The sequence below is a fragment of the Cytobacillus sp. EB106-05-05-XG126 genome (assembly GCF_058791715.1).
In genome coordinates, this window is sequence record NZ_JBYTDU010000001.1 from 79,404 (window position 1) to 137,074 (window position 57,671).

At 42.1% G+C, this 57,671-nt stretch carries 58 protein-coding genes and 1 pseudogene (1 of these 59 only partly in view); 36 read left to right on the forward strand and 23 right to left on the reverse strand.

The features are described 5' to 3' along the window. The first annotated feature begins 112 nt into the window (after positions 1-112). On the forward strand, positions 113-934 hold the full coding sequence (locus AC3WTL_RS00420; protein WP_197204981.1) for a YfkD famly protein: 822 nt from the start codon (positions 113-115) through the stop codon (positions 932-934). A 251-nt stretch (positions 935-1,185) separates the two neighbouring features. On the opposite strand, the gene yfkAB is transcribed toward AC3WTL_RS00420, so the two are convergent. Next, on the reverse strand, positions 1,186-2,301 hold the full coding sequence (gene yfkAB, locus AC3WTL_RS00425) for a radical SAM/CxCxxxxC motif protein YfkAB (protein ID WP_396021336.1): 1,116 nt from the start codon (positions 2,299-2,301) through the stop codon (positions 1,186-1,188). Positions 2,302-2,472: 171 nt separating this feature from the next. Between yfkAB and AC3WTL_RS00430 the strand changes: the two genes are divergently transcribed. Both AC3WTL_RS00430 and ggt read left to right on the forward strand, forming a co-directional pair. Continuing rightward, positions 2,473-3,102 carry a hypothetical protein gene (locus AC3WTL_RS00430; RefSeq protein WP_222498632.1) on the forward strand — a complete coding sequence of 210 codons (630 nt, stop codon included), beginning with the start codon at positions 2,473-2,475 and terminating at the stop codon, positions 3,100-3,102. 138 nt (positions 3,103-3,240) lie between these two features. Further along, on the forward strand, positions 3,241-4,947 hold the full coding sequence (ggt, locus tag AC3WTL_RS00435) for a gamma-glutamyltransferase (RefSeq protein WP_492368760.1): 1,707 nt from the start codon (positions 3,241-3,243) through the stop codon (positions 4,945-4,947). Between the two features lie 205 nt (positions 4,948-5,152). Here the strand turns inward: ggt and AC3WTL_RS00440 are convergent, their stop codons facing one another. From AC3WTL_RS00440 to AC3WTL_RS00450, 3 genes are all read right to left on the reverse strand, one after another. Then, positions 5,153-6,142 carry an NAD(P)-dependent alcohol dehydrogenase gene (locus tag AC3WTL_RS00440; protein ID WP_197247426.1) on the reverse strand — a complete coding sequence of 330 codons (990 nt, stop codon included), beginning with the start codon at positions 6,140-6,142 and terminating at the stop codon, positions 5,153-5,155. 240 nt (positions 6,143-6,382) lie between these two features. Then, positions 6,383-6,718, reverse strand: coding sequence for a hypothetical protein (locus tag AC3WTL_RS00445; protein WP_197247428.1), 336 nt, complete (start codon positions 6,716-6,718; stop codon positions 6,383-6,385). A 340-nt stretch (positions 6,719-7,058) separates the two neighbouring features. Continuing rightward, positions 7,059-7,577, reverse strand: coding sequence for a DUF421 domain-containing protein (locus tag AC3WTL_RS00450; RefSeq protein WP_222498636.1), 519 nt, complete (start codon positions 7,575-7,577; stop codon positions 7,059-7,061). Between the two features lie 177 nt (positions 7,578-7,754). Between AC3WTL_RS00450 and AC3WTL_RS00455 the strand changes: the two genes are divergently transcribed. The 5 genes from AC3WTL_RS00455 to rlmD all read left to right on the forward strand — a co-directional run bounded on the left by AC3WTL_RS00455 (position 7,755) and on the right by rlmD (position 13,081). Further along, positions 7,755-7,937 carry an SE1561 family protein gene (locus AC3WTL_RS00455; protein ID WP_035326476.1) on the forward strand — a complete coding sequence of 61 codons (183 nt, stop codon included), beginning with the start codon at positions 7,755-7,757 and terminating at the stop codon, positions 7,935-7,937. 178 nt (positions 7,938-8,115) lie between these two features. After that, on the forward strand, positions 8,116-9,669 hold the full coding sequence (locus AC3WTL_RS00460; RefSeq protein ID WP_492368761.1) for a fumarate hydratase: 1,554 nt from the start codon (positions 8,116-8,118) through the stop codon (positions 9,667-9,669). Between the two features lie 118 nt (positions 9,670-9,787). After that, entirely contained in the window at positions 9,788-10,579 is a 792-nt protein-coding gene (gene pdaA / locus AC3WTL_RS00465; RefSeq protein WP_492368762.1) for a delta-lactam-biosynthetic de-N-acetylase, read from the forward strand. A gap of 212 nt (positions 10,580-10,791) precedes the next feature. Then, positions 10,792-11,673, forward strand: coding sequence for a DNA-3-methyladenine glycosylase family protein (locus AC3WTL_RS00470; RefSeq protein WP_492368763.1), 882 nt, complete (start codon positions 10,792-10,794; stop codon positions 11,671-11,673). Positions 11,674-11,692: 19 nt separating this feature from the next. Next, positions 11,693-13,081: a 23S rRNA (uracil(1939)-C(5))-methyltransferase RlmD gene (rlmD, locus tag AC3WTL_RS00475; protein WP_492368764.1), complete on the forward strand. Its 1,389-nt coding sequence runs from the start codon at positions 11,693-11,695 to the stop codon at positions 13,079-13,081. A 130-nt stretch (positions 13,082-13,211) separates the two neighbouring features. Here the strand turns inward: rlmD and AC3WTL_RS00480 are convergent, their stop codons facing one another. Next, positions 13,212-14,954: an ABC transporter ATP-binding protein gene (locus tag AC3WTL_RS00480; RefSeq protein ID WP_492368765.1), complete on the reverse strand. Its 1,743-nt coding sequence runs from the start codon at positions 14,952-14,954 to the stop codon at positions 13,212-13,214. 207 nt (positions 14,955-15,161) lie between these two features. On the opposite strand from AC3WTL_RS00480, the pseudogene AC3WTL_RS00485 reads away from it, so the two are divergent. The 8 genes and pseudogenes from AC3WTL_RS00485 to AC3WTL_RS00520 form a co-directional block, all read left to right on the forward strand. Then, a pseudogene (locus AC3WTL_RS00485) lies at positions 15,162-15,293 on the forward strand (conserved phage C-terminal domain-containing protein); the annotation flags it as partial. Between the two features lie 191 nt (positions 15,294-15,484). Beyond that, positions 15,485-16,462 carry a tRNA dihydrouridine synthase gene (locus AC3WTL_RS00490; protein ID WP_492368766.1) on the forward strand — a complete coding sequence of 326 codons (978 nt, stop codon included), beginning with the start codon at positions 15,485-15,487 and terminating at the stop codon, positions 16,460-16,462. A gap of 293 nt (positions 16,463-16,755) precedes the next feature. Continuing rightward, complete coding sequence (locus tag AC3WTL_RS00495) at positions 16,756-17,175, forward strand: YhfM domain-containing protein (RefSeq protein WP_226619378.1); 420 nt, start codon at positions 16,756-16,758, stop codon at positions 17,173-17,175. A gap of 104 nt (positions 17,176-17,279) precedes the next feature. After that, on the forward strand, positions 17,280-17,435 hold the full coding sequence (locus AC3WTL_RS00500; RefSeq protein WP_064503396.1) for a DUF1540 domain-containing protein: 156 nt from the start codon (positions 17,280-17,282) through the stop codon (positions 17,433-17,435). A gap of 146 nt (positions 17,436-17,581) precedes the next feature. Further along, positions 17,582-19,048: a protein adenylyltransferase SelO gene (locus AC3WTL_RS00505; protein ID WP_492369367.1), complete on the forward strand. Its 1,467-nt coding sequence runs from the start codon at positions 17,582-17,584 to the stop codon at positions 19,046-19,048. Between the two features lie 114 nt (positions 19,049-19,162). Further along, positions 19,163-19,513: a VOC family protein gene (locus tag AC3WTL_RS00510; protein WP_222498649.1), complete on the forward strand. Its 351-nt coding sequence runs from the start codon at positions 19,163-19,165 to the stop codon at positions 19,511-19,513. Positions 19,514-19,606: 93 nt separating this feature from the next. Continuing rightward, entirely contained in the window at positions 19,607-20,449 is an 843-nt protein-coding gene (locus AC3WTL_RS00515; protein WP_248349312.1) for a radical SAM protein, read from the forward strand. Positions 20,450-20,477: 28 nt separating this feature from the next. Further along, on the forward strand, positions 20,478-21,230 hold the full coding sequence (locus AC3WTL_RS00520; protein WP_492368767.1) for an AAA family ATPase: 753 nt from the start codon (positions 20,478-20,480) through the stop codon (positions 21,228-21,230). Positions 21,231-21,269: 39 nt separating this feature from the next. On the opposite strand, the gene AC3WTL_RS00525 is transcribed toward AC3WTL_RS00520, so the two are convergent. The 4 genes from AC3WTL_RS00525 to AC3WTL_RS00540 form a co-directional block, all read right to left on the reverse strand. Next, positions 21,270-21,686 carry a VOC family protein gene (locus AC3WTL_RS00525; RefSeq protein ID WP_492368768.1) on the reverse strand — a complete coding sequence of 139 codons (417 nt, stop codon included), beginning with the start codon at positions 21,684-21,686 and terminating at the stop codon, positions 21,270-21,272. 89 nt (positions 21,687-21,775) lie between these two features. Continuing rightward, positions 21,776-22,078 (reverse strand): DUF5634 family protein, encoded by a 303-nt coding sequence (locus AC3WTL_RS00530; RefSeq protein WP_492368769.1) that lies wholly within the window; start codon positions 22,076-22,078, stop codon positions 21,776-21,778. A gap of 87 nt (positions 22,079-22,165) precedes the next feature. Further along, positions 22,166-22,627: a MarR family winged helix-turn-helix transcriptional regulator gene (locus tag AC3WTL_RS00535; RefSeq protein ID WP_492368770.1), complete on the reverse strand. Its 462-nt coding sequence runs from the start codon at positions 22,625-22,627 to the stop codon at positions 22,166-22,168. Then, positions 22,627-23,103 carry a glutathione peroxidase gene (locus AC3WTL_RS00540; RefSeq protein WP_222498653.1) on the reverse strand — a complete coding sequence of 159 codons (477 nt, stop codon included), beginning with the start codon at positions 23,101-23,103 and terminating at the stop codon, positions 22,627-22,629. Before AC3WTL_RS00540 ends, AC3WTL_RS00535 begins: the two co-directional genes overlap by 1 nt. A gap of 148 nt (positions 23,104-23,251) precedes the next feature. On the opposite strand from AC3WTL_RS00540, the gene AC3WTL_RS00545 reads away from it, so the two are divergent. The 3 genes from AC3WTL_RS00545 to hemG all read left to right on the forward strand — a co-directional run bounded on the left by AC3WTL_RS00545 (position 23,252) and on the right by hemG (position 26,912). Next, a complete protein-coding gene (locus AC3WTL_RS00545) occupies positions 23,252-24,265 on the forward strand; it encodes a DUF1835 domain-containing protein (protein ID WP_492368771.1) in 1,014 nt (337 codons plus the stop codon). An 82-nt stretch (positions 24,266-24,347) separates the two neighbouring features. Next, positions 24,348-25,412, forward strand: a complete 1,065-nt coding sequence (locus AC3WTL_RS00550; protein ID WP_492368772.1) for a C45 family autoproteolytic acyltransferase/hydrolase — start codon at positions 24,348-24,350, stop codon at positions 25,410-25,412. Positions 25,413-25,526: 114 nt separating this feature from the next. Continuing rightward, positions 25,527-26,912, forward strand: coding sequence for a protoporphyrinogen oxidase (gene hemG, locus AC3WTL_RS00555; RefSeq protein WP_222498656.1), 1,386 nt, complete (start codon positions 25,527-25,529; stop codon positions 26,910-26,912). A 39-nt stretch (positions 26,913-26,951) separates the two neighbouring features. On the opposite strand, the gene AC3WTL_RS00560 is transcribed toward hemG, so the two are convergent. Then, positions 26,952-27,176, reverse strand: a complete 225-nt coding sequence (locus tag AC3WTL_RS00560) for a hypothetical protein (RefSeq protein ID WP_048010392.1) — start codon at positions 27,174-27,176, stop codon at positions 26,952-26,954. A 115-nt stretch (positions 27,177-27,291) separates the two neighbouring features. Here AC3WTL_RS00560 and AC3WTL_RS00565 point away from each other — a divergent pair, with 115 nt between their 5' ends. The 9 genes from AC3WTL_RS00565 to AC3WTL_RS00605 all read left to right on the forward strand — a co-directional run bounded on the left by AC3WTL_RS00565 (position 27,292) and on the right by AC3WTL_RS00605 (position 37,832). Next, positions 27,292-27,657: a DUF488 domain-containing protein gene (locus tag AC3WTL_RS00565; RefSeq protein WP_492368773.1), complete on the forward strand. Its 366-nt coding sequence runs from the start codon at positions 27,292-27,294 to the stop codon at positions 27,655-27,657. A 129-nt stretch (positions 27,658-27,786) separates the two neighbouring features. Further along, complete coding sequence (locus AC3WTL_RS00570) at positions 27,787-29,295, forward strand: amidohydrolase family protein (protein WP_492368774.1); 1,509 nt, start codon at positions 27,787-27,789, stop codon at positions 29,293-29,295. Further along, positions 29,292-30,770, forward strand: coding sequence for an amidohydrolase family protein (locus AC3WTL_RS00575; RefSeq protein WP_492368775.1), 1,479 nt, complete (start codon positions 29,292-29,294; stop codon positions 30,768-30,770). Before AC3WTL_RS00570 ends, AC3WTL_RS00575 begins: the two co-directional genes overlap by 4 nt. A gap of 143 nt (positions 30,771-30,913) precedes the next feature. Further along, the gene (locus tag AC3WTL_RS00580; protein ID WP_222498762.1) at positions 30,914-32,461 is read left to right on the forward strand and encodes a glutathione ABC transporter substrate-binding protein; all 1,548 of its coding nucleotides are present in this window, start codon (positions 30,914-30,916) and stop codon (positions 32,459-32,461) included. A gap of 71 nt (positions 32,462-32,532) precedes the next feature. After that, on the forward strand, positions 32,533-33,768 hold the full coding sequence (locus tag AC3WTL_RS00585) for an amidohydrolase (protein ID WP_222498660.1): 1,236 nt from the start codon (positions 32,533-32,535) through the stop codon (positions 33,766-33,768). Between the two features lie 181 nt (positions 33,769-33,949). Then, positions 33,950-35,341 carry an allantoinase AllB gene (allB, locus tag AC3WTL_RS00590; protein WP_222498661.1) on the forward strand — a complete coding sequence of 464 codons (1,392 nt, stop codon included), beginning with the start codon at positions 33,950-33,952 and terminating at the stop codon, positions 35,339-35,341. A 43-nt stretch (positions 35,342-35,384) separates the two neighbouring features. After that, positions 35,385-36,647, forward strand: a complete 1,263-nt coding sequence (allC, locus tag AC3WTL_RS00595) for an allantoate deiminase (RefSeq protein ID WP_048010385.1) — start codon at positions 35,385-35,387, stop codon at positions 36,645-36,647. Between the two features lie 25 nt (positions 36,648-36,672). Then, positions 36,673-37,437, forward strand: coding sequence for a (S)-ureidoglycine aminohydrolase (allE, locus tag AC3WTL_RS00600; protein ID WP_048010443.1), 765 nt, complete (start codon positions 36,673-36,675; stop codon positions 37,435-37,437). A gap of 26 nt (positions 37,438-37,463) precedes the next feature. After that, the gene (locus AC3WTL_RS00605) at positions 37,464-37,832 is read left to right on the forward strand and encodes a cupin domain-containing protein (RefSeq protein ID WP_226619365.1); all 369 of its coding nucleotides are present in this window, start codon (positions 37,464-37,466) and stop codon (positions 37,830-37,832) included. Positions 37,833-37,933: 101 nt separating this feature from the next. On the opposite strand, the gene AC3WTL_RS00610 is transcribed toward AC3WTL_RS00605, so the two are convergent. The 7 genes from AC3WTL_RS00610 to AC3WTL_RS00640 form a co-directional block, all read right to left on the reverse strand. Continuing rightward, positions 37,934-39,247 (reverse strand): SLC5/6 family protein, encoded by a 1,314-nt coding sequence (locus AC3WTL_RS00610; protein WP_048010384.1) that lies wholly within the window; start codon positions 39,245-39,247, stop codon positions 37,934-37,936. Next, positions 39,244-39,936 carry a response regulator transcription factor gene (locus AC3WTL_RS00615; protein WP_048010383.1) on the reverse strand — a complete coding sequence of 231 codons (693 nt, stop codon included), beginning with the start codon at positions 39,934-39,936 and terminating at the stop codon, positions 39,244-39,246. Before AC3WTL_RS00615 ends, AC3WTL_RS00610 begins: the two co-directional genes overlap by 4 nt. Next, a complete protein-coding gene (locus tag AC3WTL_RS00620; RefSeq protein ID WP_048010382.1) occupies positions 39,933-40,703 on the reverse strand; it encodes a sensor histidine kinase in 771 nt (256 codons plus the stop codon). The genes AC3WTL_RS00615 and AC3WTL_RS00620 overlap by 4 nt, the downstream gene beginning before the upstream one ends. A 93-nt stretch (positions 40,704-40,796) precedes the next feature. Next, positions 40,797-41,792, reverse strand: a complete 996-nt coding sequence (locus AC3WTL_RS00625; RefSeq protein ID WP_048010381.1) for an ABC transporter ATP-binding protein — start codon at positions 41,790-41,792, stop codon at positions 40,797-40,799. 1 nt (position 41,793) lies between these two features. After that, the gene (locus tag AC3WTL_RS00630) at positions 41,794-42,810 is read right to left on the reverse strand and encodes an ABC transporter ATP-binding protein (RefSeq protein WP_048010380.1); all 1,017 of its coding nucleotides are present in this window, start codon (positions 42,808-42,810) and stop codon (positions 41,794-41,796) included. 19 nt (positions 42,811-42,829) lie between these two features. Then, positions 42,830-43,750, reverse strand: a complete 921-nt coding sequence (nikB, locus tag AC3WTL_RS00635) for a nickel ABC transporter permease (RefSeq protein WP_048010379.1) — start codon at positions 43,748-43,750, stop codon at positions 42,830-42,832. Between the two features lie 22 nt (positions 43,751-43,772). Further along, a complete protein-coding gene (locus tag AC3WTL_RS00640) occupies positions 43,773-44,675 on the reverse strand; it encodes an ABC transporter permease (protein ID WP_048010378.1) in 903 nt (300 codons plus the stop codon). Positions 44,676-44,956: 281 nt separating this feature from the next. Here AC3WTL_RS00640 and AC3WTL_RS00645 point away from each other — a divergent pair, with 281 nt between their 5' ends. From AC3WTL_RS00645 to AC3WTL_RS00670, 6 genes are all read left to right on the forward strand, one after another. After that, positions 44,957-46,534, forward strand: coding sequence for a glutathione ABC transporter substrate-binding protein (locus AC3WTL_RS00645; protein ID WP_222498663.1), 1,578 nt, complete (start codon positions 44,957-44,959; stop codon positions 46,532-46,534). 83 nt (positions 46,535-46,617) lie between these two features. Then, the gene (locus AC3WTL_RS00650) at positions 46,618-47,856 is read left to right on the forward strand and encodes an amidohydrolase family protein (RefSeq protein ID WP_048010376.1); all 1,239 of its coding nucleotides are present in this window, start codon (positions 46,618-46,620) and stop codon (positions 47,854-47,856) included. A 26-nt stretch (positions 47,857-47,882) separates the two neighbouring features. Next, on the forward strand, positions 47,883-49,106 hold the full coding sequence (locus tag AC3WTL_RS00655) for an amidohydrolase (RefSeq protein ID WP_222498665.1): 1,224 nt from the start codon (positions 47,883-47,885) through the stop codon (positions 49,104-49,106). Positions 49,107-49,146: 40 nt separating this feature from the next. Beyond that, positions 49,147-49,755, forward strand: a complete 609-nt coding sequence (locus tag AC3WTL_RS00660) for an ankyrin repeat domain-containing protein (RefSeq protein WP_222498667.1) — start codon at positions 49,147-49,149, stop codon at positions 49,753-49,755. A gap of 214 nt (positions 49,756-49,969) precedes the next feature. After that, complete coding sequence (locus AC3WTL_RS00665) at positions 49,970-50,299, forward strand: GNAT family N-acetyltransferase (protein ID WP_222498669.1); 330 nt, start codon at positions 49,970-49,972, stop codon at positions 50,297-50,299. 14 nt (positions 50,300-50,313) lie between these two features. Next, positions 50,314-51,096: an alpha/beta fold hydrolase gene (locus AC3WTL_RS00670; protein WP_222498671.1), complete on the forward strand. Its 783-nt coding sequence runs from the start codon at positions 50,314-50,316 to the stop codon at positions 51,094-51,096. A gap of 195 nt (positions 51,097-51,291) precedes the next feature. Here the strand turns inward: AC3WTL_RS00670 and AC3WTL_RS00675 are convergent, their stop codons facing one another. From AC3WTL_RS00675 to AC3WTL_RS00695, 5 genes are all read right to left on the reverse strand, one after another. Beyond that, on the reverse strand, positions 51,292-51,795 hold the full coding sequence (locus tag AC3WTL_RS00675) for a hypothetical protein (protein WP_197249150.1): 504 nt from the start codon (positions 51,793-51,795) through the stop codon (positions 51,292-51,294). Next, positions 51,792-52,169, reverse strand: a complete 378-nt coding sequence (locus AC3WTL_RS00680; protein WP_048010370.1) for a hypothetical protein — start codon at positions 52,167-52,169, stop codon at positions 51,792-51,794. Before AC3WTL_RS00680 ends, AC3WTL_RS00675 begins: the two co-directional genes overlap by 4 nt. A 355-nt stretch (positions 52,170-52,524) precedes the next feature. Continuing rightward, a complete protein-coding gene (locus AC3WTL_RS00685) occupies positions 52,525-54,132 on the reverse strand; it encodes an FMN-binding glutamate synthase family protein (RefSeq protein WP_048010369.1) in 1,608 nt (535 codons plus the stop codon). A 15-nt stretch (positions 54,133-54,147) separates the two neighbouring features. Then, positions 54,148-54,777 (reverse strand): NAD(P)H-binding protein, encoded by a 630-nt coding sequence (locus AC3WTL_RS00690; RefSeq protein ID WP_492368776.1) that lies wholly within the window; start codon positions 54,775-54,777, stop codon positions 54,148-54,150. A gap of 177 nt (positions 54,778-54,954) precedes the next feature. Further along, positions 54,955-55,803, reverse strand: a complete 849-nt coding sequence (locus AC3WTL_RS00695) for a YitT family protein (protein WP_492368777.1) — start codon at positions 55,801-55,803, stop codon at positions 54,955-54,957. A 226-nt stretch (positions 55,804-56,029) separates the two neighbouring features. Between AC3WTL_RS00695 and AC3WTL_RS00700 the strand changes: the two genes are divergently transcribed. Next, complete coding sequence (locus AC3WTL_RS00700) at positions 56,030-56,215, forward strand: histidine kinase (RefSeq protein WP_492368778.1); 186 nt, start codon at positions 56,030-56,032, stop codon at positions 56,213-56,215. A gap of 411 nt (positions 56,216-56,626) precedes the next feature. Here AC3WTL_RS00700 and AC3WTL_RS00705 read toward each other — a convergent pair whose 3' ends face one another. After that, complete coding sequence (locus AC3WTL_RS00705; protein ID WP_197249346.1) at positions 56,627-57,091, reverse strand: DinB family protein; 465 nt, start codon at positions 57,089-57,091, stop codon at positions 56,627-56,629. A gap of 186 nt (positions 57,092-57,277) precedes the next feature. Between AC3WTL_RS00705 and AC3WTL_RS00710 the strand changes: the two genes are divergently transcribed. Then, a protein-coding gene (locus tag AC3WTL_RS00710) for a peptidoglycan D,D-transpeptidase FtsI family protein (RefSeq protein WP_492368779.1) crosses the window boundary here: on the forward strand, positions 57,278-57,671 show its 5' portion. Its footprint extends 1,727 nt past the window's final position; 394 of the gene's 2,121 nt are visible here — the first part of the coding sequence; the start codon lies at positions 57,278-57,280; its stop codon lies beyond the right edge, outside the window.

The following is a 57,671-nucleotide window of genomic DNA, read 5'->3' on the forward strand; positions in this document are numbered from 1 at the left end:
TTACAAAATAATCGAAACAAAGCTTATTTTGCGTGGGAGGGATAATATCCCCTTTCTCCGAAAAAACTAACATCAACCTAAAAAGATTGTGACTTGAAAGGAGAAAGACATCATGAAAAAATACGTAAGCATTCTTTTTTTAGGTCTTATACTATTGCTGTCATTCCATCCGGCCGCAGAAGCGCAGAAAGGGGCTGACAAGCCGGCAAAACAGCCGCCGAAAGCAATCACTATCCCTAATTCGGTGCTGAATGTAACGAAGGAAAATACGTATCCGAACCCTGCGCAGGATATGCCGACGCTGCAGCCGAGCGAATTAACCCAGCAGCTCATTGATTCATCGAAGGTTACGATCGAAAATCCGGATCTCATCCGGATGCTGAATGAAACCTCTGTCAGCAGCACTCCGTTCGCACTTGGCTATAGAGCGATCGTCTATCTCGGTCAGTGGCCGCTAAATTATGAGTCTGCCGAAACCTCCCCAAATTGGGAATATCAGCGCATAAACACGAATTATTTCGATAACCGGGGCGGCAAGGCGCCATACCAGATTCATTATGTGCAGGAAGCCCAGAAGGTTGTCCGCGGAGGGCTGACTGCCAAGGTTCCCAATGCTGAGGATGTTAAAAAGATGATGCTCCTCAAAGCCATGGAGAAATCAGGTCTGCCTCTTGCTTTTGAAACGATTATAGGTGCAGGCACCAAAAAGGATCATATCTACAATATTCCGCCTAAGAGATTAGGCTATCTATACGGCTATGCTCCTGCCATCAATGAAAAGGGGAAAGTCACGTATGGAGAAGTGTATTTGATGCTGAAAGGAAGCAAAAAAATGATCGTCATAAAAAATGTCACTTCACAGGGAATAGGTGCCTGGATTCCGATTCAGGATCATGTGACATTCGGGTTTGTTGTTTCGGAAAGACCAAGGTAAAAGGAAAGCGGAAGCGCCTTCGGAACAAGCCAAAATCGCTTGTTCCTGCGAAGATCATCCAAGGAAGCTTTCCTTGGTGCCCACCCCCGACACCTCTAGGGGGTAGGCGCTCCTCCTAAAAGCTAACGCTTTTAGCCGTGCGATGATGCTGTCGAAGCGTTCCTTGTGGAGCTAGACAGTTATCGACGTTCAAAATTGATGTTTTTTTGTAATTAGTAAAGCCAGCCCAATATCCGGGCTGGCTGATTTTTTTAGATATTCGAGCGTCGCGACTTAAAGTTTGTTTCTTTATAATAGCTGTTCCTCACAAGAACGTTAGGGCCAAGGCATTTAACACCGGCACAATGACAGTTCAGGGAATCGGCGAGCTCCGTTCTGCTCCATTTCTGATAAATATCCTCAAGCTGATCGGTCTGGATATTCCCGAGCGGCGGTGTATCACCAAAGTCAGTGACAATGACATCACCCGTGAAAATATTAACATTAAGACGTGATCTTCCGTCAGGATCATTTCGGACCGTCACATTTTTGGATGAGTGCAGTCTTCTTAGAAGCTCCAGGTCTTCCTTCTCGCTGCTGCAGGCATAAAAGGGCAGAGTGCCAAACAGCATCCAGGTATCCTCGTTCCTTACATCGAGAAGATGATGGATGGCTGATCTCATCTCTCCAAGAGTTAACGTTTCTAATGAGGAGGCGAAGTCTGAGGGGTACATAGGATGCACCTCATGGCGCTGACAGTTCATTTCTTCCGTAATCTGTTTATGGATTTTCTCAAGATAAGGCAATGTCCGTTTATTAAGCATGGTTTCAGCGGAAACCATTACCCCGGCTTTTACGAGCTCCCTGCTGTTTTCAATCATCCTGTAAAAAAGACGCTGACGCTGCTCTATTGTCGGCTTTCGTTCCATCATTGCAAAGCCGCCTTCAATAAAGTCCTCTTCCGTTCCCCAGTTATGAGATATATGTAGGACATCCAAATAAGGAATGATTTCTTCGTAACGGGCTAACTCCAGCGTCAGATTTGAATTAATCTGTGTTCTGACCCCTCTTTCGTGTGCATAGCGCAGCAGAGGCGCAACATAATTTTCAACCGATTTCTTGGAAAGCATCGGCTCCCCGCCTGTTATGCTCAGTGATCTTAAAAGGGGAATTTCATCCAGCCTTTTCAGAAGCAAATTGATTGGCAGTGCGTCAGGATCTTTCGGCTGAAGGGTATAGCCGACAGCGCAATGTTCGCAGCGCATATTGCATAACACTGTTGTGGTGAATTCAATATTTGAAAGCACCATTTTTCCGTGCTGATCGATGTCGGAATAAGCTTCCCATGGATCATATTCCGGTGTGATGGGTGAAAGTTGTGTTTTCATATGCAGCTCCTTAAAAAATCTAAGTCCTTAGTCATTATTAAATCTTTGGAATCTATTGTCAATCGATAGTTTGGACTAAAAATGACATAATAACGTTTAATTTCTCCTCCTGCGGGAATTAACTCAATATCAAACGAGAAATACTTTCTAAATAAAGAGGAGGATCTGAACATGGAACAGAATAACACTTATAATACGACAAACACAACAACTGCTTTGAGGTCTGATTATGGTCAGGATATGGACATGAATTATGACAATGGACAAAACAGCAAGCTGATGAAAGGGATTGTGATTGGCGGTATTATTGGCGGAGCCTTAGCTATGCTTGATACCTCAACAAGAACGAAAGTGAAAACGAAAGCGATGGATCTTAAGGATTCTTCAGCAAATCTCATTTCAGAAGTAAGGGAAAATCCCGGTGATGTAAAGGAAAATATGATTAATCAATTTAAGAGTGCTTCCAATACCCTGAAAGATGCCATTAAAGACGCACAGAGTTTATATCAGCGCGTCAATGAAGATGTTTTCGGCAACATGGATGTGGTGAAGGAAGTGTCAACCGACGCCATGTCAACAGCGAAGGATGCGAAAAGCGAGCTGGCTGATATCGGTTCAAAAGTGAAAGAGGCTGGCTCAGAATTAATGGAAAGCCCTGTTGAAAACAGTGGAACTTCCACAGGCTCAACCTATCAAGGTACAGGCGCAGTGAGCAGCACAAATACTGCTTTTCCGGCAGAGCGCGGTGAAAGTGCAGTTACCTACAGCCCTGAGACTCAAAAAAACAGCAATAACCTTTAATGAATGATATTAAAAATCCTCTGCTCTTATGAGTGGAGGATTTTTTATCGTTTTTTTTCCTAATGATGGTTGTTTTATATTTTCAAGGAGGGGGTAACCCTTAATTATAGGTACAGGACAATTTTTGGAGGTTACATTATGGGTTATAGACGAGGGAAATCATTATCAAACGATATGGAAAAACAATCACACGAAAGAGAAACAGCTGTTGGTACTGCGGGGATGGTCGTGAGTCCTCACTCAGTTGCCACAGATATTGGTGAAAAAATATTGCGGGAGGGCGGCAATGCAGTAGATGCTGCTGCAGCCATCCAGTTTGCTTTAAATGTTGTAGAACCGATGATGACAGGCATTGGCGGAAGCGGCTTTTTAATGGTCTATGATAATAAGAAGAAAGATGTCAAAATATATGATGGCCACACACGGGCGCCAAAAGGCGTGCATCCGGAGATGTTTCTTGATGACAACGGGGAAGTAATCGATTTCCGCAAACGCTCTACCCATGGGTCAGCAGTGGGCATTCCGGGTATTTTAAAGGCTTTTGATACAGCTCTTGAGGAGCACGGATCCAAGCCGTTAGCCGATCTGATCCAGCCGGCAATCGAAGCTGCTGAGAGCGGTGTGGAAGTGAACTGGGTAATGGAGGAAGCTCTTCAGAACTTTCATTACAGACTTGGAGAAGAGGCTAAAGCTTTTTATTTCCCTGAAGGCAAAACCTTGAAGGAGGGCGACAGGTTAGTTAAGGATCATTTAGCCCAGACATTCCGGATCCTGCAAAAAGAGGGGATTTCTTCTTTTTATGAAGGGGAAATTGCCGAAGCAATTGTAAAAAGTCTTGAAGAAGAAGGCGGCTTTATGACGCTTGAGGACCTGAAGAATTACCGTCTTACAATTGATGAACCGATATGGGGCGAATATAAAGGCTATAGGATTGCTTCGTCCGCTCCTCCGAGTGCAGGCGGTGTAACCGTGATTCAAATATTGAAGATCCTGGAGAAGTTTGACTTAAGCCAATATGATCCAAAGTCCTGGGAGAAGTATTATCTGATTACGGAAGCCATGCGATTGGCGTTTGCTGATAAGGTTGCGTATTCAGGTGATCCGGAATTTTCAGATCTCCCGATTGAAGGGCTGCTGCATGATGATTATATTGCTGAAAGGGTCAAAGCCATTAATTTTAAAAGAAGAAATGATGCCATCGATTTTGGGAACCCATGGAAATATCAAGAGGGCGAACCAAAACAGATTATCCGCCAGCCAGATGATTTAGAGAAAAGTGAAACGACCCATTTCACAGTTGTCGACCAATGGGGCAATATTGCTGCATGCACATCAACCGTTGAGCACCCATTTGGGTCAGGAATTATGGTAAAGGGCTACGGATTTTTATTAAATAATGAGCTGACAGACTTTGATGCCAACCCTGGCGGCATCAATGAACCAAAACCGGACAAAAGGCCGGTCAGCTGTAAAAGTCCGACGATTTTGTTTAAGGATGATCAGCCAGTCCTGACCCTTGGTTCTCCAGGCGGCCCAACCATTATCGGCTCGGTTTTTCAGACGATCGTGAATGTTATTGATCATAACATGAATTTAAAGGAAGCAATTGAAGAGCCCCGGATCTTTGCCACAACAGGACCGCTTATTGAATGGGAGCCGGGCATCAGCATGGAATCCAAGGGAGAAATGGAGTCCATGGGATATGAATTTGGAGATAAGCCAAGCCGGATCGGAAATGTTCAGGCCATTCAGATCGACCGGGAGAAAGGCCGTTTATATGGAGCGGCTGACTCCAGCCGTGAAGGGAAGGCAGCCGGAATTACAGAGGAGCAAATTAAGAGCTGATGCTTTTAAAAAAAATGCACAGAATTGCAGTCCTTTTGACATCCAATATGGCATAAAAAAGCAAAACTCGCCCCTAAATGGCGAGTTTTCTTTGTTATTAATTTGTCGTTCTTATTGAGCTAAAGCACCCTATAGTTTAAGTACATTATTTCACTAATTTTATATTTATAATACCGTGATACACTACCTAGCTCGAACTAATAAATTATTCAAGGAGGTGTGTATTTTCCATATTTATAACTACATTGCCTTTCTTGTGTCCTTTCTCGACATATCTATGAGCTTCTATAATCTCATCCAACGAATAATATCTGTCGACGACCACCTCTAACTTCCCCATCTCAACAAGTTCTTTAAGAAAGTTCAATGCTTCTGAGGTTTCAGGTGAATTTCGGCTTAATAATAGTTTCTTGCTACTCGTCAATTTAGTCCATAACATTTCAACACTTGGTAGCGGTTCAGTAACATTTATATAGGTGCCGTTGTTCTTTAACAATTTCATACAAGCTGAGAAGGAGCTCTTATTTACAGCTTCAAAGATTACATCATATGTTTCGCCGTTACTAGAAAAATCCTCTACTGTATAATCAATCACATTGTCAGCTCCCAGAGATTTTACTAATTCCAAATTCGTAGTACTGCATACGCCTGTAACATTTGCTCCGAGATATTTGGCAATCTGAACTGCATAACTTCCTACACTTCCTGAAGCACCGTAGACTAAAACCGATTGACCACTCTTAATACCTGCTCTCCTCAGAAAATACAATGCTGTACGAGCTCCAATAGGAATGGCAGCAGCTTCTCCGTAAGTTATATTGGAAGGCTTAATAGCTACAGGTCCATCTTCTTCCAAACACTTATATTCGGCATAAGCACCAAATCCTGTCAAGGATGCTGCAAAAACTTGGTCTCCTTGCTTAAACCTTTTTACATTTTCACCAACTAATTCCACTTCGCCAGCTAACTCCATTCCTAATATCTCTTTTTTTGGTTTTCTAATACCAAGAGTTATACGTGCAGGTAGCCAGAAGGCTGGAGGAACTGTAAAACTCCGTGACCTAATATCTGCCACTGTTACGGTTGTGGCTTTTACTTTAACTAATATTTCATTTTCTTTAGGAATAGGTTTTTCTACCTGTTTTAGTTCAAGAACATCGGGGGGACCGTACCTTGTGTACACAATGGCTTTCATTTATCCACCTCAAATTCGTTTTATTCCTTAATATAATACGAACATTGCGAATAAATAGACCGATAGTCCAATCTGTTCTTAAACTATCCTGCTGTTTGTCAATAAAGGATTTTAAAAAAAGGAGGTTGATTCTTCCTGGATCAACGCACCCGTATGTATAAGTACATTTGTTCACAAACTTAGTTTTATCATTGGAATACTGCCCCCGTTACTTAAAACAAAGTAAAGAACCTTTGGTACTTAATCCCCGATTGTATATAAGTGTTTTTTTAATTTTAATGCTTCTTCACACATATTCCTCAAGTTTTCCACAAAATATCTTATTTCCTGCTTATCACTGTCTTCACTGCCGTATAGGTGAGATAGATTCTCACATACTTTTATTAGCTTTGGTATATCTTTTGTATAAATAATTCCTGTTTCATAACGGTTTAAATGTAATAGTAAATCGAAAGTCCGATCGTTTCCAAACTGCTTAAATAGAAATCGATGGACCTCTTCATCAAAATGAACATACTTATCCGCCTTTGCTGCCTCTTTATCTGTAACTGCTATAACAAAGTCTATACCGCACATCACAATAACCCCTTAATTGAAGGTCTTACCAAGAAGAGCCCCTATTATCTTGAACAATTTATAACTATCTTGAGCAAACCTGCCCAGTTAGTTCAATAAGAAAACAATATTACCAGCAGCCTAAATGACATCAAAAATGACAGCTATTTTGGTACCACATTTTAATCGTACAATACTTATTGTCCCTTATAAATTATATTGCAAATTGCTATGTCAAAAACGGACGAAATAGGCTGAAACCTTAATAAATAAAGAAACTGAAGTGTCAATTTGCTCGTCAGTTTTAATGTCATTTACTCAATAAAGCACCCGAAAACGGAACCCTTTACCTTTTTTGGCATCAGCTTTTCTTTTGGCCAATATCAGAAAGGGTGCTCATCGTGCTGGCTGAACTGCTCTTTTGAATGACTGACATACTGCCGTCAGTTTCAAACACAACTGCTTCAATTTCATCCATTGAGGCATGACCGCCAGAGCGCACTGCCTGCAGGACTTCTGATTGTAAAACCCTGTTCTCTTTTAAAGCCGATTCAACAAAATGACCCTTATAATAGAGAAGTTCTGGACTGGCTTTTATGATCTTATTGAATTTGTCTGAATGAAGAGATAGCCAGGAAACGATATACTGCAGGCCGATCAATAGAACATAAGCAGTCAGCCCCTCGGCAAGTGATACCTGTTTATTAAGGAATATAGTGGCAAGGGTGGAGCCGATGGCAACTGTCACTACTAAATCAAATGCATTCATTTTGGTTAAGGTTCTTTTTCCTGCTATCCTTAGGAATATAATCAGGAATATATAACTCATTGCTCCAATCGAGAGAACTCTCCATATGTCCTGCCAGCTGGAAAAAAGCATGGTTTGCCTCCCTTCTATATAGTGTCTATTCCTTTTAAAGAAAGACAGTAAACGGACGATTTTTTATTCATTTTCATGTTGCAGGGCAGCATTGACGGGTATATTAAGTAGAAATACTTATTTGCTGAAACAACAGATTTCATGTAGGATGTAATCGAGACGAAAGGAGAGAACGTTTTGGGCAGTCCGATTCAAGATAAAAATTCACAGGTTACTTTTCTAAAACAGCGCTTAAATATGTTCCTGGACGTACTGGAAGCTATTGAGCCGGAAGACACTGAAATCGAAGACATCGACCGTCTGATTGAAATGATCGATGACCTCGAATCCAAATGCCGTGAATTTAATAACCGCGATTAACAATAGGAGCCCGAGGGCTCTTTTTTATTTGCGGAAAATTCCTTTTTCATCCTGAAAACGATTGCAACCTTTATCTTTAAATACACATCAGATAGGAGTATAATGATAGACGATTAATAAATATAATTTTCATAAAAGATATAGCGATATAGGGAGCAAAGGGAAGGGGACTAAAGCAATGAATATCGACAAATTTCAGGAAAGCATGTATCAGCTGATCGTTGAGACATCCACGAATCTTCCGCGTGACGTGCGCCGTGCGATTAAATCAGCGAAAGAAAGAGAAAATGCCGGCACGAGAGCGGCGATGAGCCTGGATACGATTACGAATAATATTAAAATGGCCGATGATAATGTGTCGCCAATCTGCCAGGATACCGGCTTGCCGACATTCAAAATCAAGACGCCTGTCGGTGCGAACCAGCTGGTTATGAAAGAAGCGATCAAAAACGCAATTGCCCAGGCAACCAAGGACGGAAAACTTCGCCCGAACTCTGTTGATTCTTTGACAGGAGCCAACAGCGGGGACAATCTTGGCTTTGGCACTCCTGTTATTAAATTTGAGCAATGGGAAAAAGACTATATTGACGCACGCCTGATCTTAAAAGGCGGCGGCTGTGAAAATAAAAATATCCAATACAGCCTTCCATGTGAACTTGACGGTCTTGGCCGCGCTGGACGCGACTTGGATGGAATCCGCAAGTGCATTATGCACTCTGTATACCAGGCCCAGGGACAAGGCTGCAGCGCCGGTTTCATCGGTGTGGGAATCGGGGGAGACCGCTCTTCAGGCTACGACCTGGCAAAAGAGCAGCTGTTCCGTTCTGTAGATGATGTGAACGCAAATGAAGATCTTCGCAAGCTTGAAGACTATGTGATGGAAAACGCCAATGAGCTTGGCATCGGAACAATGGGCTTCGGCGGGGAAACAACGCTCCTGGGCTGTAAAGTCGGTGTGATGAACCGCATTCCTGCCAGCTTCTTCGTATCTGTTGCCTATAATTGCTGGGCGTTCCGCCGTCTTGGCGTGGCAATCAGCATGGAAACAGGCGAAATTAATGAATGGATGTACCAGGAAGGCGAGCACGTCGACTTTGGTGCAACTGAAGCTGAGCTTGAGACAGCGGCAGCAGCAGAAACAGCTGAGCAAACAAACATCGTGACACTGCAGGCGCCGATCACGGAAGAACAGATTCGCAGTCTTAAGGTCGGTGATGTCGTTCAAATCAACGGCATGATGTACACTGGGCGCGACGCCATCCACCACCACTTAATGGATCATGATGCACCAGTTGACCTTAATGGACAGGTTATTTATCACTGCGGTCCGGTTATGATGAAGGATGAAGACGGCAAGTGGCATGTAAAAGCAGCCGGCCCGACTACAAGTATTCGTGAGGAGCCTTATCAGGGCGATATCATGAAAAAGTTTGGCATCCGTGCAGTAATTGGAAAAGGCGGAATGGGGCCGAAAACATTGGCAGCACTTCAGGAGCATGGCGGCGTTTACTTAAATGCAATCGGAGGAGCTGCACAATATTATGCAGATTGCATCAAGTCTGTTGAAGGTGTGGACCTGATGGAATTCGGTATTCCTGAAGCCATGTGGCACCTTAAGGTTGAAGGCTTTACCGCAGTGGTGACAATGGATTCCCACGGCAACAGCCTTCATCGTGATGTAGATAAATCTTCACTTGAGAAATTGGCTCAATTTCAAGAGCGTGTATTTTAATATAGGAACGAGAGAGACTGCATGCGGTCTCTCTTTTTTTGTGCATTTTTGCCAGCCGGCCCTGTGAATGTTTTTATTCCATTCACAAACACTAAGAAAAAATATTGGAGGAGCTCAGATGAAAAAATTAAGTATCTTCCTGAGTGTATTTATTCTGTTTTTTTCCGGAACAGCTCATGCAAACTACGGCAACTCGCCGGTTCATTGGGGATTTAAAAAAGCAAAAAATGAAGTGCCCGCCGAAGCAGGCAAGCCGCTCGATTCCCTCCTTGAACGGCATGGCTCTTATTATAAAGGCGACACAAGCAAGAAGGAGATCTATTTAACATTCGATAATGGATATGAAAACGGCTATACCGGACAGGTCCTGGACGTTTTAAAAAAGGAAAATGTCCCTGCTGCCTTTTTTGTAACTGGCCATTATTTAAAAAGCGCACCCGATCTCGTCAAGAGGATGGCGGCTGAAGGGCATATCATTGGCAACCACTCCTGGCATCATCCTGATATGACAAGAGTGAGCGATGAGAAATTTATCAGAGAGCTCGAAATGGTCCGTGCTGAAACCGAAAAGCTGACTGGTGTTAAGCATATGGCTTATCTGCGGCCGCCGCGCGGGATATTCAGTGAGCGTACACTGGCTCTTGCTAAAAAGGAAGGCTACACGCACGTATTCTGGTCACTCGCTTTTGTAGACTGGCACACTGACCGGCAGAAGGGCTGGCAGTATTCTTACGACAATATTATGCGCCAGATCCACCCTGGCTGTATTCTGCTTCTGCACACAGTCTCAAAGGACAATGCAGATGCTCTAGAAAAAGCCATTCAGGATCTGAAAAAACGCGGGTACACGTTTAAGAGCCTCGACGACTTGACATGGGAGCAGGCGATTGAGGAGCGGATGCTGTACTGATTAGGTTTGGCCGGTAAAACCTTTAATTCGGCCGGTAAATAATGTACTTTGGCCGGTATCTTCCTTAAAATGGCCGGTAAATCTCCAATATCGGCCGGTAAAACAGCTGAATTTCAATATTTGCATGAAATAGACCCGTTCTTCAGGGTCTATTTTTACATAAGCGAACAATTTTAGAAAAATAACAGCAAAAAATGCTATAATCGGGGAAAATGATAAAGGACGGATTCTTCTTGGAAAAGATACAAGTAGAAGGACCTTATAATTTTGATCTTGTACTGGACAGGCTTTCGAACGATCCTCTTAATCAGGTTAATATAGAGGATAGGTCTGTGAAAGTGCCCATGATGCTTAAGCATCAGCCGGTTGTGGCAGAAGTAAAGGCAATCGGAACGACGGAACAGCCGGAATTCTTAATTTCCGGAACGGATGGCCCCCTTAAAGAAAAAGCAGCAGAGCGCTTATCGGAAATATTTCAATGGCATCTGCCGCTTGAGACCATTCACAGGCATTTTCAAAACACAGAATTACAGCCGATATTTGAAGCGCATTATGGAACACCTATTGTGCTCGACTTTGATCCATATGCTTGTATTCTGAAATGCATTATTCACCAGCAGCTGAATCTTGCATTCGCACACACATTGACAGAACGGTTTGTAAAAACCTTTGGATTTGAACAAGACGGTGTGTGGTTCTATCCGCTGCCTGAAAAAGTGGCGGAACTTAAGGTGGAGGACCTGAGGGAACTGCAGTTCAGCGGACGGAAGGCTGAATATGTGATTGGCATTGCAAAAGAAGCGGCCGCGGGAAATTTAAACTTTGATGAGCTTAGAAACCTTGCAGATGAAGAAATTTATGATAAACTGATCAAATTGCGCGGTGTCGGACCCTGGACTGTCCAGAATTTCTTAATGTTCGGGCTTGGCCGGCCAAATCTTTTTCCGGCTGCAGACATCGGCATTCAAAATGCCTTGAAAAAACTATATAAATTAGAAGCGAAACCGACTCTGGAAGAGATGGAGACATTTTCAAAGAGCTGGAATCCTTATTTGAGCTATGCTTCGCTTTATTTGTGGAGAAGCATCGAGTAATTTGGAGTGATAAAGGATCATGAAACAAGAACAAACAGCTAAATTAAAACTAAAGCAGACGTTCCCGCTGACAATTAAAAGGCTTGGCATCAATGGTGAAGGTGTCGGATATTTTAAAAGGCAGGTTGTATTTGTACCTGGGGCACTGCCTGGCGAGGAAATCGTAGCAGAAGCCACAAAGGTAAATCCAAAGTTTTCAGAGGCCAAAATCAAGAAAATCCGCAAAAAATCGGAGTTCCGCGTCCAGCCCCCATGCCCGGTCTATCATGAATGCGGCGGCTGCCAGCTGCAGCATCTCCGCTATGATCAGCAGCTGAAGGAAAAGCGGGATATCATTATTCAAGCTTTAGAACGGCACACCAAGCTGAATCCTGAGAAGCTGGATATAAAAGAAACCATTGGAATGGAAGATCCATGGAGCTACAGAAATAAAAGCCAGTTCCAGGTTGGCCAAAAAGACGGGAAGGTCCTGGCCGGTTTATATGGCATGAATTCGCACCGCCTGATTAATATTGAGCACTGTGCGGTCCAGCATCCGCAGACAACAAAGGCGACAGAAACAGTGAAGCGGATTCTCCAGGACCTGCGAATCCCCATTTATAATGAGAGAAACCGCAAAGGCATCGTGAGAACCATCGTTGCCAGGGTGGGGATACAGACAGGCGAGCTGCAGATCGTATTAATTACAGCTCAAAAAGAGCTTCTAAAAAAAGAGATCATTATCGAAAAAATAAAAAGTGAGCTGCCTGAAGTAAAGTCCATCATCCAAAACGTGAACGGTGAAAAAACCTCCATTATTTTTGGACAGGAAACCACGAATCTGGATGGAAGCGACTTTATCCAGGAAACACTTGGAGACCTTCAATTTGAACTATCTGCACGGACTTTCTTCCAGCTGAACCCTGAACAGACCGTCAAGCTTTATAATGAAGTCAAAAGAGCAGCGGCTTTAACCGGTAAGGAAAAAGTAGCTGACGCATACTGCGGTGTCGGAACGATCGGACTATGGGTAGCTGAGCAGGCAGCCGAAATCCGCGGCATGGATATCATCAGGGAATCCATTGAAGACGCCAAGAAAAATGCGGCCCGCCATGGAATCAAGCATGCCCAATACGTGGTCGGCAAAGCAGAAGAATGGCTTCCGAAATGGACAAAAGAAGGCTGGAAGCCGGACGTCATCATCGTCGATCCGCCAAGAACAGGTCTGGATCAGCAGCTGTTAAAGACTATTTTGAAAGTCCAGCCAAAGAAAGTGGTTTATGTATCGTGTAATCCATCAACATTGGCGAAAGATATTTCGGTCTTGAGCTCCAAATATAAAGTAAATGGCATCCAGCCTGTGGATATGTTTCCGCAGACGGCGCATGTTGAGTGTGTCTCGCAACTCATTTTAAAAGAAGGCAACTAACCCTTAAGGGAGTTGCCTTTTTGTTTGTGGAATGGAAATCTGACTAATTCATTCCCGTTTTAAATGTCTGAGGATACCAAGGCACGAACAAAAACTCGGTCCTATTTTAAGAGCCGAGTTAACAAGAAAATTACAATATCGATTCAAACTGTTTGGAGTAGAGGCTTGAATAGGCTCCATGTTTTGCAAGCAGCGCATCGTGTGTTCCTTCTTCGACAATACCCTCCTCAGTCAAAACGATAATCCGCTGTGCGTTTCGAATTGTTGAAAGGCGGTGGGCTATGACGAGGGTTGTTCGCCCTTTAGCGAGCAATTCTAGTGAATCCTTAATGATGCTTTCGCTTTCGTTATCAAGTGCACTCGTTGCTTCATCCAAAATGAGGATTGGCGGATTCTTAAGGAATACACGGGCAATGCTTAGCCGCTGTTTTTGTCCGCCCGAAAGTCTGACACCTCGCTGACCAATTTCAGAATGGTAACCGTCTGTCAGCTTCATGATAAATTCATGTGCATTGGCGCACTGGGCCGCAGCGATAATTTCCTCATCACTTGCATGGGGATTCCCGTACCGGATATTTTCCATTACCGTTCCTGCAAACAGGTAAACATCCTGCTGAACGATACCGATGTTTTTTCTTAATGAATAAAGATTGATATCACGGATATCAATTGCGTCCAGCATTATCTTGCCGTCAGTTACATCATAAAAGCGGGGGATAAGAGAGCAGAAAGTCGTTTTTCCTGCACCCGATGGGCCAACCAAGGCAACATATTCTCCCGGTTTTATTTTAAGCGACATATTTTCCAAAACATGATCCAAATTATCTTCATACCGGAATTGAACATGCCTGAATTCAATTTCACCAAGGACTTTCTTGAGACTCACGGCATTCGGTTTGCTTTCAATTGCGGGCTTTAGATTCATAATTTCCATAAAGCGCTGAAAGCCGGTAATTCCTTCCTGGAGTTGCGTGCTCATATGAACCATTTTTTGAATCGGTTCCAGCATAAAATTTATATACAGCAAAAAAGTAATTAAATCTGCTAAATCAAGTGTGTTTTTTACAATACTGGCACTGCCGAAAATAATAACTGCAATTGTAATCAGCTGGATAAATGTTTGTACCCCATTGTAAAAAATCGCTTCTGCTTTATAGAAGGCTATCCTGCTTTCAAGGAAGAGGTTATTTTCACGAGCGAATTTTTTAATTTCCACTTTTTCATTGGTGAACGATTTTACAACGCGGATGCCAGCCAGACTATCCTCTACCTGAGCGTTTACGTCGGCAATCCTTTCTTTGTTCTTTCTTAATGCCCTGTTTTCAATCTTATTAAGCTGAAAAATAAATAAACCCAGGAACGGCAAAAAGCAAAATACAATAATCGTCAGGGGGGCATTGATTAAAAATAAGATGACAAACGCGCCGATTAAACGAACCAGGTATTTTAGATAATCTTCTGGTGCATGATGATATAGCTCGGAAAGCATCAACAGGTCGTTCGTAATCCTCGACATGAGCTTGCCGATTTTTTCTTTATCGTAAAAACTGAAAGAAAGTTTTTGCATGTGCTCAAACAGTTCGCCGCGCAGGGCGCTTTCCATGCGAGCGCCTAATTCATGTCCTTTAAAGTCAACAAAGTAATTCGCAAGATTTTGGATTGCGGTTAGAACAAGCATCAGCCCGCCAATCCAAAATACTTTTTTTAATGCGATTGACAGGTTCCCTTCAAGGACGTCCTTTGTAATATACCTTACGAGAAGTGGAAACAACAAAGACAAGGCAGAGACGATAAAGGCACATGCCAATACGGACAATAACATTTTCCGATAAGGCTTATAATAAGAGAAAAATTTTTTGACTGGAAAATCCATGAGTTACCCCTTTATGTGTTATTTATTTAAACACATATAAGGGAGTACACCGTTACAATTATAGAAGTGTTTCCCCCTTATATGTTTGTACGGTTTTGTTCATGATGTTTCTCATTGAAATTCCTCCTTAATCATTGATAAGAAAATTATAATCTAATTGCAATAATTATGTACAGAATATTCGTAAAACTAATGTGCCTAAAACATGAGTGGAAGAGAGACCCGCAATATTCCCGCTACCTGAGACCTGAAACACTGTTTGGCTCAAAATTTGAAGCGTATTTAAATCAAAAGCCGCAAGCGAAACAGCTGCGGGAGGAAGATTTTAACCTAGACTGACTAAATGGATTTGCTAAAGAGCCGCTGATTAAAAACTAAGGAAAAAATATCTAATGTGAAACCTCTGCAGGCAGTTTGATAAAAAGTGACCAACCATGGTATAAGTGTATAAGTAGCAGAAATAGGCTGCTTTTTAATTTTGGGATATGGGTTAGCATGATATCCCTTAATGAGAGGATTGGAATGAAAAGATGAAAGAAAATTTCTGGCGTGAGTTACCGCGGCCATTTTTTATACTGGCACCCATGGAAGAGGTGACAGATGTTGTTTTCCGCCATGTGGTGAGTGAAGCAGCAAGACCTGATGTGTTTTTTACTGAGTTTACAAACTCAGATAGTTATTGTCACCCTGAGGGGGTCAATAGTGTACGAGGGCGTTTGACTTTTACTGAGGATGAACAGCCAATTGTCGCACATATTTGGGGAGATAAGCCTGAATACTTCCGTCAAATGAGTATTGGGATGGCGGAAATGGGCTTTAAGGGATTGGATATCAATATGGGCTGTCCGGTCCCCAATGTGACCCAGAATGGGAAGGGAAGCGGGCTGATCCGCCGTCCCGAACTGGCAGCAGAACTAATACAGGCAGCCAAAGCAGGAGGTTTGCCGGTAAGTGTAAAGACAAGGCTTGGCTTCACAGAGGTAGACGAATGGAAGACCTGGCTGAAGCATATTTTGGAGCAGGACATTGCGAATCTTTCCATCCACCTGCGAACACGGGACGAAATGAGCAAAGTGCCGGCGCATTGGGAGCTGATTCCGGAGATTAAGGAACTTCGTGACCAGGTTGCACCGGATACACTTTTGACGATCAATGGAGATATTCCTGATCGTCAAAAGGGCTTGGAGGTTGCCGAGAAATACGGGATTGATGGAGTCATGATTGGGCGCGGCATATTCCATAATCCATTTGCCTTTGAAAAGGAGAAGAAGGATCATACAAGTGAGGAATTGCTGGCCCTCTTAAGATTGCATATGGATCTCCATGATCAATATTCACATTTAGAGCTGCGGCCGTTCACGGCACTTCACCGCTTCTTCAAGATCTATGTCAAAGGATTCCCAGGGGCAAGTGCACTAAGAAATCATTTGATGAACACAAGGTCAACAAATGAAGTGCGTGAATTGCTTGATGCCTTTGCGTCACAGAATCTTGAAAATAATAACTGAATTGATAAAAGGGGATGGGCTAGCGGTCCATCCTCCTTTTTTAAAAATTTTTGGCTTTTTTCAAGGTTTGTTGCTTTTTGTATTATATTTACTGAGTTGATTGGAGCGGAAGGTGCGAGACTCCTGCGGGAGTAGCGGACAGGTGAGACCCCGCAGACGCGCAGCGTCGAGGAGGCTCACCGACCGCCCCGCGGAAAGCGAGCAGCCTTGAGCGGAAATCAACGGACAGCATTGCTAAGCGAAAACAACAATATATAGGAAAAGAATCAAAATATTAAACTTGAGGTACGAGGATGAAAGCTTTTTTATTATGCACATTCATGGTATTTTCTTTTGCAATCATAACAGGCTGTCAATCAGCTGAAACAATGGTTCTCTTAGATGAAGAAATCAAAGAAATCAAAGTTTCAAAATCAGAGGGTTTAGGCGGAATAAATGAAGAAAGTTTTATTTCTTTCAAGGACAGAAAATCGATCGCTGTATTTGAAAAAGCAATAACAACTGCTGTAAAACAGTCAGGGAAGGCAGATATTAGTAAACCTGAGTATGATATAGCAGTAGAATACAAAGGAGATCTCCCTTCTCACGGCATTCATTTATGGCTCGGTGAGGATAATGAAAAGAGCGCATTCATGTATATTACCAATGAAGATATTTACCAGACTTCACCGCAAATGACAAAGAAACTAAGAAGCCTAATCCTCTCAGACTAACTCCCTCCAAGGCTTTCCTGCCTCAATTTGGAATATTATCCCATATGGTTAACTATCCGAAAAAAGGGGTATATAATCACTAAACCAAAAGGAGGTGGCCAAAAATGGAAGTAGAAGTTTTGTGTAACGTGGAAAACTGTAAGTACTGGGCTGAAGGTGATAAATGTGTAGCTGACTCTATTTATGTGATTGGCCAGAATGGCCGGGAAGCGGATGAAATAGAGGAAACAGCCTGTAAAACGTTTGAGCCAGATGCATAAGCATGAGAAAGCCTGACCGCCGGAGGATGAAAAAATCCCGGCTGTCAGGTTTTTTTACATACAAAAAGATGCCCGCTATGTTTTACAAGAAAGGGTATAATAAAGGAAAATGACTATAAAACCATGAAGGCAAGGAAGGAGTTATGATGACAATTAGCAATGAAATCGGATGGAATTTTGATAATAGCTATGCGCGGCTCCCGCAGACATTCTTCTCAAAAATGAAGCCTAACCCTGTACAATCCCCTGAGCTGGTAATCCTTAACGGGGAACTGGCGAAATCTCTGGGGTTAAATATGGATGCTTTGACAAGTGAAACAGGCATTGAGGGCCTTTCAGGCTCTCAAGTTCCAGAAGAAGCTGAACCTCTTGCTCAAGCTTATGCAGGACATCAGTTTGGACATTTTAATATGCTTGGGGATGGCCGGGCAATGCTGATTGGCGAGCAGATAACACCAGAGGATAAAAGGGTCGACATTCAGCTGAAGGGCTCCGGCAGAACGCCATTTTCGCGCGGCGGAGATGGGCGGGCGGCTCTGGGCCCTATGCTCCGGGAGTACATTATCAGTGAAGCCATGCATGCCCTTGGAATTCCCACTACCCGCAGTCTGGCGGTTGTAACAACAGGGGAAGCCATTATCCGGGAGACCATGCTTCCGGGTGCGATCCTGACAAGAGTTGCGGATAGCCATATACGGGTGGGGACTTTTCAATATGCGGCGAATTGGCGGCCTGTTGGGGAGCTTAGAACCTTGGCAGATTACACGATTGAGCGTCATTATCCTGAAATCAAAGAAGATGACAATCCTTACCTGGCTCTCCTAAAGAAAGTGATCCAGCGTCAGGCTGCTCTCATTGCGAAATGGCAGCATATAGGCTTCATCCATGGAGTCATGAACACCGACAACATGGCAATCAGCGGAGAAACGATTGATTATGGTCCGTGCGCCTTTATGGATAAGTATGATCTGGCAACTGTCTTCAGTTCCATTGACAGGGAAGGCCGTTATGCTTATGGAAATCAGCCGTATATTGGCGGCTGGAATCTGGCGAGATTTGCGGAAACCCTTTTGCCTCTGCTGCATGAAGAGGAAGAGGAAGCTGTTAAAATAGCTCAGGGCGCCATTTCAGAATACAATAAAATGTATCAGGACTATTGGCTTGCCGGCATGAGGGCAAAGCTTGGGATCTTTAATGAAGAAGCAGAAGATGAAGCCCTTTTTACCGGACTTCTAAAGATTATGCAAAAGTCTGAAGCCGATTATACGAACACATTCCGTGCCTTAACGCTGGGCGACCTTGAGAACACTGTGTTAGGTAATAATCAGGAATTTGCCGGCTGGCATGGTCAATGGCAGGAAAGGCTGACCAGGCAGAAGGAAACGAAAGAAGAAGTAAATCAGTTAATGAGGGCCAGCAACCCGGCCGTCATCCCGCGAAACCACCGGGTGGAAGAAGCTCTGGAAGCAGCGGTTAACAATGGAGATTACAGCGTGATGAAAAAGCTTCTTGCAGTGCTGGAGAATCCTTATGCTTATAGGGAAGATCAGGAAGAATACTGCAGGCTTCCAGAGCCAACCGGCGCACCCTATCGAACATTTTGCGGAACTTAATAACAATAAATAGGCAAAGCCTGACCCATTATCGGGTCGGGCATTTTTTATTATGCAGGAATTTTCATTTTAGAAAAGAATACTATCTATGATTAAAAAAAGGAGGAAATTTCCATGTTAAATCAATTATGTGTTATTACGATCAAAGTAACGGATTTGAAAAGTGCGGTGAATTTTTATACTGAGGTTTTAGACTTCAAAGTATCGAAACATTATGGAGATAAAATTGTCAGTCTTGTACATAATGATGTGCCGGTTGTTCTGGAAGAAAGCGCAGATGAAAAAACGGGATCAAACGTATTGCCTGGAATCCTCTCAAAGAATATCGAAAGTGATTTTAGCAAAATGAGAGAAGCTGGTGTGAAAATGCTTTTTGAAAATCCTCAGCCATGTCCTCCTGGCCGTTACTTCATTATTGAGGATCCTTCAGGAAATCAAATTGAAATAGTTGAGTTCACTAATTGATAGAAGAGTTCTAATGGGAGGAGAAGCTGGTGCTTATTGTTGACATCATGAGCTCACAATGTTACTTTTGATATAGAACATACATTCGATTTGGTGATTGACTTGAACATACAGCTTAAAGAAATCATATCAAAAAGTATCTTAACACCTGCCAAAGGTGCGATAGACAATTTTACTCATTCATTGAACCCCTATGCGGGCTGTGCTTTTGGCTGTAAATATTGCTATGTAAGGGAGCTCCCTGTTTCCATTTTCCGTGAAGAGGAATGGGGTGCGTGGATTGATATAAAATCAAATGCGGCCGAGCTTTTGGAGAAAGAATTGGCTAAAGCCAAAAAAAGGGGAAAAGTTGCTTTATTTATGTCCTCTTCCACAGATCCTTACCAGCCGATTGAATATACCTCAAAACTGACCAGAAGTTTATTGGAAGTTATGCTTGAAAATCAGCCTGACTTTTTACATGTACAAACCCGTTCGCCATTGGTAAAGCGGGATATCGATTTATTCCAGCAATTCAGAGATAGAATCAGAATTTCTATGACAATCGAGACAGACAAAGAAGAAGTCAGAAAAGCATTTGCACCAGCGGCACCTCCCATCCCGGCAAGAATGGCTGCACTAAAAGACATAAAAGATGCAGGAATTATAACTCAGGCAACACTGGCCCCGTTACTTCCATGCTCGAGGGAATTTCCTGCAAAACTTAAATCTATTGCCAACCGTGTTACGATTGACGATTTTTGGATGGGGGATGGAAGCGGAGGAAGAAGGACCGAAAGACTGGGAATCCGTAAGATTTTTGATGAGTCGGGTTTGGAGAAATGGTATAATCCGTCTGCATATAAAGTGGTACTTAAAATGCTGGAGCAGGAATTTCAAGGTGCACCCATTCAATTAGGTGTCTCCAAGACGGGGTTCAGCCCTGATGGCAAATAGCTGACTAAAGTAAATATGAGGTATTATTATGGATCTATTAAGTTCACAGTACGTAAGAGGCATTAGGCTTAAAAGAGAAGATATACCATTCTTCCATCAGTATCCCTTCAGCCTTCCGAGCCTGAAAACGCTGGATGAGATGGCGTTTCACCCGAAAGTCACCTTTCTGATCGGCGAGAATGGGATGGGTAAGTCGACCCTGCTGGAGGCAGTAGCGGTTGCGTTGGGATTCAATGCGGAAGGCGGATCATTCAATTTTAATTTTTCTACCTTTGATTCACATTCCATACTGGGTGAATATTTAAAGGTAATAAAAGGCGTAGATAGACCATCTGATGGTTTTTTCTTAAGAGCAGAGAGCTTCTATAATGTAGCTTCCAATATTGAGGAAATGGACAGGGAAGGCGGCGCACCAAAAGTAATTGACTCCTTTGGCGGCCGTTCTTTACATGAGCAGTCGCATGGGGAAGCATTTTTCTCCACCTTTCTTCATCGCTTTCGCGGCAGCGGAATCTACATACTGGATGAGCCTGAAGCGGCACTTTCCCCCTTGAGGCAAATGTCCATGCTAACAAGAATTCATGATTTGGTCAGCGACCATTCACAATTTATTATCGCTACCCATTCTCCGATCATTATGGCCTATCCGGATGCAGCCATATATGAATTCACTGATGATGGCATCTCGGAAAAGAAGCTGGAAGAAACGAATCATTACCGCATTATGAAGCAATTCTTTGATGATAAGAATAGAATGCTCCATCATTTGCTGAATGAATAAAAAAATGGAGGCCGCATGCCTCCATTTAGTCTATGTATGTTATTCGCTTTCGTGGCTGAACATCCAGTTAACGCCGAATTTATCTGTTAACTGGCCAAAGCTCTTGCTCCAGAATGTTTCCTGCAGCTCCATGGTTACATTACCGCCATCTGCCAGGTTGTTAAAATACTTTCTCAGGTCATCCACATCATTAATGACAACTGCGAGATTAATGTTATTTCCTACTGTAAATGGCATACCTGGAAACGTATCTGAAAACATGACAGTACTGCCGCAAATAGTGAGGCTTGAATGCATAACCAGATTTTTGGCTTCCTCCGGCAGAGGATATTCGGGGCTTTGCGGAGTTTCACCAAAAGTGGTAATCTCCGGCATTTCCAGTTCAAAAGCCTTTACATAAAATTCAATTGCTTCCCGTGTATTACCATTAAAATTTAAATAGGCATTAACAGCCAACCCGTCCACTCCTTCCTTTAAATACAATTCCATTATAGACAAAATATTCTAATATTAATATAGTTCAAAAGTCAAAATCACAACAATCCTTATAATTCCTGAAGTGCTTGTTCTATACTGGTAAATCCGCTTCTATCAGCACCATCGGGCTCATCTGATTCAATGGTCCATTCATTTGTTTCAGGTGATAATCCTCCATTCCCATCTTTAAGGAATGGGCTATGCACATGATACGTTTTCCCTGCTTTTTTCACCGTGTACCCCATATAGCAGTGCTGGTCCTGGCCTTCTTCCTCGAAAATGCCAATATCGTCGATTCCATATTTGTCTAAATAGGAATGAAATGGCTCCTGCAGTGAATTTAAAACTTGCTCTCTTGGTAAAAACTCCATTATGCTTGCTCCCTTCCATATTAGCTATCCTTAATATGGCTATTTTTGGAGGGATTAAACACGGAACTGAGAAAAGAGTACCCTGCATCAGCGAGGTACTCTGCTCCTTAGCTTCATTCTCAGGTTTCCGAGAAGCTTCATCAGTTTTTCATATTCTTCGAGTTCAATGCTGCACGTCTGAATGGCCTCTCCGACACATTTAGTGATATCCTGTTTTTCGTTGTGTGCTTTTTCCTCAAGGAAGATAAACACCTTGCGTTCATCCGCTTTGGAGCGTTCTTTGCGAAGCCATCCGTTAGAAATCATCCTTGAGATCATCGGGGTAAGTGTCCCGGTGCCAAGATTCAGTCTTTCTCCAAGCTCTTTGGCTGTCATGCCATCCTTTTCCCAAAGGGCGAGAAGAACCAGATATTGCGGATAAGTTAAGCCGAAAGGCTGAAGAGAACTTGTATAGAGTTTGGTAAATTCGCCTGCTGTTTCATAAACAGCAAAACAAAGCTGTTTATCCAGTGTAAAAAAATCCTTCACAACATCACCTGATTCCGGCATTACAATAACTTCGTCAAATCATCCTCAATTTTTCCCGGCTCTGTTGTTGGCGCATAGCGTTCTACCACCTGGCCGCCCTGGTCCACGAGGAATTTGGTAAAGTTCCACTTAATGTTTTTGGACAGAATGCCCTTTTTCTGTTCTTTCAAGTAAGCAAACAATGGATCCGCATTGTCGCCATTTACATCAATTTTTGCGAACATCGGGAAAGACACACCATAATTGAGCTGGCAAAACTCAGTGGTTTCCTCAATATTATCGAATTCCTGGTTATTGAACTGATCACAAGGGAATCCAAGAATTTCAAGGCCCTTGTCTTTATACTTTTCATAGAGCTCCTGCAGCCCTTTAAATTGGGGAGTCAACCCGCATTTGCTTGCTGTGTTTACGATAATTAGAGGCTTTCCTTCGTATTCTTTCAGAGATTTCAATTCACCATTCGTTTTCTTGACTTCAAAATCATAAATCGTTGTCATTGGGATACCTCCTATTTTTAAATCGTGTACGATTTAATCTTAAGCAATTTAAATTCTTTTTGCAACAAATCAGCTTTTTATGAAACTAGCAATAAGGTTCATTCGTAGGAAAGATAGATTTCCAATCCATTTACAAAGGATGATTATAATGTTGGACGAATTGCGGGAAGCAATTGAGAAACTCCCGGAGCATGGGGCGAAGAGCTATTTATTTCACATATTGCTTCGGGTTCATTTATTAAAAAACAGCGCTGATTCTCAGGAAGAGATCATGGAACTGCTCAATGATATTCAAAAAAAGATAATTTTTTATTCCCAAGAGGGAAAATTGGAGCGGGAATATGAAACATATCACTTAGTGTGCGGAGAATCACCGGCAGGCGCTTTAAAGGTTGGGCTCTGTAAAGAAAATAAAGTCATTGGCTTTCCTGACTTCTTCAGCAATGGACCTCTCTGGAGGCTGCATGAAGAGGAGGGGAGAAAACATCGATTAGATTGGCTGAAGGATCATATTAATATACCTGAAGATTATCTGGAAAAGGAATATGAAAGAAAAATAGCCTCAGCTCTTGAGGAGATTGGCTCCATTCCTGAAAGAAAACCGATCGTGATCTGGACCGCTGACAACGCCGATGAACAAACCGGTTTGCGGTATTTCCTCCACTTATTAAGAAACAAAGATAATAATGTGCATGTTATTAATACTGCTCAGTCATATAAGGAGCTTTTTCATGCGAAAAAGAATCAAGTCCTTTTAAGGCACTCAGGTGAAGCAGCTCCGGAAAAACTGAAGATCATATTAGATAAAAACATGGGAAGTCCCTTATCTGCAGAAGAAAGAAACAGGTTTGTATCGGATTGGCAGGCGCTCTCCATGACAAAGGAAGTACTGCGCATATGGGAAGGGAATGAAATACATAGTGTGCCAGAGAGTTATTTTGATGACTATATCATCGAGTCAGCCAAAAAGCTTCATAAAAGCAACAAGGGTTTTATAAAATCAGCCAGATTAATCGGGGAAGTGATAGGGCATCTGGATGAGCCAATTGGTGATGGCTTTGCTGAGTATAGAGTAAGATCCCTGATTTATAACGGAATATTTGCGATAAAAGGGATTCCGAAAAGTATGAGGTTTTATAGCATTAAATTGAAAGAGATTTAGAATTTCATAAATCCCTCGGCTGGAATTTCATGCAGCCTTCCTTTATTCTAAATAAAAGAAATGAATAGAAGAGGGATCAACTTTGAAAAAGATTTACAGTGATATTATTCAATTCCGCGGCACACACTTTGATTTTGGCTATATGCAGGGAGAGCAAATAAAGGATTCTCTTTCTGTTAAAAATCGGGAGGATCAATGGAAGGTACGGAAGCCGCGTTTTTCAATAAATGAAGCAGAAGTGAAAAAAGCGATTACGATGTTTGCGCCCGGAATCTGGGATGAGCTGCTTGGGTTACAGTCGGCGTTGCAATGGCCGATGAAGCGGGTGTTACAGGAATTTGGCGGATATCGACTAGATTATGTCCGTTCAGGCTGTTCCATCCTGACAGGGGCTGATTACCTGGTCCGCAATTATGATTACCATCCGAAAACCTATGAGGGGCGCTATACCTTTTATCAGCCAACAGATCAGGGCTATGCGATTATGGGTCCCAGCCAGAGAGTGACTGGCCGGATGGATGGCATGAATGAAAAAGGACTTGTCATCGGCTATAATTTCATGAACCGTAAAAAGCCTGCTGATGGCTTTATCTGCTGCATGATCGGCCGCCTGATTTTGGAGGCATGCGCAAATGTCAAAGAAGCGGTTGAGATGCTGAAGGAAATTCCCCATCGCCATTCCTTTACCTATGTGGTGTATGACACAAGCGGAGAGACATATGCAGTGGAAACGTCTCCGAGAGGTGTAGAGGTCCGCCAGACAACTGCCTGTACAAACCATTTTGAAATCATGAAGGATGAAAATCGCAACCATCTGGCTGACAGCATGCGCAGGCTGGATGTCATGAAAAGCCGTCAGGATGGGCGCCTGGGTGCACATGATGCCTTCCGCCTTCTGAATGATAGCGATAAAGGTGTCTTTTCAGATCTTTATGGAAGCTGGGCAGGGACCATTCATACATCAGCCTATCTGCCGGGGGAGATGAAAGCCTGGTTTGCGCTTGGCGGCGACAGAGAGCCTGTTGTTTTTGACTTCAGAAGATGGCTTGAAGGCGAGGACATTAACATGTATAGAATTACTGGTGAAGTGGATACGGACATTCCTTTTTTGCATATGGATGAGCATGCGAACTGGTTCAGGAAATGATAAATCTATTTGAAAGAATAGATTCATCATTTGGACAAACCCTCACATTCTTTCATAGCTTTAGGTTGTGGTACACTTTAAATATGAATTGGATGTAAACTGAGGTGCATACGAGTGAAAACAGTATTAGTCATAGGCGGCGGTGTAACAGGATTGTCCGCCATGTATGAGCTGAATAAGTGGAAAAAAGAAAATAATCAGGATATACGGCTTGTGCTGGCAGAATCAGCAGAACAGCTTGGCGGAAAAATCCGCACAGTAAGGGAAGGCGGATTTACAATCGAGGCGGGAGCTGATTCGATTGTTGCCCGCAAAGCAAATACGATGAATTTTATCCAGGAGCTCGGTTTGGAAGAAGCGGTTGTGTACAATGCGGCAGGACGGTCGTATATTTACACTGACGGCGAGCTGAAGCTGATACCGGCAGATTCTGTATTTGGAATCCCGGCCAGTGTTGAATCTCTTGCCAAATCCACGCTTGTTTCAGCAGAAGGAAAAGTGGAAGCCCTGAAGGATTTTTATACGAAGAATGACCGCTTTACAAAGAATGATTCCATCGGCGATTTCCTTGAGCACTTCTTTGGAAAAGAACTGGTGGAAAAACAAATTGCGCCTGTTCTTTCGGGAGTATATTCCGGAAATCTCAGTGACTTAACGATTGCTTCGACTCTTCCGCAGGTGTTTGATTATAAAGAAAAATACGGCAGCATCATCAGAGGGTTCGAGGAAAATAAAAAGGTGTTCCAGAGCGCCGGGGGAAAGAAGTTCCTTTCCTTTAATAAGGGCCTGGATACATTAATTGATGCTTATGAGGAAAGATTGGACGGAACAGAAATATTAAAAAGCACACAGGCTGTTAAAATAGAAAAAACGGATCGAGGATATAAGGTTGATTTCTCAAATGGCGAAACCCTGGAGGCGGATCATATAGTGCTGAGCATTCCGCATAATGCCGCTGCAGCCCTGTTCGCTGATGAGGAGCTGAAAGCGGAGTTCGAACCTTTGAAGAACAGTTCCCTGATTTCTATTTATCTTGCTTATGATATTCCAGACAGCGAACTGCCTGAAGACGGGACAGGCTTCATCACGGCCAATACGGATGAATTAACCTGTAATGCCTGTACATGGACAAGCCGCAAGTGGAAGCATACATCAGAAAGCGGTAATTTGCTTGTAAGATTATTTTATAAAAGCAGCCATCCGGCCTTTGCATCTCTAAAGGAAATGAATGAAGAAGAGCTGCTGCAGACGGCTCTGGCTGATATTGAAAAAAGCCTCGGCATAACGGCTGAGCCTTTGGCAAGTGAAGTGACGAATTGGACTGGAAAAATGCCAAACTATCTGATTTCCCATTCTGAGACAGTAGCAGCACTTGAAAACAGGCTGGGCCGTGAATACCCTGGAATATGGCTTGCAGGCTGCTCTTATTACGGTGTCGGCATCCCTGACTGCATTGAAAATGGGGCAGAAACGGCCGGTAAGATTATTGAGAATATGTAAAACAAAAATCCCCTTCTGTGTAAGATGGGGATTTTTTGCTTATATGATTTTGGTAAGATCCTTAGGACTTTCAAGCTTCATTTGCTCGAGTTCGAGCTTCATTTTTTCGGTTTCAAGCAAAAAGTTTTCCTGCTTCAGCTTTTCCAAGGTGATTTCATCTTTTATCATATTATGTTTGATCTTTGCGAGTTTTTGAGTATGAACAGTCAGGATGGCAATGATGGGAATAGAGAAAGTCATAACAACGGCAATAATACCTGTCAAATTCCTTGCACCTCACATTTAATTGAATTAGAAAATTTTGTATGATTGGTATTTGTATAAATTATAGCAAATGACAAGAGAGATAGAAACGCGAAAATTATCTGGTGGTGAAGAAATGGCTGAAATTACTATAAAAAGAGTATACGATCCGTATGAAGAGGCTGATGGATACCGAGTATTAGTGGATCGGCTGTGGCCGAGGGGAATTAAAAAAGAAGAAGCACATTTATCAGCCTGGGAGAAAGAAGTTGCACCAAGCAGCGGAATTAGAAAAACTTTTAATCATAAACCTGAACTTTTCTGTATGTTCCGGGAAAAGTATCTCATTGAGCTGCGCACACAGACAGACAAGATTCGCAAGATGGAAGAACTGTACGAGATATCGAAGAAGCAAAAACTTACATTACTATATGCTGCAAAAGATACAGTAAATAACCATGCAATTGTATTATTGGAAGAATTATTAAGCAAGGAGAAATGAAGCTTAATGTTATAGGCAGGAAAAAAATAAAAAAAAGGTAGAAATACTTTAAATTTAAGTAATGATTCTGAAAGTTTAGTGTTTTCTTTTTTCCTATACTTAAAGTTAAAAGAAGTGAGGGAGAAGGAAATGATCGATTTACTCCTGATTCATGGAACAGTTATTACTATGGATCAAAACAGGCGAATCATCAATGATGGAGCTGTTGCCATAAAAGGAAGCAGGATCCTGGATGTGGGTATGAGTGAAAAACTATTGGAAAAATATGAGGCGAAAGAAGTAATAGATTGCAGCCATCATTGTATCCTGCCGGGGTTAATAGATGTACATGGACATGGCGGGCATTCAATGTTTAAGACAATTGCAATGGAAAGCCTGGATGATTGGATGCCTATCATGACGAACACGTATAAGCATTTTGTAACAGATGATTTCTGGTATTTTGAAGGAAAGCTTTCAGCGCTTGAACGTCTGAAGGCGGGCATAACCACAGGTGTATCTGTTCTTGGCTCAATGCCAAGGTCGGATGATCCGATTTTTGCCATCAATCATGCAAAAGCCTATGCAGAGACTGGTGTCAGGGAGGTTGTTTGCACCGGTCCCTGCAATCCGCCATGGCCTCATTCATTCAGCAGGTGGATAGACGGTCAAAGAATTACCAAAGAAGTCACATACGAGGAAGTGTTAAATGGTGCTGAAGCAGTGATTGAAGCTTTAAACCATGCCAATCAAGACCGGACAAGAGCTTTTATTACCCCTTTTGTAATTGTTACATCAGTTGAACCGTCTGGCCCAACTTCACCCGCGAAACTTCATCATTTAACAGAGCATGATTTATACCAAGCAAAGAAAGTCAGAGAAATTGCCAGAAAATATAATACAAGAATCCACTCTGATGCTTTTGGTGGCATGATTCACTTAGCAGTAAAGGATTGGGAGAATGCTCTTTTAGGTCCAGATGTTCATCTTCAGCATTGCCGGGGGATATCCTTTGATGAAGCGAAAATATTAGCTGAAACCGGAACAAATGTCAGTGCCTCTCCTGGATTCTCCCAAATTCATGCCCGCACACCAATGATAGAATTGATCGAGCTGGGAACAACAGTTGCCATATCAACAGATGGCACTTCACCGTCCACTGGCTTCGACATGTTTCAAGCCATGAGAAAAACACAATTTATACATCAGGCCGCTCATAGAGATGAATATTGCTTACCTCCTGGTAAACTTCTGGAAATGGTTACGATTGATGCAGCAAAATGTATTGGATGGGATGATGAATTGGGTTCTCTGGAAGCGGGGAAAAAGGCCGATGTTATAACTGTCAACATGCATCAGCCGCACTTAACACCTGAATTTATGCATATTCATCGGCTTGTCCATCAAGCTTATGCAGCTGATGTGGGGCATGTTATCGTAGATGGCAGGGTTCTTATGAAAGACAGAAAAGTCTGCTCTGTTGATGAAAGGGCAGTTTTGGCTGAAGCAAATGAAGAAGCTGACGCAACAATTAAGCGTGCTGGTCTTGAAAGATACATGAGGCAAACGAAATATTTTTGGGGTCACACACGAACCTATGGAGATGGAATGGACCATAACGCTGAAGAAGCTGCTGGGGAGAAAGGGGATCATCAATGAAGACCAGACTAAAGGGGAAATATGTAATTGGATATGATGGAAAAGATCATGTCCTGATAGAAAATGCTGAAGTTGTTTTTGAAAATGATACCATCATTTATGTTGGAAAAAGGTATTCGGGCCAAGCTGATAAAGTTATAGATGCCGGCTGTGCTTTAATCAGTCCGGGATTCATTGATTTGAATGCATTAGGCGATATTGATCATGATATCCTGCATTTGGAGGCCAGTTCAGCAAGACAGAAAAATCTGCTTTGGTCAGAGAGGTATGTGAAGAAAGGGCACCATGAAATTATGACGGCTGAAGAAGAGGCCTTTAAATCTTTATATGCCTATTCACAGCTGATCCTTCATGGAATTACAACTGCTATGCCAATCACTTCTGTGCATTATAAAAAATGGGCAGAAACATATGAGGAGCTTGCTGCAGCAGCGAGGCATGCTGCTGACCTGGGACTGCGTATATATATGGGGCCAAGCTATCAATCGGGGATAAGAGTCGTTCAGGCTGATGGCAATATAAAGATTTATTGGGATGAAGAAGCTGGAAGGCAAGGATTAGAAAGAGCTGTGCGTTTTTTGGAGGAGTTTGATGGTTCATTTAATGGTTTGGTCAGGGGAATGCTTGCACCTGAGCGGATTGAAAGTCAAACGGAAGAAAGCCTTCTCCTGACAAAGCAATATAGTGAACATTATAAAGTTCCGATAAAATTGCATGCAGCCCAAGGTGATTTTGAATACCATACTATGGTTGAGAAATATGGCGTAACGCCAATTAGGCACTTGTATAATCTTGGATTTTTAGGATCCAGAACGGCGATTCCTCATGCCCATTTTATTGCAGGATACAGTGAGGCAAAAACAGGTGGCGGGGATGATTTGTCTCTTCTGAGGGAAACGGGGACAACTGTTATTCATTGCCCATTGATAATTGGAAGGCATGGGCAGGCAATGGAGTCCTTTGCAAAATATAAGCAGTCAGGAATTAATTTGGCGTTGGGAACAGACACCTTTCCTCCCGATATGTTCCAGAATATCAGGACAGGAAGCATGCTTTCCCGGATCGTAAATAAAGAAGTTAAAGACTCATCATACTCAGACCTTTACCGTGCTGCTACATTAGGGGCTGCAAAGTTTCTGGGAAGAGAAGATTTGGGCCGTCTTTGCGCCGGTGCAAAAGCAGATATTATTGCAATTGATTTAGACGGATTCCATATGGGAGTTTTAGATGATCCCCTAAGGACAGTGATGGTAAGCGGAACTGGAAGAGATGTCAAGTTATCCATCATTAATGGGAAAGTAGTCATGAAAGACCGAAAATTACCCAACCTTGATTTAGAGGCATTGAAGGGAAAAGCACAAGAATATTTTATGAAAATGAGAAAAGGTTATTTGAAAAGAGATTATCAAGAGCTTCCGGAGAATGAATTGCTGCCGCCTTCTTTCAAATTTGTCGATTCTATTAATCAGCAATGATGTTTAATATTTTGAATAAGTAGTAGAAAAAGTTTAAAAACATGTAAAGAAAGTAGAAAAAGATTAATCAGAATATTTTATATAATTAGATAAAGGCTTAAGGGCTTAAAAAAGGGGGATTGAATTTGAAAGTGAAAAAAAGAATGGGGTTAGTCATTTTAGCTTTGCTGATCGCAATCCTTATTTCAGGCTGTTCCACTAAGAAGCAAGTGAACAGCAGTCAGGATACCAAGGGAGTTGCATCTGAAAACGGCGGAACATTAGTTATAGCCCGTTTATCTGATGCAGAAAATTTAGATCATCATTTTATGTCGACGATCAATGCCGCCAGCGTTACGCATAATAAAATTTATGAGGGGCTTGTTGGCCGGGATAAAAATGCGGAAATCAAGCCGGTGCTGGCTGAAAAGTGGGAACAGTTAGATGAAACAACTTGGGAGTTCAAGCTTAGAGAAGATGTAACATTCCATGACGGAACTGCTTTTAATGCCGATGCAGTGAAAGCAACATTTGACCGGTTATTAGATCCCGATGTTGCCTCCCCAAGAGCTGTTGTATTCAAAATGGTAGAAGAGGTAAAGGCAGTCGGTGAATTTACTGTTCAATTTAAGTTATCAGAACCGTTTTCACCCCTGCTATCCATATTGGCCAATCATGAAGGCGGCATCATCTCACCAAAAACTATCGAGAAATATGGAAAAAAAGTGATTCAAGAACCTGTTGGGACAGGCCCATTTGTATTTGAGTCCTGGACACCAGGCAAAGAAATTGTTTTTAACAAAAATGAGTCGTATTGGGGGACTCAATCTAAGCTGGATAAAGTAATATTTAAAATCGTCCCTGAAGAAACAACAAGGATATCCATGCTCGAAACCGGCGAAGCCCATATAGCCGAACCGCTCTCGGTCACAATGATGGAAACAGTGGAAAACTCCAAAAATGCAGAAATTTACCGCAGTGAAGGATTTGGCACAGAATATATTGGGTTCAACGTAGAAAAGGATCCATTCGATGATGCCCGAGTCCGCAAAGCGGTTGGGCATGCAGTTGAAATGGATTCCATCCTAGAAGGGGTATTTGAGAATGTAGGGAAAAAGTCCAACTCACTGCTCGGCCCAAAGGTGTTTGGATACCATGAAAGTTTGAAGGCCTATGAATATAATCTCAATGAGGCAAAAAGACTTCTGACAGAAGCAGGCTACCCAAATGGTTTTGAAACAACTTTAAAAACGATGGATAAGAAAGAATGGATCAATATGGCGGAAGTTCTTCAATCACAGCTGAAAGGTATTGGAATCAAACTGGATATTCAGGTATATGAATATGGGACATTTGTAGAACAGGTAAACCGCGGTGATTCCGAGATGTTTATTTTAAGCTGGAGAAACGCTACGGGAGATGCTGATTATAATCAATATAACCTTTTCCATAGCAGTTCACACGGCGCTGCCGGTAATACCTTCTTTTACAGCAATAAAGAAGTGGACAGCTTAATAGAAGCTGCACGCGCTGAAAAAGATTCGGATAAGCGGATGGAGTTCTATGCAAAAGCTCAGGAAATCGAAATGGAAGAATCCGTATATATTCCGGTTCGTGTAATTGAGAATATGGCGGCTATTTCAAAAGATGTAAAAGGCTTCTCTATAAGTCCATCTGGATACTTGGAGATCAATGACATTTCAATTAAATAAGCTCTAAGATAAGAGGGATATCCATTCTGGGTACCCTTTTATCTTGTCCGGGGCCGGAAAGGTGAATGAAAATGAATAATAGCTATTGGCTGAAGAATGTGCGATTAGAATGCGGATACAAAAATGAGAATAATAGAGTGTCAGGTACAATAACAGATCAATTTCATTTATTAATAGAGGACGGCTGCATTGCTAAGATTACGAAGGAATTAGAGGCGTCCTCTGATAATCTGCCAATAGAAGATGCAAAGGGACTGCTGTTATTGCCATCCTTTGTTGAAAAGCATGTCCATCTTGATAAAACGTATATGGGGGATAAGTGGAGAGCCTGTATCCCTGCATCGGGTGTCATAGATCGATGTGAAATTGAAAAGAATGCATTGTTATCTATGTCTTCAAGCACTTATCAGCGGTCAAAAGCTTTGCTTAAGCAGCTAATATCCTATGGATCAACTCACATTAGAACCCATGTGGATATATACCCTGAAGTCCAATTACGGAATTTAGCTGAAGTTCAGCAGACATTGGAGGAATTTTCAGGCTATGCCAGCTCCGAGATTGTGGCCTTTGCCCAGCATGGTTTGCTGCGCTCAGGGACACCTCAGCTTATTAGAGAAGCTATTAGAAACGGTGCTGGAATTGTAGGTGCGGTCGATCCTGCTACTGTTGACAACAATATTGAAGCCTCGCTTGTTCAATTGATGGATTTAGCTGTAGAAGGCGATGCAGATATTGACTTGCATTTACATGATCCTGGTCACCTTGGGACTTTTACAATGAAAAGACTGGCCTTTCTGACTAAGGAAGCTGGCTGGGAAGGAAGGGTTGCAATTAGCCATGCATTTGGCCTGGGGGATGTTTCAAGGGAAGAAGCCTCCGAGGTGGCAGAGATTTTAAAAGACGCTCGTATTTCGATCGTTACTAGCCTTCCGTCTGGACGTGCGATCCCGCCTGTTGATCTGTTAAGTGATTGGGGAGTAGAGGTTGCTGTCGGAAACGATAATATTTTTGATTCATGGTGGCCAACAGGAAATGGAGATATCCTGGAAAGAGCAGGCCGTTTAATTGAACGGTATAGATGGACGGATGAAAAGTCTCTTTCACAGGCATTTAGATATATTACAGGGGGCAGAACGCCGCTTGATCAGAAGGGAAACCGGATCTGGCCAGCACCTGGTGATGAAGCCAGCATGGTCCTTGTCGATGCAAGCTGTTCAGCAGAGGCTATGGCGAGAAGGGCGGAACGCCATGCAGTGTACTATAAGGGAACTTTAGTTTGCGATAAAAAAGGCATAAATGCAGAGTGATCTTTCATTCTCTGGTTATTGTCTTCTAATATATTTCTAAAAATTGAAGAAGTAAAGAAAACTAAAAAATTGGTAAAGGAATCCGAAAAAAATAGTTAGATTTTTTTATACAATTTAATAAAGCAGTTTTTTAGATTCCTCAAAAAGCAGGATAAATATTAAAAGCAGAGGGGGAAATGCGATGATATATGATTTGATTATAAAAGGCGGCAATGTGGTTCTTAAAGAAGAGGTAATAAAGAATGATATCGCCATTATAAATGGAAAAATTGCAGCGATTGCGGAAACAATTGATCATGAAGCTGAACAGATTATCGATGCATCTGATCAATATGTTATGCCTGGAATGATCGATACTCATGTCCATATTTGTGAGCCTGGCCGAACAGAGTGGGAAGGGTTTATAACTGGAACTCAAGCGCTGGCAGCAGGAGGAACTACATGCTATGCGGATATGCCATTGAATGCCCTTCCGGCTACGATAGACAGGCACACACTGCAATTAAAGGCAGAAGCAGCCAAAGGGAAAAATTATATTGATTATGCATTTTATGGCGGACTTGTTCCAGGCAATCTTGAAAGGCTTGAAGAACTTTCAGATGAAGGAGTTATCGCATATAAATGCTTTATGTCCACTTGTGGAACGGATAATCCCGATGATTTTTCCAATGTGGATGATTATACCCTTTTTGCGGGGATGAAAAAGATTGCTGAACTGGGACGAATTTTATCCATTCATGCGGAAAATGCCCAAATTACCGATCGGTTAGGCGAAGAGTTAACGGTCCAGGGAAGGACAGCTGCTGCAGATTATGTCTTTTCAAGGCCTGTTTTAACAGAGGTTGAAGCAGTGAAACGTGCTCTTTATTTTGGTAAAGAAACCAAGTGCCCCATTCATTTTGTGCACATTAGCACCGCGGAAGCAGTAGAAGAAATTATGAAGGCCCGCAGCGCGGGTCAGGATGTCTCTCTTGAATCGTGTCCCCATTATTTTACGATATCATCTGAACAGTTCGAAAAAATTGGCCCGGCTGCCAAATGCTCTCCTCCGCTGCGAAGTAAAGAAGATCAGGAAAAGCTATGGAAAAAGTTAATAGAAGGCAAGATTGATATGTTAACATCTGATCATTCACCATGTCCTCCTGAAATGAAGTATAGTTCTTCAAATAATTTTTTCGAAGTGTGGGGAGGAATCACTGGGTGTCAAAACAGCGTTGATTTAATGTTTGATGAAGCGGTTTTGAAAAGAAAGCTGCCAATCACTCATTTTGCAAGAATGATTTCTTCTAATCCCGCTGAACGTTTTAACATTCCCAATAAAGGAGAAATAGCAGTATCAATGGATGCAGATATCATCTTCATTGATGCTAATCGTTCCTATGTTGTTGAGGAGGAAGGTTTGTATTATCGGCATAAGCATAGCCCATACATTGGGAGGGTGATTAATTGCCGGATAACTAAAACCCTTGTCCGCGGCAGGATTGTATATGATTTGGATCAGGGGATTGTTGGAAAACCTCTCGGAAAAGCCCTTAAGTTAAAAAACGGCAGGTCAGCTTTGAATATGATCTGAAATCAAATAGTCCGCAGAAAGATTATAGATAGGGGAATTTGGGATGACAGACTTAATCAATTTGCAGGGGAAACTTGAATATGAAAATTTAGCAGAACATATTGTGAACAGGCTTGAATGGCTGGGTTCATTTGCAAAGGACCCGGAAGGAGGAATTACCCGGCTGTTATACTCCCAGCAATGGACGGATACTCAGCAAGCTTTGAAAAGATGGATGGAAGCCGAGGGGTTGGAAGTAAAGTTTGATGAAGTGGGAAATCTTAGCGGAATACTGAAGGGAGTAAATCAAACAGAGACCGTTTTAACAGGATCCCATATAGATACTGTGAAAAATGGCGGATTGTATGACGGCCAGTATGGTATTGTGGCTGGGATTCTGGCTTTAATTTATTTGAAAGAACATTATGGAACTCCAAAACGCAATCTCGAGGTTGTTTCACTGGCAGAAGAAGAAGGAAGCAGATTTCCTTATTGCTTTTGGGGTTCAAAGAATATGGCAGGATGCGCATATAAAAAGGATGTTGAAAATCTTGCAGATTCAAATGGAGTAATTTTTTCTGACGCCATAAATGAGGCAGGGTTCAGATTTAGGGATGAAACCCAATCTCCGCGGCAGGACCTGAAAGTATTCGTAGAGATCCACGTCGAACAGGGAAATGTTCTTGAAACTGAAAAAAATCCTGTTGGTATTGTGAAATGCATCGTTGGGCAAAGGCGTTTTACAATTGAAGTAAAAGGTCAAGCCAATCACGCTGGAACAACACCCATGGCATATCGCAAAGATGCTGTGTATGCTGCCAGCCAAATGATATATGAAACACTTAATATGGCAGAGCAATATGGTGACCCGCTGGTAGCAACTGTCGGGAGGGTTGATATTTCACCCAACATTGCAAATGTGGTGCCGGGAAAAGCTGCGTTTACTTTAGATCTGCGCCATATTGATAAAAATACGATATCCCATTTTACTGAAAGATTTATAGAAAAAATAAATGATATATCACGAGAGCATGGGGTTGAAACGGTCATTGAAAAATGGCTTGATACCGATCCGGTCCCAATGGATCCTGAAATTACGGAATTAATTGAGAAGAAGTGCAAGGAAAAAAACTTGAGCTATAAAGTAATGCATAGTGGTGCAGGCCATGATGCACAAATTTTTGCAGCCTCCATTCCGGCGGCCATGCTATTTGTTCCGAGTGAAAAGGGCATTAGCCATAACCCTGGTGAATATACTGCGCCAGCTGATTTAGCTGAAGGAGTTAAAGCACTGATCAGCACTTTATATGAATTGGCTTATAAATAATATCAATGAAAAAGGGGAGTTATGTATGGGCTATCCAAAAGATCTATTATCAAGCAGGTCTGTAATAGAACATGGGAAATTTGCTTTAATTGCACCAGAAGGATTAGTGAACAATGTTATTCCTGGATTTGATCATTGCCTTATTTCGATTTTAGGTTCTCCTAAGCTAGGGGCAAGCTTTGTCGACTATTATGTGACAATGAAAAAAGGAGGCGGAAATAAGGAAGGATTCGGCGGACAGGAGGATGTTCAGACATTTGTTTACATACTGGAGGGAAAAATAAAAGCTTCTGCAGATGAAAAAGAGTTTATCCTGGAGGATAGCGGATACCTTTATTGTCCGCCGGGAGTGAAAATGTATTTGGAAAATTTGGACGATGGGGATTCTAAGCTCTTTTTATACAAGCAGAAATATCGCCCTCTTGAAGGGCGGAAGCCATGGGTTATATCAGGTCATGCAAATAGAATTGAATTCAGGAACTACGATGATATGCATAATGTAAACATTAAAGATCTGCTGCCTGCTGATTTAGATTTTGATATGAATTTTCATATCCTTTCGTTCGATCCTGCTGCGAGCCACCCGTTTATTGAAACACATGTACAGGAACACGGAGCATATATCCTCTCTGGGGAAGGGATGTATAATCTCGATAACAAGTGGATCCCAGTCAAAAAGGGCGATTATATTTTCATGGGCCCTTATGTTCACCAGGCCGCGTATGCAGTAGGGAGAGAAAATTTAACATATGTCTACTCAAAAGATTGCAATCGGGACGCTGAATTATAAAAAATTTCAGGAGAGGAGAAATAACGGTGTCAAACATACAGAGGATTATGGAAGAAAGAGTCTTTGAAATCGATAAAATAGCAAAGTTTGATCCTGAGAAACCGCAAAAGAACTATTTTTATGAAACTGATAAAACAGTCGGGGCTGTCTGGTGTCTGGAACCAGGCCAGGAGGTATATTTGCATTCTCACTCAAATGTAGATGATATGTGGGTTTGTATGGAGGGAACAGGAACCTACTTTCCTGACTTGGAGAATGAAATTCAAATAAGTAAAGGCATGGTGATCCTTGCTAAGCCTAATCAGATTCATGGAATGCGCAATACAGGGAAGGATAGATTTCTATTTGTTGGATTTGCTGCTGGCTCTCTGCCAATGGATATTACAAGATATTAAATCTGCATTCAGATAAAAAACATATCGCTCTAAGCCAGATCTTCTGGAAGAGAGCGATATGCTGAATTGAACACGAAATATATATTCATAAGGTGTCCCCGCTAGACGTTCACAGTCAGCTTAGTTCTTAATAGATTGTAAATGAAATAACTTAAGCAAATTAAGCTGGACAGAGAAAAGCTGATCCAAATCGTAAGAATATTTTCCATAATAGGCAAAGCTGCAAACCCCCCGGCAGTCCCAATAATAGAGGCAAGGGGAATAAGGGCAGGCAAGGTTTTACTCCCTAGTATAATGTATAGCATTGGAACGATCATGGAAGCATAAATATTACCGAAAAAAAACAGCAGTTCAATAGGGGATGGAGGCAGGATACTAACGATAATTAGTAATAATAGACAAATGGCTCCGGAAAACAGATAGGTGAATCCCCATTTTTCTTTATTGCTGAGAGGGCGAAGCACACCAGCGATATTTTTAATGATTAATGTGACAATAGCATGTAATTCTGCACTAATGGCAGATGAAATGGCACTGAAGCAAAACAGGACAAATAAAACAATAAGCAAAGTTGAATTGATTTTTCCAATTAACTCAAATAACAAAGAATAGATGGAATCATAGCTTCTTCCAAAAATAATAATCATGATCAGCGATGATAATGCAAGAGGAATCGTTGCCCATATTAAACCCGCTAATGTAAACGTAATTCTCAGCTTTTCTTTTTTTATAATAAAAACTCTCTGCCATGAGGCACGATCGATAATCACTTGTCCAAAGCCAATTAAAATGGCTGTGAAAATAAACAAAATAGCTTCCGTGTTTTTAACATAAAGTATGTATGGATGATATAATTTAATGCCTTCATAAACAGGATACACACCTTCCTGGATATAAAAGTAAACAGGGATGACGATGACAGCGCTGAATATGAGCACAACATTAATGCCTGCAAGCTGATGAATTCTTTGCATGCCTCCTATGCCCCCAATAAAAAAACAAAACAATAAAAAGAAAACCATACCAGAAAAAACAGGCAGGGGAAAAATCATGTGCAGAAGGATTCCTGCACCCATAGCCTGAACAAATATAGAATGGAAACTAATCACAAGAAGAAGAAAGATCATGAACCAGTAGCCGCGTGGAGTCAATCTTTCGCGCAATACATCTCCTATCGTTTGATGGTCGTGAAACCGATCCCGAATCCTTTTTGCTAATATTCCAAATAAGATGAGTGCAAGTGCCCCCATAAGAGAATAGCCGATTCCTCCGGTTAGTCCGTACTTTATTAATGTTTCGGGCGATGAAAGAATGGTATTGCCTGTTACCCATCTGGACAAAAGACTCACAACACCAAAACCGATTCCGAGCTGGAATGCCCCGCCAATATAGTATTGAAAATCGGTTTTCTTCATTGTGAAGTCTCCTTCAGGCGGTAATCCCTTGGAGATTGGCCAGTCATTTTCCGAAAGATTTGACTAAAGTAGTGCTGACTGTTAAAGCCGCACTTTTCTGAAATACTGCTAATACTTAAATCAGGACTTTCAATCAGCATTTTTTGTGCCTGTTTTAATCGAAAGTCATTTAAGTATTCGGAAAACCCCATTCCTACTTCCTCATGAAACTTTCTGCTCAGATAAGCTGAATTGATATGAATTTTAGATGCTAAATAATTTAAAGTAAGTTTTTCATTGTATTCCTTTTGAATAATTTGCAAGGCTTTAACAATCTGCTCAGAGTAGCTGCCAATTCGTTCATACCTTCGCAAAACGCTCATTAATTCCTCTTCAATGACGGGCTTTGTAATATAATCAATTACCCCGAGTCTGAGTGACTTTTGAATATAATCAAAATTTTGATAAGCTGTAACCATGATTAAATCAATGTCACCAGCTGAGGAAAGCTCCATTGCTAAATCTAACCCTGATTTTCCTGGGAGCTGAATATCAAGGAATGCAAGAAAGATGTCATGCTTCTTAATAATCTGAAGAGCTTGAGAGGCATCCTGAGCCTTGTAAAGAATCCAATTGGGAAATTTCTTTTTGATGAGATATTCCAGCTGTTCCAATTCGATAAGTTCATCATCTACAAGCAAAATATTCATTGCATCCTTTCTCCTTCCAATTTTTCTGACATAATAACGTGGGGGAATATAGCCAAAACAGCTGTTCCATCCCCCTGGTCTGTTAATTGAACAGAAGTTTCATCATGGGGGAATAAAAGCTCAAGTCTTCTTTTTATGTTCTCCAGCCCCACCCCGCCATCCAGGGGACTTGCTTCATAGCGTTCTATGGAATTGTTCCACACTGAGACATGAATGGATGATTCAATCTTTATTACTTTTATTTTTAATAAAGCCTCGCCAATATGTCTTTCAAAGGCATGCTTAAAAGCATTTTCCACAAGAGTTTGTATTAAAAAGGGAATGATAATGGCTTTATTCACATGATTGTCCAGTTGAATTTCATAATGAAGACGATCTCTAAATCTGGTTTTTTGTATCTCCAGATAGTAATTAACATACGTAAGTTCATCTTCAATTGAGATAAAGTTATTTAAAGTCCGATATTTAAATTTCAGGAGTTTTGAAAGGGTTTCAATCGACCGTATCAATTCTTCTTTGCGGTCGAGCCTGGCTAGAGCAAGGATTGAATTTAAGGTATTAAAAAAGAAATGCGGCTGGATTTCCTGGTTTAATTGATTGTATAAAGCTGTCTGCAATTCACTTTCCAGCGCTATTTCTCTTTTTTGCTTCTCAAGTAGGTCAATTCTTTTTTCAAAAACAAATAAAAATAGCAGGGTAAAGGCCCCTGCCAGCGGAACCAGAACACAAAACATAATGTATATGGAGAATGATTCAATAGGCAGCATGGGGTTCGTTTCTCCTTAAGTATTAAAAAAGGGAGGTATCATAACCTGTCCCTTTTTTAATATAACATTTTATACATAATAGAGGTATTTGTATTAAACTGGAAGAGTTTCAGCGAAATGACAGCTTACAAAGTGATTATTAACCAGCTCCCTAAGGGGAGGTTCCTCCTGTTTGCATTTTTCTGCAGCAAAAGGACAGCGTGTATGGAACCTGCAGCCTCCAGGAGGATCAATTGGTGATGGTACATCTCCTTTTAATATTACACGGTCCCTTTTTAAAGTTGGATCCGGGACTGGAATAGACGAGAGAAGCGCTTTTGTATAAGGGTGGAGCGGAGAATCGAACATTTCTTTTTTCTCTGCAATCTCGACCACTTTACCCAGATACATCACCATTACCCTGTCTGAAATATGCCTGACGACACTAAGGTCATGAGAGATAAAAAGAAAGGTCAATTTAAACTGCTTTTGCAGCTTCTTTAATAGATTGAGAATTTGTGCCTGGATAGATACATCCAGGGCAGATACAGCTTCATCACAAATGATTAATTTCGGATTCACGGCCAATGCTCTGGCGATCCCAATACGCTGGCGCTGGCCGCCGCTGAATTCATGCGGATATCTGTCAAGCGCTTCTGGAGGAAGTCCAACATAGCCCAGCAGTTCCAGCATTCTTTCCTGTCGCTTTGATTTTTCAACCACGTTCTGAATAGCCATGGCTTCATTCAAAATTTGTTTCACCGTTTGACGGGGATTAAGAGAAGCAAAAGGATCTTGAAATATTACCTGCAAATCACCTCTAAGTTTTCTCATATCCTTTTTATTTAGCGTTAAAATATCTTTCCCCATATAAAGAACCTTTCCGTCAGTAGGTTCATCAAGCCTTAAAATGGCACGTCCGGTTGTTGATTTCCCGCAGCCTGACTCCCCGACTATACTTAATGTTTCACCCTCAAAAAGCTCAAATGAAATATCGTCTACCGCCTTTACATATGTCTTTGGCTTGAAGATAGAGTCCTTTTTAACCGGGAAATATTGTTTTAATCGATCTACCTGCAGGATGATATTTTTTTCTGCGGCCGTGTTCATATTAGACAACCCCTTCTTTCTCTCTTTTGCCAGTCCACTTGTCGGTGTATTTCCAGCATCTTACTTTACTATCATCAGAATAGGCAACAAGATCAGGCTGTTGTGCAGCACATATATCTTCCGCATAAGGGCATCTAGAGGCGAAACGGCAACCGGCAGGCATATTGTAAGGGCTTGGGACACTGCCATCTATCGTAATTAATTCTTCCTGATCTTCATGGATTTTAGGCAATGAGTTCAATAAACCTTGGGTATACGGGTGCTTTGGAGCAGCAAATATTTGCTCTGTGGAAGCATGCTCGACTATATTGCCGGCATACATTACGGCTACCTTATCACAAGTTTCTGCCACTACCCCCAAATCGTGGGTGATCATAATTACACCCATTCCGATCTTTGTTTGCAGCTCTTTAATCAGCTCCAATATTTGTGCTTGAATCGTAACATCCAAGGCTGTCGTTGGCTCATCTGCTATTAATACCTCAGGTGTACATGCAAGAGCCATTGCAATCATGACACGCTGGCGCATCCCGCCGCTCAATTGGAATGGCTCTTGTTTCGCCCGTTTTTCAGGAGAGGGGATTCCAACCATCTTCAGCATTTCAACTGATTTATCCCATGCAGCTTTTTTTCCCATCTTTTGGTGCAGCCTTAAAGCTTCTGCAATTTGCTCTCCAACCGGGATTACAGGATTTAAGGAGGTCATTGGCTCCTGAAAAATCATAGATATTTCATTCCCGCGAATTTTTCTCATTTCATCCTCTGGCATTGTTACTAAATCTCTTCCTTTAAAAAGAACGGAACCACCGGCAATTTTTCCCGGAGGAGAAGGAATAAGGCGGAGAATGGAGAGGGAGGTCATACTTTTCCCGCATCCGGATTCCCCTACAATTCCCAGCGTTTCCCCTTTATGCAGTGTAAAATCGATGCCATCAACCGCTTTGCTGACTCCCCGCTTTGTTGTGAAGTGGGTTTTTAACCCTTTTACTTCAAGTATTGGCTTGTTTATTTCTTTCATGTCCAGTCACCACCCCTAACTAATTTAGTTCAATGCGTTTATTGAAGAACCGATAAAAGACATCTACGAATAAATTCACAACTACGAAAATAAGTGAGGCAAATAATACTCCTCCCTGGACCATTGGCAAATCACGCATTCGGATTGCATCGACAATCATTCTTCCAAGGCCATTAATAGCAAAGATCGATTCCACCAATACGGTACCTCCAAGGAGTGCGCCAAACTGCAGGCCCACAACCGTAATCACTGGTATAAGTGCATTTCTTAGTGCATGTTTATAAATGATGATTCGCTCGCGAAGCCCTTTTGCACGTGCTGTGCGAATATAATCCTGGCGAATAACTTCCAGCATGCTCGACCTGGTCATCCTTGCGACAATTGCTGCTCCTCCTGCTCCAAGGGTTATAGCCGGCAAGATGACATGGAGCAGACTGTCCCATCCTGCTACAGGTAAAATTTGAAGCTTAACAGAGAAGAAATACATAAGCATGAGGCCAAACCAGAAGCTTGGAAGTGAAATTCCTAAGAGCGCAACAAGCATAACGCTGACATCGGTCAAAGAATAAGGTTTAACAGCTGAAATAATACCTGCTGCCATTCCCAGAACGATTGTGATAATGATGCTAAAGAAGGCGAGTTCAATCGTAATTGGCAGTCTTACCAATATTTCATCAAGAACCGGCTGGCTGTTTTTTAAGGAGACGCCTAAATCCCCCTTAAACACATTTGTTAAGTATTCGAAGTATTGGATATATAAAGGCTGATTTAATCCAAGCTGTTCACGAATAGCTTCAATCGTTTCTTTTGAGGCTCCTTCACCGGCAAGAAGTACTGCAGGATCCCCTGGAACGAGCTGCATAATGAAGAAGACAACAAAAGTAACTCCAATAATAACCGGGATGGTCTGTAAAATCCGGCGTAATATAAACATCAGCATAGATGTAACCTCCTCAAAGCTTTTATTTTTTCATCCGGGGATCAAAAGCATCACGTAAGCCATCACCAAAAATATTAAATCCAAGGACGAGGATGGAAATAGCGAGACCAGGGAACAGGGCAATATACGGTGCAGAGAATAAGAAATCCCTCCCGCTGCTGAGCATGGTTCCCCATTCAGGTGAAGGCGGCTGTGCCCCAAGTCCAAGAAATGATAATCCAGCTGCTGACAGAATGGCAGTAGCTAAACGCAGAGTCCCTTGAACAATAATAGGTGATAGAATGTTCGGGAAAATATGCTTGAAAATAATGACAAAATCAGAGGCGCCAAGCGAGCGGATTGCATCAATATACTCAAGGCGCTTTACTTCTAAAGTAGATCCGCGGACAATCCTTGCAAATAAAGGTACAGAAAAAGCCCCTACTGCTATGGTCACATTTATCAGACTTGGACCCAATGCTGCAATAATGGCCAGCGCAAGAAGAATTCCTGGGAATGCGAGCATAACATCCATCATCCTCATGATAATGGTGTCAACCCATTTGCCATAAAACCCGGCCACAAGGCCAAAAATAATTCCGAAAAATGCTCCGAATAACACAGCAGCAAAGCCGACCCCCATTGATAGCCTTGAACCATAAAGAATTCGGCTTAAAATATCCCTTCCTTTATCATCTGTTCCCATCCAATGGTCTGCAGATGGAGGAGTCAGCTTATTTTCCAAATCAATTTCGTATGGGCTATATGGAGCCAGCAGCGGTGCAAATGCCGCCATTAATAGATAAACAAAAATAATAATGGCCCCAGCCAGTGCAGCTTTATTTTGCATCAATATAGAAAGAAAATCTTTTATTCTAGAATCCTTAGAGCTGATCAATGTCTTTACAGCTATTTCCGGCTGCTCCGTTTTTACTTGAACTGTCATCTTATTTCCCCCCTAAAAGATTTTTCTACTAGTACTAAAATGAAAATCGATATTCCTCCTTTCAAAAGAAAGAGTGAATTGCAAACGTTTAGTTAAAATTATCAAAATTACCTGTAAAGTAAATATTTTTTAAAACAGTTGTCAAAATATTTAAAAATAAGGTAAATATTCTGTAAATATCTGAATGCATCATCTTCTATAATGCAGATAAGCATTTACGGAGGGACGGTGAACATTGACTTTACTATCGGAATTATTTATTAAAAAAAGGGGAGAGAAAAATGGAGAAAGATAGAAAGCACTTTCGAAAGGGAATGCTAATGATTTTCCTATGCATAATGATGCTGCTGTCAACAGCATGTTCTACACAAACAAAAACAGAGCAGGCAGCTGGCAATGAATCCGAAGGTAAAAAGGATGGTGGCACCTTAACAGTTGTCCGTTTATCAGATGCAACAAAATTAGATCCTCACTTTATAACAGATATACCTTCAGCAAATATAATTTATCAAAAAGTATATGAAACTTTAGTGGAACCAGATAAAGATATGAACATTCAGCCGCTGCTGGCAACAGAATGGAATGTCATTGATGATACGACCTGGGAGTTTAAACTAAAAGAAGGCGTAACCTTTCATGACGGTACACCGTTTAACGCTGAGGCTGTGAAGGCCACCTTTGACCGTTTGCTGGATCCCAACACCGGGTCTCCTCAGCGTGAGAAATTCGCGATGATTAATGAAGTAAAAGTGATTGATGAGTACAAAATACAATTATTGCTTGATTATCCATATGCTCCGCTGCTTTCTATTCTTGCAAGCAGCGAAGGAAGCATCATGAGTCCAAAGGCGCTGGCCGAAAACCAGGAGACGCTTGCAGAGAAACCTGTTGGTACAGGCCCGTTTGTTTTTAAAGAATGGAAGACTGGACAGGAAATTTCCTTGGAGAAAAATGAAAACTATTGGGGAAAACAGCCAAGTATTGATGAGGTTGTTTTTAAGGTTGTTCCTGAAGACGCGACCCGGCTGGCTATGATTGAAACTGGGGAAGCACATATTAATGATCAGGTGCCTGTTACAGAAATTGAGAGAATTGAGGCTTCTGAATCGATGGGACTTCTCCGTGCTGAGGGGCTTGCAGTTGAATACATCGGCTTTAACACGAAGAAAAAACCATTGGATGATGTTAAAGTCCGCAAAGCAATCAGCCATGCCGTTGAGAGAGAAGCAATCATTAAAGGGGTTTACAACAATGTGGGGACACTTGCTAATGCTGCGATGAGTCCAAAAGTGTTTGGCCACAGTGAAAATGTTAAGCCTTATGATTATGATTTAAATGAAGCAAAGAAATTGCTAAAAGAAGCAGGATATGAAAACGGGCTTAAGCTTAAATTACTGACAAGTGATAGAAAAGAACGCATCAATATGGCTGAAGTTATTCAATCGCAATTAAAGGGAATTGGCGTTGAGGTAGATATTCAGGTAATGGAATATGGTGCATATATCGATACAATCGATAAATCTGAGCATGATTTGTTTATCGGGGGATGGGGAAATGCCACGGGAGATGGAGATTATAACCAGTATAATCTATTCCATACGGCATCACAGGGACCTCCCGGAAACCATTTCTATTACAGCAACCCTGAGGTAGACAAAATCATTGAAGAAGCACGCAGAGAGACTGACGAAGCAAAGCGGAAGGATCTTTATGAGAAAGTGATGCAAATGGAATTAGAGGATGCGGTCTATATACCAATCCGAAACTATGAACATATGGCTGCGCACAGCAAAAACGTAAGCGGCTTTTGGCTCAATGCTGCCAATTATTTAATGATTGATGAAGCAGTCATTAAATAAATAGAAGTTAAAGAGTGAAACGGAAAAGTACTTTTGAAGCAAAAGTACTTTTCCTTCATCTTCAATACTAAGGGGGAATCAGAATGACAGCTCTATGGTTTACAAATGTTCGGCTGGAAACAGGATTCATCAGCGAAAATGAACAAATTACAGGCACAAGCACAGAAATTTGCCACTTGAAAATCGAAGATGGGAAAATTGCAGAAATTTCACAGCTTGCCCCAGATTCTAATGAAAGCCAGCTTGATGCAAAACAGAAGCTTCTGCTTCCTTCTTTAAGAGATATGCACATTCATATTGACAAAACCTATTACGGAGGGCCATGGAAAGCCTGTACACCGATCACGAATGGCATTTTCACTAGATTAGAAGAGGAAAAGGAGCTATTGCCAAAGCTTCTCCCAACCGCACAAGAACGTGCTGAGAAAATGATAGAGCTGTATTTAAAAAATGGCCATACCCACATTCGCACACATTGTAATGTTGACCCTGTAATTGGCCTGAAAAACTTGGAAGCTACTGTCAATGCACTAAAGAAATATGAAGATGTCCTTACATATGACATTGTTGCGTTTCCGCAGCATGGACTGCTGAGAAGCGGTTCTGTTCAGTTAATTCGGGATGCTATGAAAAATGGTGCCACGTTAGTAGGCGGAGTTGATCCAGCTACCGTAGACAGAAACATTGAAAAGTCCCTGCACACCATTTTTGAAATCGCAGCAGAGCATAATAAGGGAGTCGATATCCATCTTCATGATCCTAACTCATTGGGAGCTTTTACATTCGAGAGAATGGCAGATTATACAAAAGAAGCAGGCATGGCAGGAAGAGCAACCATTAGCCATGGAATTGCTTTAGCTGACTTGTCCGGAGATGCATTGGCTGAGATGGCGGCAATATTGAAAGAGCAGGAAATTGACGTGACGACTACCATTCCAATTAATCGTACAACTATTCCGGTTCCTGCCCTTGATCGTTACGGTATTCCCGTTTCAGTCGGCCATGACAGCATCACCGATCACTGGTCCCCGTTCGGAACAGGAAACACCATACAGAAACTGGGGACACTTGCGGAAAGGTTCCGAATGATTGATGAATATTCTTTATCATCAGTCTTGAAGTTTGCAACTGGCGGGATTACTCCTCTGAATAAAGCTGGTGAAAGGGTTTGGCCAAAAGTCGGAGACGATGCAACGATGATGCTTGTTGATGCGGCATGTTCGGCAGAGGCAATTGCAAGAAGAGCACCGGTTGAGGCATTATTTTTCAAAGGCAATAAGGTTGAAAGCAAACGAAGTGAGAAAAACCTGATAAATTCATAGCTTAAGAGCAAAAAGGAGGCTATACAGTGTCAACTTCCCATTGGTTAACAAATATAAAGCTTGAAACAGGATATCTTCAGGATGACAAGGGAGCATATACCACAACAACGGAACTCTTTCATTTAAAAATTGAAGATGGAAAAATCATAGAAAAACAGGGCAGCACTTATAAAATTTCCGAGAATGAAAAAAAGGTGGACGGAAGAGGATTTCTGGCACTGCCATCTTTTAAAGAGATGCACAACCATCTTGATAAGACCTATCTATCTCTTGATTGGAAGGCATGCAGGCCGGTCAAAAACTTAGAGGAACGTTTACGGTATGAAGCAATGGAGCTTGAGGAATTGGCGCCTACATCCAAACAGCGGGCAAGCAAAATGATCGAGCTTCTCCTTTCTAAGGGGTCAACTCATATTCGTACCCATGTTAATATTGATCCTTATATTGGCTTAAAGAACCTGGAGGGCGTAAGAGAAGCTCTAGAAGACTATTCCGACAAACTGACATACGAAATTGTAGCTTTCCCTCAACACGGTCTTTTAAGGGAACATGTAATTCCTCTCATGAAAGAAGCCATGAGATCTGGCGCCAGCATTGTAGGCGGTCTTGATCCTGCAGGAATTGACCGCAACATTGAAAAGTCACTTTATGAAGTTATGAATCTGAGTACAGAATTTGATGCAGATATAGATATCCATTTACATGATGGCGGACATGCTGGATTATATACCATTGACAAATTTGCTGAAATGATAGAAGAAGCCAAGTGGCACAATCGTGCTGCTGTAAGCCATGCATTTTGTTTAGGGGAAGTACCAGTGCCGCAGGCAGAAGAAATGGCGGAAAGATTGAATGGGCTTGGAATGTCAATTATGTCTACTATTCCTATAACAAAATCTCTTCCGCCAATTGAACTCCTGGACAGGAAAGGTGTAAATGTTTACCTGGGCTGTGATGGATTCTATGATTCCTGGGGACCTTTCGGGAATGGAGATCTGCTCGAAAAAGTAACGAGATATGGTGAACTTTATCGCAATAGCGATGAAATTTCTCTGGCACAATCATTAAAATGGGCCACTGGAGGTCCTGTTCCATTAAACAAGGATGGAGAGATGAGTTGGCCGCTTGAGGGAGAAGAAGCAAACTTGGTGCTAGTCAATGCTTCGTGTTCGGCAGAAGCTGTTGCGAGAACACCTGAAAGAGAAGCGGTAATTTTTAGAGGGAAAGTGGTCGCAGGGCAGCTGTCATAGAGTGTTTCTGGTATAAATACCATATTTTACGGAGGATCATATGTTAAAAATTGATGATAGCCTTGTGTTATTAACAGCAGCAGAAAATGGTGACCTTGAATGTTTGAAATCCTGTATAGAGAGCGGCATTAATATTAATCTGCAAGATAAGAAAAAACGAACGGCCATTTTGATTGCTTCAATAAATCAGCATTATGATTTGGTTCATTTTCTGGCGGAGTCAGGAGCAGACATTAATCTTCAAGATCAAACCAGCTTAAACCCATTTTTATATGGATGCATTCATGGAGATTTGAAGTTAGTAAAAATGATGATTAGCGCTGGGGCTGATATTAATCTTTTAACGAGATTTGGCGGAGTGGGTCTTACTCCAGCCTGCGAAAAGGGACATTTAGAAGTAGTTCGGGAGCTTTTAACATCTACAGATATGAACGTAAATCATACCAATTATTGCGGATGGACACCTTTGATTGAAGCCATTGTTTTGAATGATGGAGGAGAAACCCAGCAGGCCATCATAAAGCTATTGCTTGAACACGGGGCCTATACAAGTCTAACAGACCAATATGGTGTGAAGCCGATTGAGCTTGCCAGAAGAAAAGGATACAAAGAAATAGTGGATATTTTATTTACCGCTGGTATAGAGTAATTGCAAAGTTTTTAGGGAAGAAATCCCTTTCTGTTTTAATAGCAGAAAGGGATTTCTTTTGGTTTAGATAGATGTCCCCGCAAGATTGAATCCCTGAGCAGCGGAAGCATGCAATGCAAGAGGATAGTAAGTACCCGCAAGAAAACTAAAGTTTAAAAGTTTTATTAAGCAGGGAAGATATAGAAAGGGATATTCAAATAATTCCGAAGACAGTATGTTAACATCAAGTATAAGGACATATTTAAATAAAGGAGGAAATGCGATGAAAACAGATATCCAAAAAGAAGAAAACCGTTTTTTTATGAATGATGAAGAAGGGAATATGATTGCGGAAATTACGTATATTCCAAGCGGCGATTCTGTCATAACCATAGATCATACATATGTAAGCGACTCCCTGCGCGGACAGGGAATTGCAGGAAAGCTTCTGGAAAGCGTCGTTCAGGAGGCGCGCAGCAAGGGATATAAGATTGTGCCTGCCTGCTCATATGCCAAAGCTGTTTTTGACCGAAAGAGCGAATATCAGGATTTGCTTGCAAACTAAAGGAGGTTTTCTGAATGGACGCAAAAAGAATGAATGTAAATGGAACAGCCATTTCATACTATGATGAAGGCAAAGGGGAGCCGCTTGTATTGCTGCATGGATTTTGCGGCAGCAAAGATTACTGGGCAAGGGTCATTCCAATTTTGGCGGAGAACTTTCGAGTCATTGCGATGGATCTTCCGGGACATGGAGAGTCAGGACTGCCAGAGGGTGAACCCTCTATTGAAAATATGGCAGAAGCAATCAAAGGGGCTATAGATGAGCTGGAACTTGATAAAGTATCTCTTTTCGGCCATTCATTGGGCGGCTATGTAACCCTTGCATTTGCGGAAGCCTATGAGGAAAAGCTGAAATCCTTTTCCCTTATCCATTCAACAGCCAGCCCGGATTCCGAAGAAGGGAAAAAAGGAAGGGATGTAGCAGCCGGTAAGATCGATAAAGAGGGTGTGGAATCCTTTATAGATGGACTGGTGCCGAAGCTTTTTGCACCAGGGGAGAAACATCAAGATGAAATTCAACTGGCAAAAGAAATTGGCTATCGTACAAGTGCTGAAGGTGCAAAGGCTTCCTTGAAAGCGATGAAACAGCGTGATGACCGCAGTCATGTCTTGAAAAGTACAAAGCTCCCAGCCTTAATTGTGGCCGGAGAACAGGACCAGATTGTTCCTCCAGAAAAATCATTTGCAGTTAAAGGATCTAACATCAAGCAGGTGACCATTGATGATGCGGGGCACATGAGCATGTACGAAGCGCCGGAAGAACTTGGTGAGGTTATCCGCGGGTTTTTAAAAGAGTAAGCAGTCTTTGTTTTGGAGCGCACATAAAATTTTTTATCCGCACATAAATTTGTGTTATCCGCACCCAAAAAATCTTATCCGCACATAAATTGGCGTTATGCGCACATAAAGCTCTCACTGTGCCATCAAATTAATCATTTTTGCGATTGAGATATAGAAAAAAAGCTCCTTTTCAAGCCGAAAAGGAGCTTTTGCTTATTTGAAAATAACTGAAATAATCTCGTCCGTCGTCATTCCGCTTTCTATTTCAAACGTGCCGGGACGCAGATCATTCTCAAGACCGCGTTTTTCTACATCTTTATAGAATTGGATGCCGCTTTCAATTATATGGGCTTTTTCAAGCGCGTTCCCCACATCAATGCTGGTCATTCCCATTGATACGGTTAAAATAGTCCGGTAAACAACTTTTTCGCCGGTTTTGTCATCGGTTTTCTTGTCTGCTTTGTCTTCTTTTTTCTCGCTGGACTTTGCGGCAGCAGCAAGCTGCTTGCTCCATTCATCTTCCGTGTTGATGACGTAGCCTTTAGCTGCCAGCAGGTCAATCATTTCTTCATCTGACAGCTTTTCCACTTTCTCTGCTTTATCCGATGGCTTTTCAGTGCTCTTGGCTTCAGAAGGTCCAAATAGATAGACACTTCCCGTCAAAATGGCAGCCGCTAAAAGGCCTGCTGCAAAACTGCGCAAGGAATTTGGTGTCATTGGGCAACCATACTCCTTTCACCCTTGTTCGCTGAATAAGGCAAGAGCATAAGATCAACCTCGTTAGGCGTAAGCTGTTTTTTTAATGCAATGCTTTCATTGGAATATCCGCGTTTATGCATATCCAGTACTTCGCGAAGCAGCAATCTTTCTTCTGATGGCCCGCTCATAGCTCCCGATTGCTTAGCTGTAATCTCTGCGTCCAATTCAATATTTCTGATTTGCTGCTGAAGCTCATGAATTTCATTTTTTAGTGTAAAAGTAACCTGATCAATTTGCTGCTCAATATTTGATTTTGACTGCGCCGTTTTTAAAAACGATAAAATGAGCAGCACGACTGCTGAACCAAATAATATGGCAATTACCCATCCCATCCTAAAATCCTCCCTTATGTAAACACTTTTTTTCTCGGTATCTATTTTTTTACCAAACTAAATTATACCTTTATTGCCGGGGGATTTCGAATGATAACCTCAAAATAACACGATAGTCCTGTTTTTATCGCAGTTTAACGGGCAGTAAGACCCCTTTTTCAAGACTCAGAGGAATCAAAGGAGGATAAGTGGGGGTCTAACTGCCCGTAAAAGCCCGATTAGTTCAACTAACAATCAGTGGGGGATAAAGAACCCCCCACTGATTGAAGTTTCACTTTATGTCAGAAAAAGGTGCGGATGGTAAATCTTATTTCTTATAAAAGCCCGGGCCATTCAGGACCGGGCTTCCATTTGTTCAGTTTTCTTTCTGCAGCTGTGCGCGCTTGGCGGCATGCAGAATGTCTTCGATGGGAGAGACTCTCCCGAATTTATCTTTATGGACAATATGTTTTCTTTCAAATTGGGTGGGATTATCAATTCCTGCTGCTGCCGCCAGATTGTATAACCCTTCTCTGAGCGAAATGACATAGTTGCAAACCCGGTAATGCTTTTCCTCAACAATTAATCCATCCTGAAGCTTTTTGTCGGTTGTCGCCACCCCTGCCGGGCAGTGATTGGTATGGCAGACACCGGCCATAATGCAGCCGACGCTGATCATAAAACCGCGGGCAATATTGACCAGATCTGCTCCCATTGCAAGAGCTATGGCAATTTTATCAGGAGTGATTAATTTACCGGAAGCGATAATTTTCACACGGTCCCGTACTCCATACTCCCTCAGCATTTCATCGACAACTGTCAGGGCGGATTGGATAGGGAGCCCCACGCTGTCCGCAAGCTCCTGATAAGTCGCCCCTGTTCCGCCTTCACCGCCATCCACTGTGATGAAGTCCGGGCCTTTGCCGCTCTCCTTCATATAGGAAATCATGTTTTCAAGAGCATCCAGGTCACCTACCACAATTTTCATGCCGACAGGCTTTCCGCCAACACTTCTGAGCTCCTCTATAAAATCGAACATGGAAGGGACATTATCAAATTCATAGAAACGGTTTGGACTGTTAATCGTTTTCCCGACTTCGACAAGCCGGATACTGGCGATTTCTTCGGTTACTTTTTGGCCTTCCACATGGCCGCCGCGGGTTTTTGCACCCTGTGCAAGCTTAAGTTCAAAGGCCTTGACCTCAGGTATTTCGCTTTTCTTTTTAAATTCTTCCCATGAGAATTCCCCGTTGGGCTTTCGGACACCGAACATATCAGGGCCGATTTGCATAATGATGTCCGGGCTGCCGGCCAAATGATACTGAGACAGGCCGCCTTCACCGGTATTCATCCAGGTTCCTCCTGCAAGGCCAAGCCCTTTGGAAAGGGCCGTAATGGCTTTTTCACCGAGGGATCCATAGCTCATGGCCGATTGTCCGACAAGACCTTTAACCCTGAATGGCTGCCGGCAGCTTTTTTCTCCCAGCACAACCGCATCCTCATCCCGAAGATAGTAAGGATCAGCCAATTTTTCTTCGCTGTGCTCCTTTCTTGAAAAAAGATTATCCCCATCGACCTTATAGACACGTGTGTTTATTTTCCTTGTATTATCCACCTGCATTTCATCAACCAGTTTTGGGAACAGGGTGTTTCGTATATAAAAGCCTTCTTCGTCAAAATTTCTTATCGATCCGAAGCCTATTAATCTTTCTTTGTATTTGCCGGCTTTTACAACATCCTGGTATTCCTTTCTGGAAAAAGGCTTGCCTTCTGTATCATTATTGAACAGGTACTGTCTTAGCTCAGGCCCTACATTTTCTGCGAAGTACCGCACCTTCCCGATTACCGGGAAGTTCCTCAGTATGGAGTGCTGTTTCTGCCTGTCATCTTTTATATACCAATAAATAAATAGAATGACAGGGACAAAAATAACCAATGAGATAAATACGAATAATGCAATGACAAGGTAATCTGTTAAACTCATTTTATCCTCCTTCTATTAAAACTGGCTTAGGGCTTCACTGATAGGGGTGTCTCCCGAGGCTGCTTCAATGGTTGAATGAAAGACCGCTTCCTGGTTAAGGGACTCTACCAGAACTTCAGCAGCGTCCTCGCGCGGTATCTCAGCCTTTCGGTCATGGATTTTCTTCGACAGGGTAATGGCTCCGTTCCCGGGATTGTCCGTTAATTGGCCAATCCGAACCACTGTGTATACTAGATTGGCAGTTTTGAGCATATCCTCAGGAAGATCCTTCGCCGCAATTTTGCGGGAAGGGTCTGTTTCGCTTTCCTCCGCTTTAACTGCACTCATCATCACAAATCTCCTGACATTTGATTTTTGTGCCAATTGGATGATGTCGGATATAGATTGGTGATCGACCATAACGGTTTTGCCTGTATGTTTTTTAGGATTGACGCCTGTCAAGTAAATCACGGCATCTGATGCCTGCAGATAGGGGATCAGTTTTTCCTCGTCATAAACAATTGCCTGTGCTGCTCCCAGCTTGATCAGAACTTCCATTTGGTTTTCCTTTGCCGCAACGGCAAGAGCTTCATGCTTCCTGTCAGCGAGCTTCCTGATTACATGCTCACCGACATCTCCATTGGCACCGATTACAATCACCTTCATGCTAACGCCTCCTTTTTTACCTTTTTTCCACAAGGGGTTTATTTAAAACCAAAATCAGGCAAACAAAAAGCGGCCCATTAAGAGGACCGCGCTGGTTTAACTATAATCGTTATGTGGCTCAGACGGCTCACTGTATATAAAATAAAGCTCCATCCTTTGCGGATGAAGCTTTGCCGTTTATGCCAGCCGTTTGAAATTCTGGCCGAGTATTTCATTCATCGTGTGTACTGTGATAAATGCTTTATTGTCAACCTGGGTAATATAGCTTTTCAGCTTAGTAAAATCTTTTCTGCCCAGGATGGTTGTAATGACTTCTTTTTTATGTGAAGTGAAGGCACCGGTTGCCGTGTGAATGGTTGCACCCTTCCCCAATTCATGAACTATAAAGGTTTTAATTTCATCACTGTGGTGGCTGATAATCACAATTTCCTTATTTGAATTGAATTGCTGAAGTGCATAATCAATCACAAATCCATTAATAATGACTCCAAAAAAGGCATACATGCCGACTTGCGGCCCAAATAGAACGGCGGAAGACAGGGCAATGGCTAAATCAGCCAGAAGCACTCCTCTGCCAACTTCAATATTTAAATATTTATTAAAAATCATAGCGATGATATCTGTACCGCCAGTGGAGGCCTGCTGGTTAAACACAATCGCCATGCCGGTTGCGGCGATGCATTGCCCGATGATCAGCTGGATAAGCAAGTCATCACTAAGCGGCTGAGCCATCGGGGCGAACTTCTCAAGCGCCCATACATAAAAGGACAATGCAAAGCTTGCATAAATGGTTTTTGTCCCAAAACCAGATCCAAGAAAAACAAACCCAACTGCAAACAATATCAAATTGACAAGAATCATGAATGTACCGATTGAGAAATCTGGAAATAAATCATTCATGATAATCGACAATCCGCTGACCCCTCCAGTTGCTAAATTATTGGGGGACAAGAAAAAATGGACATTTATAGAAACCAGGAAAGCTCCCAGGTTGATCATCATAAAAGAAAACAGCTTTTGCCGCATCGCCGCAACCTCCTTTATTATAGTTTTTTTCTGATTCCGTAAAAAGCGGAACAACGGGATTATAAAGCCCATCAAGACCCTTTGTAAAGGGAATGAGAGGAAAAAAATAAGGTTTAATAATTAAGAAAATTGGAAGGGTTTGCAAAAGTGGGTGCTATTATCTATTTTTGTTTAATTCTTATATAATAGTTATGACTAGCATGAGCACGAAAGGATGTAAGAAATCTTGAAAAATAGAAAGCTTATTGTCATTCCCATTATGATACTTGTAGCCGGGTCTGCCATGTGGATGCTGAATAAGGATTACCAGCAGATAGACCTGATGATCCGCTTGATGATAGCAGCCGGTGCAGCACTATTATCAGGTGTTATCTCCTATTTTTTATTCAAGCCGGAAAAAGAAGAACAATAAAGTGAAACTTCAATCAGTGGGGGTTTTCCTTATCCCCCACTGATTGTTAGTCGCGTTCTAGTGTCGCTAAGATCTCCGCTAGCGCTTCGATCAATCGACACTACGTACCCGATTGGTTCAACTAAGCCTCTGCCTGCGCGTCGGCAAGTTTCACTGTATCTCACTAATCGGGCCTTTACATTATAAAGCGAGGCGACCTGCCCAGGGGTGACAAGCATAAGCCAATCAGCTGGAGGGAAGTGCCTTTCTTCCCACCAGCTGATTGGCTTATGACCTCGAGCCCCTAGGAGCCGCAGCTAGATTGGGCAGTTTGACCCCCGCTTATCCACCTTTGATTCCTCTGAGTCTTAAAGTGGGGGTCTTACTGCCCGTTAGACAGCGATAAAACGGACGCGTGATGCGTCCGTCTCCTTACCCTCTGCTCACAAACATCGGAAGCTCCGTATGGCCCATTTCCCGTACATAAACAAACAGGTTCCCTTTATGGTGAATTTCATGATCCATTGCAATCTGCAGCAGCTGGCTGCCGCTGAGTTCCATTCCGAAAATTCCCGTCATATCAATTTTTCTTTCCAATTCCTCACTGGTTAAGGATGAAATCACTTCAATTGTTTTCGCGGTGAATTTTTCAGCAGCCTCAGTTAGGCTGGGGGCAACTTCATCGAACTTTTCGCCAAACACTGCCGGGCTGCCGTCTTTTGCTGTTTTGGCAAACATATAAAAGGAAGTGAGCATGTGGGTAACCAGCTTGCCCGCCGGCATGCTTGTTTCAGCTGGTTTATAATCAATATTTTTTTCATCAATCTTCCTGATCAGCTCATTAGTCACCTTTCTATGTGATAAAAAATAGGTTAAGTACTTTTGTGCTCTTTCCAAATTAATTCCCTCCTAAAAAGATAATCAGAATTAAATTTCAACTAAACTTGTGTAAATCCCTTTATATTACAAAAAGTTTATAGCTGGCAGGAATTTTGCGAAATTCGTGGAATTATTTAACAGGGGAAGATTTGGAAGAATCTCTAGATTGCAGACGTTTTGTTCACAGGGGGGGGAGATTCAAATATGGGGAAAAAGAAGAAAAAGAAAAGCCATGTGCCTTTTAGGGTCAATTTATTGTTTTTCTCTGTTTTTGTGTTATTTTCATTATTAATCTTAAGGCTTGGTGTAGTTCAGATTGTAAATGGCGAGACATACAAAAAAGAAGTCGACAGGACGGAAGATGTCATCGTATCGAACCCGGTTCCAAGGGGAAGGATGCTTGACCGGAACCATCAGGTTATCGTGGATAATATCCCGAAGAGTGCGATTACATATACCAACCGGAATGCCAAACAGGACGAAATGCTTCAAGTGGCAGAGCGGCTGGCTGTTTTGATTGATAAAAAGACCGATAAAGTGACCGAACGGGATAAGAAGGATCATTGGATCTTGAAAAACCCGGAAGCTGCCGGGGAAA

What these genes read in the sequence shown, in the direction of transcription:
- AC3WTL_RS00420 (WP_197204981.1), top strand. Translation starts at nt 113, where the DNA reads ATGAAAAAATACGTAAGCATTCTTTTTTTAGGTCTTATACTATTGCTG.
- yfkAB (WP_396021336.1), bottom strand. Translation starts at nt 2,301, where the DNA reads ATGAAAACACAACTTTCACCCATCACACCGGAATATGATCCATGGGAA.
- AC3WTL_RS00430 (WP_222498632.1), top strand. Translation starts at nt 2,473, where the DNA reads ATGGAACAGAATAACACTTATAATACGACAAACACAACAACTGCTTTG.
- ggt (WP_492368760.1), top strand. Translation starts at nt 3,241, where the DNA reads ATGGGTTATAGACGAGGGAAATCATTATCAAACGATATGGAAAAACAA.
- AC3WTL_RS00440 (WP_197247426.1), bottom strand. Translation starts at nt 6,142, where the DNA reads ATGAAAGCCATTGTGTACACAAGGTACGGTCCCCCCGATGTTCTTGAA.
- AC3WTL_RS00445 (WP_197247428.1), bottom strand. Translation starts at nt 6,718, where the DNA reads ATGTGCGGTATAGACTTTGTTATAGCAGTTACAGATAAAGAGGCAGCA.
- AC3WTL_RS00450 (WP_222498636.1), bottom strand. Translation starts at nt 7,577, where the DNA reads ATGCTTTTTTCCAGCTGGCAGGACATATGGAGAGTTCTCTCGATTGGA.
- AC3WTL_RS00460 (WP_492368761.1), top strand. Translation starts at nt 8,116, where the DNA reads ATGAATATCGACAAATTTCAGGAAAGCATGTATCAGCTGATCGTTGAG.
- pdaA (WP_492368762.1), top strand. Translation starts at nt 9,788, where the DNA reads ATGAAAAAATTAAGTATCTTCCTGAGTGTATTTATTCTGTTTTTTTCC.
- AC3WTL_RS00470 (WP_492368763.1), top strand. Translation starts at nt 10,792, where the DNA reads ATGATAAAGGACGGATTCTTCTTGGAAAAGATACAAGTAGAAGGACCT.
- rlmD (WP_492368764.1), top strand. Translation starts at nt 11,693, where the DNA reads ATGAAACAAGAACAAACAGCTAAATTAAAACTAAAGCAGACGTTCCCG.
- AC3WTL_RS00480 (WP_492368765.1), bottom strand. Translation starts at nt 14,954, where the DNA reads ATGGATTTTCCAGTCAAAAAATTTTTCTCTTATTATAAGCCTTATCGG.
- AC3WTL_RS00490 (WP_492368766.1), top strand. Translation starts at nt 15,485, where the DNA reads ATGAAAGAAAATTTCTGGCGTGAGTTACCGCGGCCATTTTTTATACTG.
- AC3WTL_RS00495 (WP_226619378.1), top strand. Translation starts at nt 16,756, where the DNA reads ATGAAAGCTTTTTTATTATGCACATTCATGGTATTTTCTTTTGCAATC.
- AC3WTL_RS00500 (WP_064503396.1), top strand. Translation starts at nt 17,280, where the DNA reads ATGGAAGTAGAAGTTTTGTGTAACGTGGAAAACTGTAAGTACTGGGCT.
- AC3WTL_RS00505 (WP_492369367.1), top strand. Translation starts at nt 17,582, where the DNA reads ATGACAATTAGCAATGAAATCGGATGGAATTTTGATAATAGCTATGCG.
- AC3WTL_RS00510 (WP_222498649.1), top strand. Translation starts at nt 19,163, where the DNA reads ATGTTAAATCAATTATGTGTTATTACGATCAAAGTAACGGATTTGAAA.
- AC3WTL_RS00520 (WP_492368767.1), top strand. Translation starts at nt 20,478, where the DNA reads ATGGATCTATTAAGTTCACAGTACGTAAGAGGCATTAGGCTTAAAAGA.
- AC3WTL_RS00530 (WP_492368769.1), bottom strand. Translation starts at nt 22,078, where the DNA reads ATGGAGTTTTTACCAAGAGAGCAAGTTTTAAATTCACTGCAGGAGCCA.
- AC3WTL_RS00535 (WP_492368770.1), bottom strand. Translation starts at nt 22,627, where the DNA reads ATGCCGGAATCAGGTGATGTTGTGAAGGATTTTTTTACACTGGATAAA.
- AC3WTL_RS00540 (WP_222498653.1), bottom strand. Translation starts at nt 23,103, where the DNA reads ATGACAACGATTTATGATTTTGAAGTCAAGAAAACGAATGGTGAATTG.
- AC3WTL_RS00545 (WP_492368771.1), top strand. Translation starts at nt 23,252, where the DNA reads ATGTTGGACGAATTGCGGGAAGCAATTGAGAAACTCCCGGAGCATGGG.
- AC3WTL_RS00565 (WP_492368773.1), top strand. Translation starts at nt 27,292, where the DNA reads ATGGCTGAAATTACTATAAAAAGAGTATACGATCCGTATGAAGAGGCT.
- AC3WTL_RS00570 (WP_492368774.1), top strand. Translation starts at nt 27,787, where the DNA reads ATGATCGATTTACTCCTGATTCATGGAACAGTTATTACTATGGATCAA.
- AC3WTL_RS00575 (WP_492368775.1), top strand. Translation starts at nt 29,292, where the DNA reads ATGAAGACCAGACTAAAGGGGAAATATGTAATTGGATATGATGGAAAA.
- AC3WTL_RS00580 (WP_222498762.1), top strand. Translation starts at nt 30,914, where the DNA reads ATGGGGTTAGTCATTTTAGCTTTGCTGATCGCAATCCTTATTTCAGGC.
- AC3WTL_RS00585 (WP_222498660.1), top strand. Translation starts at nt 32,533, where the DNA reads ATGAATAATAGCTATTGGCTGAAGAATGTGCGATTAGAATGCGGATAC.
- allB (WP_222498661.1), top strand. Translation starts at nt 33,950, where the DNA reads ATGATATATGATTTGATTATAAAAGGCGGCAATGTGGTTCTTAAAGAA.
- allC (WP_048010385.1), top strand. Translation starts at nt 35,385, where the DNA reads ATGACAGACTTAATCAATTTGCAGGGGAAACTTGAATATGAAAATTTA.
- allE (WP_048010443.1), top strand. Translation starts at nt 36,673, where the DNA reads ATGGGCTATCCAAAAGATCTATTATCAAGCAGGTCTGTAATAGAACAT.
- AC3WTL_RS00610 (WP_048010384.1), bottom strand. Translation starts at nt 39,247, where the DNA reads ATGAAGAAAACCGATTTTCAATACTATATTGGCGGGGCATTCCAGCTC.
- AC3WTL_RS00615 (WP_048010383.1), bottom strand. Translation starts at nt 39,936, where the DNA reads ATGAATATTTTGCTTGTAGATGATGAACTTATCGAATTGGAACAGCTG.
- AC3WTL_RS00620 (WP_048010382.1), bottom strand. Translation starts at nt 40,703, where the DNA reads ATGCTGCCTATTGAATCATTCTCCATATACATTATGTTTTGTGTTCTG.
- AC3WTL_RS00625 (WP_048010381.1), bottom strand. Translation starts at nt 41,792, where the DNA reads ATGAACACGGCCGCAGAAAAAAATATCATCCTGCAGGTAGATCGATTA.
- AC3WTL_RS00630 (WP_048010380.1), bottom strand. Translation starts at nt 42,810, where the DNA reads ATGAAAGAAATAAACAAGCCAATACTTGAAGTAAAAGGGTTAAAAACC.
- nikB (WP_048010379.1), bottom strand. Translation starts at nt 43,750, where the DNA reads ATGCTGATGTTTATATTACGCCGGATTTTACAGACCATCCCGGTTATT.
- AC3WTL_RS00640 (WP_048010378.1), bottom strand. Translation starts at nt 44,675, where the DNA reads ATGACAGTTCAAGTAAAAACGGAGCAGCCGGAAATAGCTGTAAAGACA.
- AC3WTL_RS00645 (WP_222498663.1), top strand. Translation starts at nt 44,957, where the DNA reads ATGGAGAAAGATAGAAAGCACTTTCGAAAGGGAATGCTAATGATTTTC.
- AC3WTL_RS00650 (WP_048010376.1), top strand. Translation starts at nt 46,618, where the DNA reads ATGACAGCTCTATGGTTTACAAATGTTCGGCTGGAAACAGGATTCATC.
- AC3WTL_RS00660 (WP_222498667.1), top strand. Translation starts at nt 49,147, where the DNA reads ATGTTAAAAATTGATGATAGCCTTGTGTTATTAACAGCAGCAGAAAAT.
- AC3WTL_RS00665 (WP_222498669.1), top strand. Translation starts at nt 49,970, where the DNA reads ATGTTAACATCAAGTATAAGGACATATTTAAATAAAGGAGGAAATGCG.
- AC3WTL_RS00670 (WP_222498671.1), top strand. Translation starts at nt 50,314, where the DNA reads ATGGACGCAAAAAGAATGAATGTAAATGGAACAGCCATTTCATACTAT.
- AC3WTL_RS00675 (WP_197249150.1), bottom strand. Translation starts at nt 51,795, where the DNA reads ATGACACCAAATTCCTTGCGCAGTTTTGCAGCAGGCCTTTTAGCGGCT.
- AC3WTL_RS00680 (WP_048010370.1), bottom strand. Translation starts at nt 52,169, where the DNA reads ATGGGATGGGTAATTGCCATATTATTTGGTTCAGCAGTCGTGCTGCTC.
- AC3WTL_RS00685 (WP_048010369.1), bottom strand. Translation starts at nt 54,132, where the DNA reads ATGAGTTTAACAGATTACCTTGTCATTGCATTATTCGTATTTATCTCA.
- AC3WTL_RS00690 (WP_492368776.1), bottom strand. Translation starts at nt 54,777, where the DNA reads ATGAAGGTGATTGTAATCGGTGCCAATGGAGATGTCGGTGAGCATGTA.
- AC3WTL_RS00695 (WP_492368777.1), bottom strand. Translation starts at nt 55,803, where the DNA reads ATGCGGCAAAAGCTGTTTTCTTTTATGATGATCAACCTGGGAGCTTTC.